Here is a 57,671-nt window from a genome sequence, read left to right on the forward strand (position 1 = left end):
CAATCGGCCATCGATACTCATCATCGGCGCGGGCTTCGGCGGCATCGGCATGGCGATCGAGCTACGCCGCAACGGCTTCGACGACATCACCATCCTGGAGCGGGCCGCCGACATCGGCGGGGTGTGGCGGGAGAACACCTACCCCGGCGCCGCCTGCGACGTCCCCTCACCGCTGTACTCGTATTCGTTCGAACCCAAGCCGGACTGGCCGCAGCGGTACTCGGGACGGACCGCCATCCACGCCTACCTGCGCGCGGTCGCCGAACGTCACGGCGTGCTCTCGGCGATCCGCTTCGGCACCAGCGTCAGCGACGCCGAATTCGACGACGCCACCGGCCGGTGGACCGTGCGCACCACCGACGGCAAGAGCTGGATCGTCGACGTGCTGATCTCGGCGGTGGGCCAGCTGTCGCGTCCGTCCCTGCCCGCCATACCCGGCATCGACACCTTCGCGGGCCCGTCGTTCCATTCGGCCGAGTGGGACCACGAGGTCGACCTCCACGGCAAACGCGTCGCCTGCGTCGGCACCGGGGCGAGCGCCGTTCAGTACATCCCGGAGATCCAGCCCGAAGTCGACCGGTTGACACTGTTCCAGCGCACACCGGCCTGGGTGGTCCCGAAGTTCGACACCGACTACTCGCCGGTCCAGCACAACCTGTTCGCGCGGGTGCCGGGCGCGCTGCTGGTAGAGCGGTTCGGGTGGTGGTCGATCACGGAGTTCATCTCACTCGGGCTGGTCGAGGTTCCCGCCATCGCCCGGTTCATTGCCCGCATCGCCTCCCGGCACCTGGCCGAACAGGTCGAGGACCCGCAGCTGCGGGCCAAACTCACCCCGGACTACCCCATCGGGTGCAAGCGCGCGCTGTTCTCCAACGACTACTACCCCGCGCTCACCCAGCCCAACGTGCGGGTGGAGACCACCGCCATCACCGAGATCACCCCGCAAGGCGTAAGCACCGCCGACGGGACGACGCACGAAGCCGACGTGATCATCTACGGCACCGGCTTCAAGGGCACCGAGTTCCTCTGGCCGATGGAGATCTGGGGCCGTGGCGGGCGCAGACTGGCCGACGCATGGGCCGACGGCGCGCACGCGTACTACGGCATGACGGTGCCGGACTTTCCGAATCTTTTCCTCGTCTACGGGCCGAACACCAATCTCGGGGTCGGCTCGATCATCTACATGATCGAGTCGCAGGCCCGCTACATCCGCCAGGCCGTGCAATGGCTCGCCGACCATCCCGGCCATTGCGCCGAGGTCCGCGCCGACCTGGAAGAGGACTACAACACCGCGCTCCAGCAGCGTCTGGCCCGCACTCCGTGGAATTTCTGCTCGAGCTGGTACCGCAACTCCGCGGGCCGCATCACCAACAACTGGCCGGGATCGCAGACGAGCTATCGTCGCCGCACCCGCCGCTTCGACCCCAGCGCCTACACCCTCACCCCTGTCGCGTGACGGAGCGCGCCTCGGCGAGCGGGCCCGCCCGGATTCGCCTCGACCCGCCACTGCCCGCCGGGCTGGCAGACTTGTGCTGTGAATGAACTGGCCCGTTCGGGCGGATCGGATGTGCGCGGTCCGCTGCGTCCGATCGAGTTGGCCACCGGCGCCGTGCTGGGCGGGGCCGCCGTCGGGCTGGTGACCATCGGATCGGTCATCCCGTTCGCCGCGGCGCTCCAGCTGGTCGGCGCGGTCCCGATCGGGCTGATCGCGCATCGTTTCCGGCTGCGCGCCCTGGTCACCGCGACGATCGCGGCGACGCTGGTCACCTTCGTCGCCGCGGGCATGGCGTCCGCGACGGCGCTGGTCGCCTCGGCCACCGTGGGCGGGATCATCGGCGCCGTGAAGCGGCGTGGCGGTGGCGTCGTCGCGGCGTTCGGGCTCTCCTTGCTCGCCGGGCTGGCCTGGGCCGCGTTCGCCGTCGGATCGCTTGCCCTGCTGTCCACCACCCGCGAACTGCTGTTCGACAACATCCGCAACGCGTCGCGCGGCATCCAGGATCTCGCGGCGCGCCAAGAGCAGCTGGCCCCGCTCGGGCAGCTCGCCGCGGACCTGACCGACTCGGTGCTGCGCTGGTGGTGGGCGTGGGTCGGCGGCAGCGTCGCGCTCGGCATGGCGGCCACCGGCGTCTTCTCCTGGTACGTGCTCGGCTCGGTGCTGGACCGGCTGGCCTGGCTGCCCGGCCGGGACCGGCTCGACGCGCCGCAAGACGACCGGCCCGTCGATCCGCTTCCGGTCACGCTGCGCGGCGCGGGTTTCCGCTATCCCGGGGCGGCACGCGATGCGCTGAGCGGCATCGATCTGACGGTGCGGGTCGGCGAATTCGTCGCCGTGGTCGGGCACAACGGTTCGGGCAAGTCCACCCTGACCCGCTTGCTGGCCGGGCTGCCGCCCACCTCGGGGTCGGCGCAGCGGCCCGGGTCGGCCGGGCTCGGCAAACTCGGCGGGACGGCGCTGGTGTTGCAGCGGCCGGAGAGCCAGACCTTGGGCGTGCTCGTGGCCGATGACGTCGTGTGGGGATTGCCCGCCGATCTCGCCGCCGCGGTGGATGTCGACGCACTGCTCGGCGAGGTCGGGCTCGCCGGAATGGGGGCGAAGGAGACCGCCACGCTCTCGGGCGGACAGCAACAGCGGTTGGCGGTCGCCGCCGCGCTCGCCCGGCGGCCCGCGCTGCTGATCGCCGACGAGGCGACCTCGATGATCGATCCGGACGGGCGGCGGGAACTGGTGGAGCTGCTCGCTTCGCTGCCGAAACGACACTCGATGGCCGTGGTGCTGGTGACCCACCACGAGGCAGACGCCGCGGTCGCCGACCGGGTGGTGCACCTGGCCGGGGGACGCACCGTGGCGCATCTGCCCGCGTGGCCGCGTCCGGCGCAGGACACGCGGCGCAGGCCGATGGGTGCGCCGATCCTCGAACTGCGCGACGTCCGGCACACCTACAACCGTGCGACGCCGTGGGAGGCGCCCGCCCTGCACGGCGTCGACCTGTCCGTGTGCCAGGGCGAGGCCCTGCTGATCGTCGGCGGGAACGGCTCGGGCAAATCCACCCTGGCCTGGATCGTGGCGGGCCTGATCGAACCGAGTTCGGGTCGGTGCGAGCTGCGCGGAAAGCCGATCGGCAAGCAGATCGGCCGGGTCGGGCTGGCGTTCCAGCACTCCCGGCTGCAACTGCAGAAGCAGACCGTCGGCGCGGAGATCGCGGACTGGGGCGGCCGCGCCACCGGTTCGGGCGCGGTCGGCCGCGCGCTGGACGCGGTCGGGCTGGACCGTTCGCTGGCCGCGCGCTCGGTCGAGGAACTCAGCGGCGGCCAGGCCAAGCGGGTGGTGCTCGCGGCGATCGTGGCCAGCCATCCCCAAGTGGTCGTGCTCGACGAGCCGCTGGCCGGTCTCGACCCGGAGGGCCGGGCCGACATCGTGGAACTGCTCGCGCGGTTACGGGATTCCGGGTTGACGCTGATCGTCATCTCGCACGACGTGGCCGACATGGCGGCGGTGTGCGACCGGACGGTGCGATTGCAGTCGGGACGCATTCTGGGCGCGGAGTCGGCGCGGCAGACCGCGCCGGTGCCGAGTGACTCCATCACGCCAGCCGATTCCGGCCGGAACCCGGTGCGCGCGCCCGGAGAGACCGCGTGGCGGCTCGAGCACGGAGGTCGATGATGAGCACCGTTCTGCTGCGTCAGGTCCCGGTCGACAGTCCGGTCCACCGGTTGTGGGCGGGCACCAAGATGATCGGGGTGTTCCTGATCAGCCTGCTGCTGATGTTCCTGCCGTCCTGGCCGGTGCTCGGTGTGATGGCGGCGTTCCTCGTCTTCGTGGGCGCGGTCGCCCGGCTGCCACTGGGCACTCTGCCACGGCTGCCGTGGTGGTTCTGGGCGCTGCTCGGCGCGGGAGCCCTGATCAACGTGCCGGTCGGCGGCACGGCGGTGTTGCGCTATGCCCAGGTTCTGGCCTTCGGCCTGATCCTGGTGGCCGCCTCCTTCCTCATCGCGTGGACCACGCCGATGGGCGACATCGCGCCCGCCCTGGCCAAGCTGGGCGCGCCCTTGCGCCGGCTCCGGATTCCGGTGGACGAATGGGCTGTCGTCGTCGCGCTCACCTTTCGCGGTCTGCCGCTGCTCATGGAGGAGATCCGGGTGCTACGTGCCGCTCGCAGGCTGCGCCCCAAGGACGGCATGATCGCCCGCGCGGCCGACAACCCGCTCATCGACATCCTCACCGCCGCCATGGCGGTATCCACCCGCCGCGCCGGTGAATTGGGTGAGGCGATCACCGCACGCGGCGGCACCGGGCAGCTCACCGCCCGTCCCAGCGCACCCGGCCTGCGCGACGCTGTCGCGCTCGTGCTGGTAGTCGGCGTCTGTCTCGGTTCCATCGCGCTGCACGTGGTGCTGTGAGCGCGGGCGGAAGAGTGCGCGTAAATGCGGGCCCGAACCGGATCCCGGTCGGCTGCGGCCCCTAATGGCGCCGGTGGAATTCCGGCGAGCCAATTCGCTGACCATTTGCAGACCGACTGGTACCTCTCCAAAACACTCCGCAGGGGACCCCGAATGCGCCTCGCACATGACGCATACGTCTCGAACGCATAGCAGCCGGCCCCGATACGGAGCACAGAGCACCGATCAGTACCACCGGCTGTGTTACCCGGTTCGCAGTCGCACCCCCACGACCAGGACGGGCCGCCATCGACCCGCGCGACACCCGCGAAAGACCCTGTGGTACTGCGGCTTACACCTATCGCGCAATGCGATGTGAAAGGCTCGGAATCGATGCCCCGATTCGGGGCATTACACTTTCATCCACCCGCGCGGAACCGACCGGCGCGATCAGAGCACCCCGAACCCGCACGAGCGAATAGCTGGTAGCTATAACTCATGACGTGGCAAAAGTCGGAGGATTACCCTCTGAAATCGTGTCCCAAACCCCAAGGGCCACAGTACAGTTATCACTCAGAAGTAGCTGTCTTTTGGATCACATCACGGATGGACACGTCGGCGGGGGAAGGAATTTCGGCGTGTGTCGCGTTCTCTAATGCTTGTAACCTGATGAAGATTGGAAACCGAGAATGATTCTCCGGAGAGTCACCGCCGCCGCCGCTCCACTCGTCGCCGCACTCACGGTCGGGGCAGGCGTCGCGCACGCGGAACCGGCTGCGGCACCGGTCCCGGATATCGGGTATCAAGCCCAACTGGTCGGCGACAAGATCGTCACGACACTCACCGCCGGCACGTTCGACGTGCGCGGCGACGCCGTGGACATCAAAGACGCCGCAGGCAATGTCGCGGTCACGCTGCCGCTCGCCTTCCGCCAGGACGGGCTCGAATACCCCATGCCCCACCTCGTGCGGGACGCGGGCCGCGTACTGGAACTGACCGTCGTCAAGGACGCGGCGCAGGCTCACCCGGCGGCAACGCCGGTCGCGTCGCCGTTCGAGAACCAGCGCGCGATGGACGCCTTCCTGTCGCAGTTCGGCATCGCCACCGCGGTCGGCGGGTTCATCGGCACGGTCATCGGCGCGCTCGTCGGATTGACCGGCCTCATCGGCGGTCCCATCGGGATCGGCACCGTGGTCGCCGGTGCGGGCATCGGCGGCATCATCGGCACGATCGTCGTCGGCGGTCCGGCCTTGATCATCGCGGGCATCGATCTGATCAGCACGCTGGCCGCCCAGCCCGGCACCACCAAGTGGATGGACACCACCGGGCGTTCGCAGAACTGACCGACGCCAGCGAGCACGACGCGCACCGAATCGGCCGGGATTCGGTGCGCTTTCGTCTGTGCGCACCAGTCGGCTCCGCCCGGACACGATGCCGCGACTCGCGATCACGCATCCGGCTCCATCGCCGGGAGTACCGCGGTCGACCTTCGAGGCGGTCGTCCACCTACCGCTCGTGGCACCCAGGAGCCGCCGGCAGACCGGCGAACCGGTCGGCGAGGAAGTTCATCGCGCCCGGCGCCTCACCGATCGCCGTCGGGTTGTGGGTGGGCAGCATCGAGTGCACCGAGGTGACGGTCGCGCCCAAGGCGCAGTACCGGCCGACCAAGTCGGTGAAACCCGCCACGGGGATCACGTCGTCGGTGCGGCTGTGGTACAGGTACATCGGCGCCTCCGGCGCGCTGCCGCCGAGTTCCTGAACTTCGGTGGCGGCGCGAAATGCCGGGTGCGAGAACACATCGGGCACAGCGGCGAAGTCGGCGACCTGCGCGCCCGCGTATATCGGCACCAGATCGGACCCGCAGGCCGCGCCGTTCTCCGCCAGCGCCGCGCGCCCCTGCTCGTTGAGCAAGTCCAGCACGCCCACGGCAGGATCGTTGCGGGCGAGCGCGAACAGGATGAGCAAAGCGAGCCCGGTCTGGATGGTGCCGTCCGCGTCGGCGGCTATGGCGGGCCAATCCGCGGGAATCCCGCCGGAAGTGATGCCCGCGAACCGGACGTCCGGTGCGTACCACGGCTGCAGCTGCGCGGCCCACAGCGTGGCGAACGCTCCGCCGGAGTAGCCCCAAGTGCCGATGGGCGTCGCGGGCCCGAGCCCGGCTTGCGGGAGATCACGGGCCGCCCGGATGCCGTCCAGCACGCCGCGTCCGGAGTTCACTCCATCCAGGAAGCGGGACCGCGGCCCCTCGTAGTCGCTGACCACCACCGCCCACCCGCGGCGTAGCGCCTCCGCCATGAACGGCGTGTCGATCAGCGTGTTCACCGCGCCGGAATCCCAGCCGCCGCGCAGCGCGAACGACGGCGCGCACCGCGTGCCGAGACTGTCCTCGGCCACCTGGTACGACAGCAGCGGCCGGGACCCGGGCCCGAACCACGGCAGCATCGGGACCAGCACGGTCGCCACATCGGCGACGGGATCTTCGCTCGAGTCGGTGCTGCGGTATTTCACCTGCCACGCCGAAATCGGCAGGGGCAACCCGAACAACGCGATCGGCCGGGAATCCAGCACGGCGCCGTCACGGTAGCGCGCGAGATCCGCGGGGGCGGCGTAGAACGGGTCTCGATCCGGCGGTAGTAGCTCGGCGTGTGCCGCGGGTGCGGCGGCCAGACAGGCTGCCAGCACGAGCAAGGCGGTCAGCAGAACCCGCGGGATCGTCGTGCACACAGATCGGTCGCGCGCCTGCGCGATGACAGGCACTGCATCGGCGTCCTTCATCAGAGCCTCCCCAGTTCCGGCGAGGCGGCAGATGTCCCGGCGCGGTCAGCGGCGGCTCACCTGACCTCGCTTTCCACGGTACTGCCGGGCCGACCGACCCGGCAACGGTCTATCGCAGGTCACACCCACCGCCGCCGCTGTCCGTGCGGCTGGTTACAGTGTTGGCCAAAACGCCCCCAGCGCAAGCGAATAGCTGCCCGGCGCGACCCCGCCCGCAGCGCGAGCGCAACGAAGAGGAGTAGCCGAGCATGCGGCATGGCAACGGACTGGACATCCCCGAAGGACTCGCCGACGTGTGCGCCCCGGACCGGATGGCCGTGATCGTCTACGACATGCAGGTCGGTGTGCTCAGCCAGTTGCCGGACGGCCCGGAGATCATCGAGCGGGTGGTGGGGGTGGTCGACGCGGCGCGGTCCGGCGGCTACCCGGTGGTATTCCTACGCCATTTCTTCCTGCCCGAGCGGCTCAGCGGAACCTTCGCGCTGCGCATGGCCATGAGCTGGCAGCAGGTGGATTCGGTGGACAAGGTGCGCTTCATCCTGCAGCGCGACACCCCCGCCTTCGAGCTCGTGCCCGAACTGCGACCGCGCGCCGACGAGGTGGTGTTCGACAAAACGTCGATGTCGGCCTTCGAAGGCACTCCGCTGGCCTCGATGCTGCGTGACCTGCGCATCGGCGCCTACGCGATCGCGGGCGTCGCGCTGGAGATCGGCATCGCGCCCACGGTCACGCATTCCACCGATCTCGGATTCGTGCCCGTGGTGATCAGCGATGCGGTCGGCGGCCGGGACAAGGACGCCATGGTGCGGGCTTACGACGATTTCGAGTTCCAGGGCCACGCGCTCGTCACCGATATCGCGACCATCACCCCGCTGCTCACGGGCGCCGGCTGAGCCGCGAACGGGACCCGGCCGGTGCCGGGTCCCGTTGGACGATCACTGCTCCCGCAAGGCTTTCTTGGCCGCGTCCTGGGCGGCGTCCACCTGGCCGGAGTACTTGTTGCCCGTCTTCTCGTCGACGAGGTCGGCCGCCTTGTCGATGACCGCGTCCAGCTTGTCCGCGTTCTTCTGGGCCAGGTCCATCGCTTTACCGGCGAGGTTCTTGAAGTCCACCGTGCACTCCTCGTTTCGAGCTGGGAACAACCGCGCCCCAACCCTACCCAGCGCCTGGCGCGGGGCCGAGCCACGCCGGATGCCACAACCGGCCGGCTTCGGTCCAGTTCATGAACCGCACGGTGCCACCGAGTTTCGGCGTCACCCACACCGCTTCCTTGCGTTCTTCGGCGGTGAGTTCGTTGTCGAACGGCGAGGTCTTGCGTTCCAGCTTGCGCAGCCGCGCGGCCAGTTCCCGCATGTCCGGCTCGCTGAACCCGGTTCCGACCCGGCCGACGTAGTACAGCAGCCCGTCGTGGGGAATGCCGATCAGCAGCGACTTGAACTCCCGTGCCGCGCTGCGCCGCCACCCGCCGATCAGCACCCGCTGAGTGCGCCAATTGCGCTGCTTCACCCAGGCGTGCCCGCGCTTGCCCGGTAGGTACACCGAGTCCTTGCGCTTCGCGACCACGCCCTCCAGCCCGTGCTCCTGGCTGTAGCGCAGGGCATCGGCGCCCGAGCCGTCCAGTCGCGGCGGCACCACCAGCGACGGCGCGTTCGCCGCGAGCGCCTCCAAGACCCTGCGGCGATCGGCATATCGTTTGCGCAGCAGCGACGTACCGTCCAGGTACAACACGTCGAACGCGACGAACACCGCACGCGCCGTGTCGGCTTGCAGCAGACCGAGATTCGCGACGCCGTGATCATCGAAGACGACGGCCTCGCCGTCCAGCACCACCTGGTGTGCGGACAGTTCCCGCCGCAACGCCGCGATACCGGGATAGCGGTCGGTCACCACGTTCCCCGCCCGGCTGCGCAAAGTCAGCGCGTCGTCGTCGATCTCGGCGATCAGCCGGAAGCCGTCCCACTTCGTCTCGAAGCACCACTCGTCGGCGCCGAGCTCGGCGACCTCGCCGGGCGTCGCGAGCATCGGCGCCAGACCGCGCGGAAGCGTCGCGGGCCCGTTCGACGGACGGATGATCCGGCCCGGCGGCTCGTCCGGCTCCTTCCGGGGTTCGGCGCCGTTCCGCGCGCGCATCAGATGCATCAGCCACTGGTTGCCGTTGGTCTGGATCAGCGCGTACCGGCCGTTGAGCCGCTTGCCGTGGAATCGCACGATGACCTCGTCGTCGCGCCACTTCTCGGTCTCGTAGGTGCCGGAGTCCCAGATCGTCATCTCCCCGCCGCCGTACTCGCCTTTCGGGATGGCGCCGTGGAAGTCGAGATACTCCATCGGATGGTCCTCGGTGTGCACGGCCAGACGGTTCTGGTCGGTGGAGATCGGCGGCCCTTTCGGCACCGCCCAGGACACCAGGACCCCGTCGCGCTCCAGCCGCACGTCCCAGTGCAGGCGTCGCGCATGATGTTCCTGCACGACGTAGCGGTTGTCGGCCCCCGGAGCGGGCGGCTCGGCGGGTACGGGTTCGGGCGTGCGGGACGGATCGCGCATCGACCGATACTTGGTCAACGCGTCGGGCGAGGACGAGGCGTCCCGCGCGATCCGCGGATCCAGCTCGGCGAGCAGATCGCCGTCGGACCGGTACCTGGCCAGCACCTCGTCGAACCGCAAGTGCCGCAGCTTCTTCCGGTTCTCGATCTCCTTCCACGTGCGCGGGGCCGCGACGTTCGGCTCGGCCCGCCCCCGCATCGAATAGGGCGCGATGGTGGTCTTGGCCGGGTTGTTCTGGCTCCAGTCCAGGAAGACCTTTCCGCCGCGCGCCGCCTTGGCCATCGTCGCCGTGACCAGGTCCGGTTGCAGCCGTTGCAGATTCGTGGCCACCTGTTTCGCCACCGTGGAGGCGCCACCCGAGCTCAGCACGCGATCCAACGGCACGTACAGGTGAATTCCTTTGCTGCCGCTGGTCACCGGGAAGGCGTGCAGCCCGATGCCCTCGACCAGCTCGCGCACCGCGAGCGCCACCTCGGCGCATTCGGCGAGCCCGACGCCCTTGCCCGGGTCCAGGTCGAACACCAACCTGGTCGCGGGGCCCATGCTGTCGTCGTCGAAACGCCACTGCGGCACATGGACTTCCAGCGCGGCCTGTTGCGCGAGCCAGGCCAGCCCCGCTTCGGAATCGATCAGCGGATAGACGACCTTGCGATCGGAATGGCGCAGGGTGCGCCGCTCGATCCAGGAGGGCGCGTGCGACGGGAGATTCTTTTCGAAGAAGGAGGGTTCGTCCACCCCGTTGGGCCAGCGTTTCCGGGTGACCGCCCGCCCGGCGATGTGCGGAAGCATGGCGGGCGCGATCGCCGAATAATAGGCGATCACTTCGCCTTTGGTCGTTCCGGTGGCCGGGTACAGCACCTTGTCGAGGTTGCTCAGGTCAACCTCGATACCACCGAACTCGCGGCGGGCCGCCATATCCGAAGTGTAGCGGCGGAGGCCGCGGTGCGGCCTCCGCCGTGGGGCTCAGGCGTGCGGTCCGGACTGATCCGGCGGGACCACCTTCTTGGCGGCCTCTTTGCCCTTGGCGATCTGGTCCGAGTACTTGCCGTGCGTCTTCTGATCGATGAAGTCACCGGCCTTGTCGACCGCGTGATTGATCTTGCCTGCGTTCTTGGCCGCCGCGTCCTTCCCCTTGTCGACCAGGCCCTTGACCGTATCCGCGAAACTCATCGCCGTGATCCTTCCTGTCAACGATTGTCCGGAGTCGTTCAGCCGATATTCTCCCACCACGTACCCGCGGGTGGGGCGCTCGACGGGTCCACACGCTGCCCCGGCATCGGCACCGCGACATCGGTGCCCGCTGCCCGCGCCGCGGCCACCATGCGCGCGACCGGCTCGGACCAGCCGTGGAAGGCGAGATTGAAGGTGGCCCAGTGAATGGGCACCAGCAATCCGTGGCCGGGATTCCCGCCGCACAGGTCGGCGTGTGCCCGGACCGCCTCTTCGGGATTCATGTGCACATCCGGCCAGCGCTCGTCGTAGGCGCCGATCGGCAGCAGCGTCAGATCGAACGGGCCGAGCGCCGCACCCGCCTCGGCGAACGCCTTGGTGAAGCCGGTGTCGCCGCCGAAGTAGGCCCGCCGGGTCGGACCTGCGATCGACCACGAGGCCCACAACGTCGTGTTGCGCAGCAGGCCGCGCCCGGAGAAATGCCGTGCCTCCGTGCAGGTGATCGCCAGATCCACGCCGTCGCGGTCCCGGCCGAGCTCGGCGAGCGTCACCGAACCGCCCCAATCCAATTCGATGATCCGATCCTCCGGGACACCCCAGTGCCGCAAGTGGGCGCCGATACCGATCGGGACCAGAAACGGTGCGCTCTGGCGGGCCACCAACTCCCGGACGGTCTCCTTGTCCAGGTGGTCGTAGTGGTCGTGGGAGATGAGTACCGCGTCGATCGGCGGCAGGTCGGCCAGCGGCTGCGGCACGGGATGCATGCGCGCCGGGCCGACCAGCGGCGACGGCGAAACGCGCTCGCTCCACACCGGATCGGTGAGGATCCGGTACCCGTCGACCTCGATCAACGTCGTGGCGTGGCCGTACCAGGTGACGGCGAGAGCGGCCGCCGTGTCCGGTTGCTGCGGCGTCCGCAATGGGATGCTGCCCCGCGGCCGACCCACGTTGCGCTGGGTCAGCGCCGAGACCAGCAGTGAGGGAGCGGAACCGGCGACCACTTGGCTACTGGGCTCGGTGTTGTGGAACTGTCGATCGCGATAGGTGGCCGCACCCACCGCGTACGGCTGGATCGCCGAGATCGAAGCGCCCATCGCCGATGGGATGTCCCACACCGCCCGTACCACCCAGGTGAGGCCGAGCGCGCCTGCCGCGGCGCCCGCGATCCGTCTGATGTCCATCATCGCCCCACAAACTTCGCGGGGCGCTTTTCCTGCCTGGCCAAACGACCCTCCTTGGCATCCTCGCTCGTCCATGCGGCCTCCAGTGCCGCGCGCTGCTGCGCGGTTTCCGGATCGCGCGTTCCGTCGTCATTGAGCACCAGCTTCATGTGCCGCAGGGACAGCGGGGCCAGCGCCGCGATGTGCTTGGCCCAAGCCTGCGCGTCGGCCACGGTGCCGATCCGGTTGGCGAACCCGAACGCGTAGGCGTCGTCGGCCGATATCTGTTCGGCCCCCAGCAACACCGTCCGCGCCGGACCGCCGCCGATCAAGGCGGCCAGCCTGCGCACGGTCCACCGATCGACGGTGATGCCCAGTTTCGCCGCGGGGACCGCGATGTACGCCTCCGGCGCGACCACCCGCAGGTCGGAAGCGAGCGCCAGCTGCACACCGGCGCCGATCGCGGCGCCGTTGATCGCCGAAATCACCGGGACCGGGGCCGATTCGATGGCGTGCAACATTTCCAGCAATCCGGACAGGAAATCGCCCGAATACACCCCGGACAAGTCGGCGCCCGCGCTGAACACCGAGCCCCGCCCGGTCAACACGATGGCCCGGGCCTGGTCGGCGACCGCGGCGAGCACTGCCTCGCGCAGCAGTGTCACGAGTTCGTGATTGAGCGCGTTGCGGCGCTCCTCCCGCTGAAGTTCGATGGTGACCACGTCACCATCGCGGCTGACCCCGAGCATGCGACCTCCCCGACTGAACGGTCCGTCTGTTCTCTTCACTCTGCCACAGCGGACTGCCCGTTCCGCGCCGGGCGATACGATCACCGGCTGTGCCGACCGACTTCGACATCCTGGTGATCGGCGCTGGTCAGGCGGGACTCTCGGCCGGATACCACCTCCAGCGCCTCGGACTGCGTCCCGAGCGGCACTTTCTGCTCGTCGATCGGTCGCCCGGCCCCGGCGGCGCGTGGCAGTTCCGCTGGCCCTCCCTCACCCTGGACACGGTCAACCGCGTGCACGATCTGCCCGGTATGTCGTTCTCCGAGACCTTGCCGCCCGGTTCGTCGTCCGTGCCCGCCGCGACCGCCGTGCCGCACTACTACGAGCTGTACGAGAAACGATTCGACCTGCGCGTGCACCGGCAGGTATCGGTCACCGTGGTGTGCGACCGGACCGAGGAAGGCGCTCCCGCCGAGCGGGGTGCGGTGCTCAACGCGGAGACCGACACGGCGGACACGATCCGGGTACGCGGCCTGATCAACTGCACCGGCACCTGGGAGCGTCCGTTCGTTCCGCACTACCCGGGGGCGCGGACCTTCGCCGGTCGCCAGCTGCACACCCACGACTACCGCACCGCCGAGGAGTTCGCGGGCGAGCACGTCGTGGTGGTGGGCGGCGGCATCTCGGCGGTCCAGCTGCTCGACGAGATCTCCCGAGTCACCACGACGACCTGGGTCACGAGGACACCGCCGCGCTTCCGCGAGAACACCTTCACCGAAGCGGCCGGCCGCGCCGCGGTCGCGATGGTCGAAGACCGGGTGCGGCGTGGGCTGCCGCCGGGATCGGTGGTCTCGGTCACCGGGCTACCGCTCGATGACCGGCTACGGGCGGCGCGGGCCCGCGGTGCCCTCATCCGCCTGCCCATGTTCGAACGCATCGAGCCCGACGGGGTGCGGTGGTCCGACGGAGCCTTTCAGCGAGCGGATGTGATCCTCTGGGCCACCGGCTTCCGCAGCGCGCTGGACCACCTCGCGCCGCTGCGACTGCGCGGTCCCGGCGGCGGCATCACCATGTCGGGACGGCTGGCCACCCGTGTGTCCGCCGATCCGCGCATCCACCTGATCGGATACGGGCCCTCGGCCAGCACGGTCGGGGCCAATCGAGCGGGGCGCGCGGCGGCCCTCGAACTCACCGAATATCTCGGACTGCGCTGACCGGCCCCGGCGATTCCCGCGGTCAGTCGATCAGGCCGTAGGTGAACCGGTCCGGGTCCGGACCGATGCGCGCACCGGCATCCAGACCGTTGATCGCGTCCATCTGCTCCGGCGTCAGCTCGAAACCGAATACGTCGAAGTTCTCCGCGATCCGCGACGGTGTGACCGACTTGGGAATGACGATGTTGCCCAACTGCAGGTGCCAGCGGATGATCACCTGTGCCGGGGTGCGGCCGACCTCGGCGGCCACCGCCGTGATGGTCCTCTCCTCGAGCAAGGTGCCCTGCCCGAGCGGGCTCCACGCCTCGGTGGCGATCGCGTTACCCGCGTGGTACTCGCGCAGCTCGCGTTGAGCCAGCCTCGGGTGCAGCTCGACCTGGTTCACCACCGGGATCTCACCGGTCTCGGCGATGAGCCGTTGAATGTTCGCGACCGTGAAGTTCGAGACGCCGATCGACCGCACCCGGCCATGCGACTTCAGGGCCTGGAAGGCACGGAAGGTATCCACGAAGCGGTCGGCCGCGGCCACCGGCCAGTGGATGAGGTACAGGTCGAGGTAGTCCAAGCCGAGCCGTTGCAGGCTCGCGTCGAACGCGCGCAGCGTGGAGTCGTAGCCCTGCTCGGCATTCCACAGCTTGGTCGTGACGTAGATCTCGTCCCTGGGCAGGCCGGATTCCCTGATCGCACGGCCGGTGCCCTCTTCGTTTCCGTAGATCGCGGCCGTATCGATACTGCGATAGCCGACCTCGAGCGCAGTGGTGACGGCCGAGAAGACGTCCTCGGAGGGCACTTGGAACACGCCGAAGCCGAGCTGCGGGATCACGTTCCCGTCGTTCAGCACGATCGAGGGGACGGTGCTGGTCTCGCTTTTGAAGGTCACATTCCGACGGTAGAAGTGTGGCGGCGAACCGTCAATCACGCACTCGGGTGTGTTGGCTTGTAATTTGCTGGGAACGGGGCTTGCGGACCGCGGACTTTCCGCGTTCACCGCGGTCAGCTCGTCGAGCCGGGCAACCCGAGCCGCCGGTACCGCGTCTGCCGAGCCGTCGGCAACTCCGATTCCGGACGGGCGCGCAAGGCCGCCAGTTCGTGCGCGATCGCGGCGACCATCCGGCGGGCGAAGTCCACCGGCTCGTCCGCCGCGTCGGGCAATTCTGGCACGATCCGGTCGACCACGCCGTCGGCCAGCAAGTCAGGGGCGCTGATCCGTTGCGCCGCAGCCAATTCCGCAGCATGATCGGTGTCACGGAAGACGATGGCGCTCGCCCCCTCCGGTGGCAGCGGGGCCAGCCACGCATGTGTGGCGGCGAGCACCCGGTCGGCGGGCAGTAGCGCCAGCGCGCCGCCGCCGGTGCCCTGGCCGAGCAGCACCGACACGGTCGGGGTATCCAACGTCACCAGATCGGCTATGCAGCGAGCGATCTCGGGCGCCAGCCCGCGTTCCTCGGCCTCCTTCGACAGCGCCGCGCCTACGGTGTCGATGACCAGAACCAAGGGCAGCCGCAACTCCTGAGCAAGCGCCATACTGCGCCGCGCCTCGCGCAGCGCGGCCGGACCCATGGTGTTCTCACCCTGCTGTCCTCGCCGATCGTGCCCGAACACCACACACGGCTGCCCACGGAAACGGCCGAGAGCGAGCACGGCGGTGCGATCGGACTCGCCCTGGCCGGTGCCGCTGAGCGGAACTCGTTGCGTCACATGACGAAGGAGATCCCGGATGCCGGGACGCTCCGGGCGGCGGGAGATGAGGACCGACCGCCACACCCGATCGCCCGCGGCACGATCACATTCGACATCGGACCGAATCGATTCTGCCGCAACGTCGTTCGAATGCGGAGCAGATACCGGCGGGTGCGACTCCGATGCCACGATCTGTTCGGAAAAGTGCCGTCCAGCAGCCGAATCCGGCAATTTGATGCCGCTGAACACACTCAACGCGCGATGGGCGATACGGCGGAAGACCGGAATCGTCAGAACGCCGTCGATTACGCCGCGCCGATACAGGTTCTCCGCGGTCTGCACGCCTTCCGGGAAAGGTCTGCCGTACAGGGCCTGATAGACCCGAGGACCGAGAAACCCGATGAGCGCCCCGGGTTCGGCGAAAGTGATGTGCCCCAACGAACCCCACGACGCGAAAACGCCGCCCATCGTCGGGTTGCGAAGGTAGACGACGTAGGGATACCCCGCCGACTTGTGCGCCGCCACCGCACCGGCGATCTTCACCATCTGCACAAAGGCGACGGTGCCCTCCTGCATCCTGGTCCCGCCGGAGGTCGGCGAAGCGACCAACGGCAGCCCGAGTTCGGTGGCGCGCTCGACCGCCGAGACGATCCGCTCCGCCGCCGCGACACCGATCGAGCCGGCCAGAAAGCCGAACTCGCAGGCGATCACGGCCACGCGCCGACCACGCAGCAACCCTTCGCCGGTGAGCACCGATTCGTCGGTGCCCGCCGCGACGGCCGCCTTCCGCAAGGCATCGCGGTACCGCGGAGAAACGGCCACCGTCACCGGCGACCGGTCCCAGCTGACGAACGAGTCCTTGTCGAGCAGTTGCTCGAGTAACTCTCGCGCCGAAGTACGCACCGGGCGAGCCTATCCGGCCCTACCCAGTGCTCCGATGAGCCGCGCGAGCACTCAGTAGCCCTGCATCACCTTGCGCAGCGCGTACTCGGTGAGCGCGACCAGGGCCTGCTTGGCCGGCTCACGGCGACGGGCGTCGATGGACATGATCGGCACATCGGCAGGCACGGCGAGCGCCTGCCGGATGTCCTCGATCGGGTAACGCGGAGCGTCGTCGAATTCGTTGAGCGCCACCAGGAAGGGTAGGCCGCGCGCTTCGAAGTAGTCGACGGCCGCGAAGCTGTCCTCCAGCCTGCGGGTGTCGACCAGTACGACGGCGCCGATGGCGCCCCGGATCAGGTCGTCCCACATGAACCAGAATCGGTACTGGCCGGGCGTGCCGAACAGGTACAACACGAGATCGTCGGCGAGACTGATCCGGCCGAAGTCCATCGCCACGGTGGTGGTCGATTTCATCGGGATGCCGGTCAGATTGTCGATCCCGGCGCTGGCATTGGTCACCAATGCCTCGGTGCGCAGCGGAACGATCTCCGAGACAGCACCGACCAACGTGGTCTTCCCGACGCCGAAGCCACCCGCGACCACGATCTTCGCCGATGTTGGCTTACTGGTACGAGTGTCGACCTGCGCCGTCGAATCAAATACGCCGGAGTCCACTGAGAACCCTTTCGATCAGCTCGCGACGCTCATCGTCGCTGGAATCGTCTTTCAAAGTCGCCGAAACGCGCACGTGCCCGGCCTCGATCAAATCGGCCACGAGCACACGGGCCACCCCGATAGGGATACCCAATCGGGCTGCTACCTCGGCAACGGACGGCGATTCTCTGCACAACTCCACGATTGACGTCTCGATGTTGGTCAGTTCGAACTGCCGCTCCAGGGCGACCGGATGCGATGCGACGAGAGCCTCCAACGCCAACTCGACCGCGGGCCTGGTGCGGCCTGCGGTCAGCGAGTACGGCCGTACGAGGCTGGGCTCGACGCTTCCCACGCGGTGATCTTCTATGTCCATCCCACCATCAGGAACCCATCGTGACGCGTGGTGTGGCCTGAACAGTCTGGCCAACCCGCTCGACCAACAGAGCCATCTCGTAGCCGACCTGACCGATGTCACACGAAGTGTTGGTCAGCACAGCGAGATAGGAACCGTCGCCGACAGCCATGAGTAGCAGGTAACCGTGCTCCATCTCGACGACGGACTGCAGCACGGTGCCGCCCTCGAACAGGTTCGAGACGCCGACTGACAGGCTGGCCAGACCGGCCGTGACGGCCGAAAGCTGTTCGGCGCGGTCGACGGGCAGTTGGGCACTCGCGGCCATGAGTAGGCCGTCAGCCGAGACCAGGACAGCATGGGCTACGCCAGGAACCTCGTTGGCAAAGTTCGAAACCAGCCAATCCAGCTGACGATTCGTACCACCTAGATCGGGGTTCATCGGTCTCCTTTATCTCCGGTTAGGTTCATTGCTCTCATTGCGCGGCCATCCCGGACGCCCTGCTGGTGACGACTCAAGCTGGACCTGATCGTTTCTGGGTCGCGGCGCGGCGCCCGATCCGCCGAACCGCTGACGCCGCCGGGGACAAGCCTTCCGCCCGGATTGCGTTGCGGCAACCCCGCCGCCGTTTTCGTCTCCGGCTGCGCCTCGCTTGCCCGGCGAGCCGCTTGCCAACCCTCGTCACCCGGCGATTCGAAGGAGGCAGCCACCTGGGACCTATCCGTGTTCGGATCCGACAGCCACGCCGACATCATCTCGGCGAAGATCGGCGTTCCACCCATCGACGCTCCCGACTCGTCCGCGGGCTGCAACCTGGTCTGGAAGAACGAGGCCGTCTTGGCCGGGTTGGACCGGAAGCTGTGCTTACCGGGATCGCGCCCCGGCGAGGCGGCGGGCTGCTCTGGGCTCGCGGCGTGCTGGCCACCGCGATCGCGCTGCGGCAGCGCGATACCCGGCGGCACGGGCTGGCGCTGCGGCGCCTGGGCGCCCGGCTGCCGCTGCGGCAGACCGGTCAGCCCGCTCTCGCGCTGCGGAAGGCTCGACGGCGCGGGCGGACGCTGCGGCAGACCGGTGGCCGCGCCCGCGTCCCGCTGCGGCAGACCGCTCGCCGTCGCATCGCGTTGCGGTAGACCGTTGCCGACGGCAGGCAGCGCGCCTGAGCCCGGATCCCGCTGCGGCAGACGGTGAGCACCGGCATCCCGCTGCGGCAGACCGTTGCCGGGTTCACGCTGCGGCAGACCGGTGGGCGCCGCATCGCGCTGCGGCAGGCTGGGCGTGGGCTGCCGCGATGGCAGGCCGGTGGCACCCGATTCACGCTGCGGCAGACCGGTAGCGCCCAGCTCACGCGACGGCAGACCCGTCGCGCCCGATTCACGCTGCGGCAGGCCGGTAGCACCTGGCTCACGCGACGGCAGACCGATAGACGGTTCACGCGACGGCAGACCGATGGACGGTTCACGCGGAGGCAGGCCGACGGACGGTTCACGCGACGGCAGACCGGTAGCACCTGGCTCACGCGACGGCAGGCCGACGGACGGTTCACGCGACGGCAGACCGGTAGCGCCCGGCTCACGCGACGGCAGACCCGTGGCACCCGGCTCACGCTGCGGCAGCCCACCCGCCGCCGAATCACGCTGCGGCACACCGTTCGAACCCGGCTGCCGCTGCGGTAGGCCGGTGGCCCCCGGCTCACGCGACGGCAGACGCGTCACACCCGGCTCACGCGTCGGCAGACCACCCGCCGCCGACTCACGCTGCGGCAGGCCGCCAGATGCGGACTCACGCTGCGGCAGGCCACCCAAACCGGAGTCACGCTGCGACAAGCCACCCAAACCGGAGTCACGCTGTGACAAACCACCCAAACCGGAGTCGCGCTGTGACAAACCACCCGCGGCCGACTCCCGCTGCGGCAGACCGCCGGAGGCGGACTCACGCTGGGGTAGGCCGCCCAGACCGGATTCCCGCTGCGGCATGCCCTTCGAAGCGTCTCGCGGCGGCACGCCGTTGGCGCCCGGCTGGCGCTGCGGCAGACCGGCGCTCGGCTGCGGCACGCCGTTGGCGCCCGGCTGACGCACCGGTAGCTCGCCCGAGTTCGGCTCACGCGACGGCAGGCCGGTACCGGACAACTCGGCGGCGGGCCCACCGGGCTGGCGCGGCGGCGGACCGCCGGGGCTGAGGTTGCGCTTGGGCAGGCTGGCCGCGGCGAGTTTGCCACGCTGCGGACCACTCGGCGCGGGCTGCCCCGGCGCGGGCCGCAGACTCGTAGCCGACTCCTGGTTCTCCGAGCGCATACCGGACGACGTCATCGCCGAACCCGGCTGCCGCTGCGGCAGTCCACCCGGTCCGGTGGGGATCGGTCCGCTGGACGAAACGGTGGGCTTGGCGCTCACGGCCGGAATCGGGCCGCTCACCCCGGGATCGACGGTGACCATGACATTGCCCCCAGGAGTCCGCTGGACGGCCCGCATCTGCATGGACGAAGGCGCCGACGGACGCTGCGGAGCGGCGGCCTGCGGCGAAGGCTGCGGGGTGACGGGCTGCCCCGCGCTCGGTTTGCCCGCGACGATGAGTCCGACGGGCACATGCACGGTCACCGTCACGCCCGGATCGCGCGCGGTGTCGAAGGTCGGCCGCAGCCGCACGGTGAGACCGTGCCGCTCGGCGAGCCTGCCGACCACGAACAGACCCATGTGCCGGGCCGTGTCCGGCCCCGGCTCGGCGGTCTGCTCCAGACGGCGGTTGATATCGGCCATCTCGGCGGGCGGCATACCGATGCCGCGGTCGGCCACCTCGATGAGCAGTCCCTGATCGTGCGCCTGCGCGAACGTGAACTTGACGTCGGTCTCCGGCGGCGAGGCGCGCAGCGCGTTGTCGAGCAGCTCGGCGAACAGATGCGCGAGGTCGGAGGCGGCGGGTTCCTTCAGCGAACCGCGCGGCGTGGCGCCGAGCTTCACGCGCTCGTAGTCCTCCACCTCGGAGATCGCGGCGCGCAGCACGTCGGCGATCTCGACCGGGGCGGACTTGGCGCGGCGCTGCCTGGTGCCCGCGAGAATCAGCAGGTTGTCGCCGTTACGGCGCATACGGGCGGCGAGATGGTCCAGCCGGAACAAGTTCTCCAGCAGGCGCGGGTCCTTCTCGTCGTACTCCATCGCCTCGATGAGCGTGAGCTGATGGTCGACGAGCGACTTCGACCGCCGCGCCAAGGTCTCGAACATGTCGTTGACCTGCGAACGCATCTTCGCCTGGTCACTCGCCAGGCGCAGCGCCTGGCCGTGGATGTCGTCGACCGCGCGCGCGAGCTGACCGATCTCCTCGGTGCTACGCACCGGCATCGGCTCCAGCGGCACCTCTTCCGGCGAGGCGCCGGTGCGGAGCTGGGCGACCTCGTGCGGCAGGTCGCTCTCGGCCACGCGCAGCGCGGCCAACCGCAGCCGGTGCAGCGGGACGATCATCGAGCGGGCCACGAAGACCGCGAGCAGCAGCGCGGCGAGGATGGTCGCGATGACGACCGCGGTGTAGGTCCACGCGTCCCGCTGGGCGGTGGTCACCAGCGACTGCATCGCGGAGTCGATGTCCTTGGTCGCCTTGCCGACGACGTGCTCGTAGACCGCGAGGCTGTCGGTCAGCGACTTCTTCAGGTCACCGACCGGAAGCTGGCCCGCCTGCGTCTGCGGGCTGGTCAACAGCGCGATCCTGGTGTCGATGCCGGCGCGCAGGTCGGCGATCGAGGTGTCGCCGTCGGCGAAGCGGTGTGCGAGCACGTTGAGCAGCGCCCGCTCGGTGTTGGAGGCGATGAGGAAGTTCTGGACGCCGGACTGCTGCGCGCGCAGCACCTCGGGGAAGGCGGCGAGCTCGCTGACCAGGGTGGCACGGGTGTTGAGCGAGTCGACCAGCCGCAGTTTGGCCGCGTCCACCGCGGTGTCGCTGACCTGGCCGACCGTCGTCTCGACGATACGGACGCTGTCGCTGCGGACGCGGTCGATCAGCGCCAGGGTGTCCGACGGCGGGCCGGTGGAGACCGACTTGCCCTGGGCGCGCACGCCCTTGGCCTGGGTGAGCATGCTGTCGATGGCCGCGCGCGCGCCGGGCACTCCGTCGAGCTTGGTGACCGCCTTCTCGGCGTTGGCGATCGCCTTGTCCAGATCCGCGAGGTTCTGGTCGGTCACCACGGACTGGTTGGAACCCAGCGAGATCATCTGCGAGCCCGCGGTGGTGGCGGTCTGCGCGCTGAGCGCGGTGACCGATGGGATGGCGGCGACGTTCTCCGAGATGTCGGCGAGCCGGTTCGAGTCCGCGAACTCCGACGAGATCCTGGATACGCCGAGGCCGACCGCGACCGCCAGAGGCACGGCGAGCACCGCCGTCACCTTCCAGCGCAGATCCCAGTTGCCCAGCGCCCAGCGGCTACTGCCGGAGCTAGCGGCGTCACGCATCTCCCACTCACTTTCCAAACTGGCCTCTACCACGCGCCATCAACCGAACCTCCACAATCGCGTGCTTGGCTCGACAGGTGGAGCTGGCCGAGAGCTGCGGCTGGCCGAGAAATTGCGTCTACGACGGCCCAAATAAGTGACATCAGATTCTAACGGATCAATAACTTCTTGGGTGACGGGGCGTGATGTCGCGATCATTGACCTGCCAGTTCCAGGCAAAACCAAAGGTAGCGGCACCCACCCGGGCGTCGCGTGAAGTCTGCCACAATCAACCGGATCTATCGAGGCGGGCATAGAGGCGAGGCTAGGGAGTCACGGGGTTGAACGTGCGGCACGAGTACCGACCGGCCTACCAGACCAGCTTGGTGGATCCCGCCGAGTTCTGGGCCGGCGCGGCCGAAGCCATCGACTGGGACGTGCCGCCGACGCAGATCGTCGACAGCGGCGCCCGCCCGGTAGCCAGGTGGTTCTCCGGCGCCCGGCTCAACACCTCCTTCAACGCGCTCGACCGCCACGTCCACCCCACCAGCCCCGACTCGCCGAGCCGCGCCGATCAGCCCGCACTGATATATGAGTCGGCTATGACGGACGCCACCGTTGTCTACACCTACGCCGAGCTACTCGACGAGGTGTCACGGTTCGCGGGGGCGATGGCGCGGCTGGGCGTCGCCGCGGGCGATCGCGTGGTGATCTACCTGCCGATGATCCCCGAAGCGGTGATCGCGATGCTGGCCTGCGCCCGCATCGGCGCGGTGCACTCGGTGGTGTTCGGCGGCTTCGCTGCCCCGGAGCTGGCCGCGCGCATCGATGACGCCGAGCCGGTGCTGATCATCACAGCGTCCGGCGGCCTGGAACCGGGCAAGCAGATCGAATACCCGCCCATCGTGCTGCGAGCGCTCGATCTCGCCGAGACGACCGCGCCGCGCACGGTGATCGTCAAACAGCGGCCGCAGTTCGACACGATCCACTTTCCCGCGCCGCAGCCCGCCACCGAGTACCTGCCGAGTTCGGCGGAGACCGTGGCCGCGCAGTGGCTCGACTGGGACGACGCCGTCCGCGACGCGCCGCGGGCCGACCCGGTGTCGGTCGCCGCGGCCGATCCGCTCTACATCCTCTACACCTCCGGCACCACGGGGAAGCCGAAGGGCGTGGTCCGCGACAACGGCGGGCACGCGGTCGCCCTGGCCTGGTCGATGCGCAACATCTACGACGTCGACGCGGGCCAGGTGATGTGGGCCGCCTCCGACGTGGGCTGGGTGGTCGGGCACTCCTACATCGTCTACGCGCCGCTGTTGGTCGGAGCCACCACGCTGCTGTACGAAGGCAAGCCGGTCGGCACCCCGGACGCGGGCGCGTACTGGCAGGTGGTGGACAAGCACAAGGTCGACGTGCTGTTCACCGCCCCGACCGCGCTACGCGCCATCCGCAAGGCCGACCCCGAGGCCGAGCTGGCCCACCGCCACGACCTGACCTCCCTGCGCGCGCTGTTCTGCGCGGGCGAACGCCTGGACCCGGCCACCTACGCCTGGGCCGACGAAACCCTGCTCGCGGGCCGTTCGGACTGCCCGGTCGTGGATCACTGGTGGCAGACCGAGACCGGCTGGCCGGTCTGCGCGAACCCGCTCGGCCTGCAGCAGCTGCCGATCAAACCGGGCTCGGCCTCGGTACCGGTGCCCGGCTATCGACTACGCGTACTCGACTCCTCCGGCAACGCGGTGGCGCCGAACACCGAGGGCAACATCGTCATCGGTCTGCCGCTGCCGCCCGGCACGCTGACCGGCCTCTGGCGGGACGAGGCCCGGTACGAGCGCTCCTATCTCTCCGCGTATCCCGGCCACTACCTCACCGGCGACTCCGGCTACTTCGACGAGGACGGCTACCTGTACGTCCTCGGCCGCAGCGACGACGTGATCAACATGGCCGGGCACCGGCTTTCGGCGGGCAGCATCGAGGCGGCCATAGCGGGGCACGAGGCCGTCGCCGAATGCGCCGTCATCGGGCTGCCCGACGAACTCAAGGGGCACCGGCCGCTGGCGTACGTGGTGCTCAAGTCCGGCGTCGACATCGATCCCGACCGGCTGCGCGACGAACTGATCGAGCGGGTGCGCACCCACGTCGGCGCGATCGCCACGCTGCACGACGCCATCGTCGTGACCGCGCTGCCCAAGACCAGGTCCGGCAAGATCTTGCGCAAGACCATCCGGCAGATCACCTCCGGCGAGACTTTCGAGGTGCCCTCCACCATCGAGGATCCGGCGGTGCTGGTGGCGCTGGAGCAGCAGATCCGCACGGCGCGTCCCGAATGGCGGGACGCGGCGCACGTCACCGAGAACACCGACGACGTGGTGGCGCCGGACGTGGATCCGGTTGCGCCGTCCTGAGTTTGCGCACCGCCGTTAACGTCCTCAGAGTTTCCTCAGAGGATGTTCATGTCGGTGCCAGCAGTTCGAAATAGCCTCGAGACCGCCCGAAACCCCTCGATGATCTGGAGGCAGAGATATGAAACGTTCCGTAGGCCGCCCCGCCGTCGCCGCCGCGGCAGCAGGTGGAATCGCCACGGTCACGTTGCTACTGAGCCCCGCTGTCGCCGCCGCGGGCCCGATGGAATACGCCGAGCCCCTGCTGACCTCGGACTGCTCGTTCGCCCAGGTCGACGCGGCCCTGCACGACAAGGCGCCGCAGCTGGCCGCAATGCTCGACGCGAATCCGAACCAGAAGGCCGAGTTGCAGCGCAAGTTCGACCAGCCGGTCGAGCAGCGCAGGGCCGAATTGCGGCGGGCCATCGACGAGAACCCGGACGCGGCGCGCCAGGCGGAGAACGACCCGCGGACCGCGCAGTTGCGCGACACCATCCGCGTCGTGGCGGAGACCTGCCACAACTACTGATCCCGCGGAAACACGGGTGACTCGCCGGGCATTTCCGTATTCCGGCGGGTCATCCCCGGGTTCCGAACGCGAGTCCGCGCGCCGACTCGCACGACCGAAGATTCACGGAGGCGGGGAGCAGAATGGACGACGTGACCTCGACCTCGAACCCGACGGTTCTCGTCGTCGACGACGACGAGGACGTGCTCGCCTCGGTCGAGCGCGGGCTGCGTTTGTCCGGCTTCCGAGTCCTGGTGGCCAGGGACGGCGCACAGGCGTTGCGCAGTGTGAACGAGAACGCGCCCGACGCCATCGTGCTGGATATGAACATGCCGGTGCTCGACGGCGCGGGCGTGGTGACCGCCTTGCGCGCGATGGGCAACGAGGTGCCGATCTGTGTGCTCAGCGCCCGCGCGTCGGTGGACGACCGCATCGCTGGGCTGGAGTCCGGCGCCGACGACTACCTGGTCAAACCATTCGTGCTGAAGGAACTGGTGGTCCGGATCAGGGCGCTGCTGCGCAGGCGGTCGGACGTGCCGGCCCCCGCGACCCCGGGAGCGGTCACCGTCGGCCCGCTCGAGGTGGACGTCGCCGGCTACCGCGCGCTGCTGCACGGCCGCGAGATCGAACTCACCAAGCGGGAATTCGAACTGCTGTCGACGCTGGCCAGGAACGTCGGAGTGGTGCTGAGCCGGGAACGTCTGCTGGAACTGGTGTGGGGCTACGACTTCGCCGCCGACACCAATGTGGTGGACGTCTTCGTCGGCTATCTGCGCCGCAAGCTCGAGGTGGACGGCACTCCCCGGCTGCTGCACACGATCCGCGGCGTCGGGTTCGTGCTGCGAGCGCCGAAATGACGGTGCCCGCCGCCGCACCGCCGAAAACCCGTCGGCGCCGATCGTTTTCGCTGCGCACCCGCGTCGCGGGCGCGGCAGCCGCGGGCGCGATCATCATCGTGACGCTGATCAGCCTGATCAGCATCCGCGCCATCGAGCGCAACAACGTGCGGCAATCCGACCAGCAACTCGACGTCGCGGCGCGAATCGTGCTGATCGAGCCGCAGATCGCCGTCCGGTTCATCAGCCTGACCGGCTTGAACAACAACGTGGCGGTGACCGTCCGGGACAACGGCGAGGTGGTCGCGAGCACGCCCACCGAACTACCCGAGTTGCCGACCGGCTCCCGCACCGCGACGGTGGGCGGCACCCCCTACCGGATCCTGACCACCACCGAGAAGCAGCCCGCGGGCCGCGTGGTGGCACTCGGCATACCCGCCGCGGACGCGGCCGAAGCCACCGCCGAGCAGCAACGATGGGTGCTCGGCGGCGCGCTGCTGGCCATCGCCGCCGCCGCCGGGCTCGGCTGGTTGCTCGCGGGCGCCGCGGTGCGCCCGATCGTCCGGCTCACCCGGCAGGTGGGCGCACGCAGCGCGTTTCCCGATCCGAGCAATCCGCAGGCGCCGGTGGAGGGCGCGGGCGTGCACGAGGCGGAGCAATTGGCCGACGCGGTGAACACCATGTTGCAGCGGGTGGACCAGGCGCAGGCGCAGACCGCCGCCGCACTGGAGACCGCCCGCGACTTCGCCGCCGTGTCCGCCCACGAACTGCGCACCCCGCTGACCGCGATGCGCACCGATCTCGAGGTACTGCGCACACTCGACCTGGACGAGTCGCAGCGGTCGGAGATCCTGAGCGACCTGCAACGCAGCCAGGGCCGGGTGGAGAGCACGCTCGCGGCGCTGGAGCGGCTGGCCACCGGCGACCTGACCAATGAGCGCGACCACGTCGCCACCGACGTCGGCGACCTGTGCGACCAAGCCGCGCACGACGCCATGCGGCACTTCCCCGGCCTGGTCGTGCGCATCGATTCCGACGCCGAGCTGGTCACCCGCGGCCTGCCCGCCGGGCTGCGGTTGGCGGTGGACAACGCGCTGGCCAACTCGGTCAAACACGGCGGAGCGACCGAGGCCCTGGTCTCGGCGCACCGTGCGCCCGACGGCCACATCGTCATCTCGATCGATGACAACGGCCGCGGCATCCCGCCGCAGGAGCGCGAGGCCGTCTTCGACCGCTTCTTCCGCGGCAGCCAGGCGAGCAAGGGCGGCTCCGGGCTCGGTCTCGCTCTGGTCGCTCAGCAGGCCCAACTCCACGGCGGCCGGGCATATTTCGACGCGGGCACCCTCGGCGGCATCCGCTTGGTCCTGGACTTACCAGAGCGGTCGGCAACTTAGACAACTCTCAGAGAAACGCCAAGGGGCGCGCCATAACCCGCGTTTATGGTCTGCGGCGTGATCGGAAAACGCGCCCGCTGTGGCCTTCTCGTCGTCGCCCTCGTCGCAGCTGGAGCGCTCGGCGCCGGGCTCACCGCATGGACCGGGACGGATCGGGGGCCGACGGGGATCGCGCTGGTCAATGCCGATACCGGGCCGACCGGAGCGCGAGTGGTCACGGCGTTGCAGGACGCGGGCGGCTACGAATGGACCGCCGCGGCGGCGGGTGCGGCGAGCACCGACGACTACGCCGCGGTGATCACGCTGCCCGCCGACCTCACGGCGTCTATGGGCACTTTGGCCGGGCCCGAACCGAAGCGGGCCAAAGTCACCGTGGACACCAACGAACACGCCGACGCCGAATTGGTGCACGGCGCGGTGACCGCGGTGACGCACCGGATCGGCGCGGCAGGCGTCGACGCCGCGCTCACCGCTGTCGCGCAGGCCAGGTCGCAGATGTCGCAGGTGCAGTTCAGTGCCCAGCTGCTCAACGCGGGCGTCGAGGCGGCCGCCGCGGGAGCCGACCAGTTCAGCTCCGGCGCCGATCAGTTGCTCGGCTTCCTGGAGTTCGCGAAATCCGGATCGGCGCAACTCACTTCGGCCATCGCGTTGCTGAACTCCACCGTCGACGGCGCCGCAGCGCAATCGGGCCGACTCGCCGCGGCCCTCGATTCGACCGGCATCACGATCGCGCAGGTGGAACGCACCGCGAACACGGTGAGCGGCGGACTCGACCAGATCCTGCCGCTGCTGCGCGCGCTGCCGTTCGCGAACGACCCGGCACTCGCCGACATCATCGGGAAGCTGGAAGCGCTGCGCGGCGTGTCCGCGCAGGCGGGATCCCAGCTGACCGGCCTCGGCTCGCTGGTCGGGAGCGCGGTCGACCCCGACACCGATCTCGGCACCCTGCTCCGCACCGTCGTCGACCGCCTGACCAGCGCGAGCACGCAACTGTCCGAAGGCGCGAAACTCGCTGAGGGTCTACCGCAGCTCGCCGAACAGGGCGGCGCCCAACTGGTCGGCGCCATCGGCCAGCTCACCGGCGGCGTGAGCCGGCTACAGAACATCGTGCACAACCTGAGCACGCAAACCGACAAGGCGGTGGCCGCGCTGCCGCGACGCAGCGGCACCCAGCAAGCAGCGCTGGCAGCGGCCCTGACCGACCCGGTGGAGATCATCAGGAAGTAGATACGACGATGGCCCGTCTTCTTCTACAGAAGACGGGCCATACGCGAGCCATAAGAGGGCCGTGAACACGCGGCGCCGCAGGCGCCGCCGAACTAGTTGGCGTTCAGCAGGTCGATCACGAAGACCAGCGTCTTGCCGGACAGGGGGTGACCGCCGCCCGCCCCGCCGTAGGCCAGCTCCGGCGGGATGGTCAGCTGACGACGACCGCCGACCTTCATGCCGGGGATGCCGTCCTGCCAGCCCTGGATCAGGCCGCGCAGCGGGAAGGTGATGGACTCGCCGCGGTTCCACGACGAGTCGAACTCTTCGCCGGATTCGAATTCGACGCCCACGTAGTGCACTTCCACGGTGCCGCCGGGCACGGCTTCTTTGCCCTCGCCCTCGATGATGTCCTTGATCACCAGCTCGGTGGGCGCGGGCCCTGCCTGGAACTCGATCTCCGGTTTGGTCATTCGGCTATCCCCTTCGATAGATGATGGATGGATTTCGTCAACGATTGTTGATCTCGCGGTAATCGCGAGCGCCGTAGCCGGTGTAGATCTGCCGGGGACGGCCGATCTTCAGCGGCTCGCTGTGCATTTCGCGCCAGTGCGCGATCCAGCCGGGGAGCCGGCCCATCGCGAACAGCACGGTGAACATGCGGGTCGGGAAGCCCATCGCCTTGTAGATGACGCCGGTGTAGAAGTCGACGTTCGGGTACAGGCGGCGCTCGATGAAGTAGTCGTCGGTGAGCGCGGCTTCTTCCAGGGCCTGGGCGATGTCGAACAGCTCGTCGTGGCCGCCGAGCTTGCTCAGGATGGCGTCGGCGTGCTTCTTGGCGATCGAGGCGCGCGGGTCGTAGTTGCGGTAGACGCGGTGACCGAAGCCCATGAGCTTGACCCCGTCTTCCTTGTTCTTGACCTTGCGGATGAACTCCTTGACGTCGCTGCCGCTGGCCTTGATGCCGTCGAGCATCTCCAGCACGGCCTGGTTCGCGCCGCCGTGCAGCGGGCCCCACAGCGCGTTGATGCCGCCGGACACCGAGGTGAACAGGTTGGCGTCGGACGAGCCGACCAGGCGCACGGTCGAGGTGGAGCAGTTCTGCTCGTGGTCGGCGTGCAGGATGAGCAGCATGTCCAGCGCCGCGGCGACCTCGGGGTCCACCTCGTAGGGCTCGGCTGGGAAGCCGAAGGTCATCCGCAGGAAGTTCTCCACCAGGCTCAGCGAGTTGTCCGGGTAGAGGAAGGGCTGGCCGACCGACTTCTTGTACGAGTAGGCCGCGATGGTGGGCAGCTTGGCCAGCAGCCGGATGGTGGACAGCTCGACCTGTTCGGGGTCGCGCGGGTCCAGCGAATCCTGGTAGTAGGCCGACAGGGCGTTCACCGCGGAGGACAGCACCGGCATGGGGTGCGCGTTGCGCGGGAAGCCGTCGAAGAACCGCTTCAGGTCCTCGTGCAGCAGGGTATGCCTGCGGATGCGGTCGGTGAAGTCCTCGAGCTGGGCCTGCGTGGGCAGCTCGCCGTAGATCAGCAGGTAGCTGACCTCGATGAAGGTCGAGGCCGCCGCGAGCTGGTCGATCGGGTAGCCGCGGTAGCGCAGGATGCCCGCCTCACCGTCGATGTAGGTGATCGCCGACTTGGTCGGGGCGGTGTTCATGAAGCCCGGGTCGTACGTCACATACCCGGTGCTGGCCAGCAGCTTTCCCAGCTCGATCCCGTCGTTGCCCTCGGCGGCCCTGGTGACCGTCATCGGGAACTCGCCGCCGGGGTAGGAAAGGACCGGCTTGGCGTCGTCGTCGACGTTGATGATGTTCTCAGCGGGCACGGAAGGATCCCTCTCAGGCTAGAACCACAGGCACCGGCGCGGTGGCGCACGATGCGCTTGCGTCAACGCTAGCCGTTGGCCGACGCGGACAATACCGGAGGGTAGTCCTGCGGCGGCTCACAAACACGTCCCGGCGCGGTGAGGTCCGGTGGCTACCGCGAAACGCGGTCGCCAAGGGTTAGCACTGCACGTCACACGGCGATTTCGGCATGAGCGCGACCGACACGGTAACGCGTGAAGGCCGGAAACGCGACCGCCGCGATCAGCACACCCACCACCACGAGCGCACCGCCGCCCGCCGCGGCTACAGCGGTACCCAGGCTCGCTGCCGCGAAACCGTGGGCAACATCACCGATGCGGGGGCCGCCCGCGACCACCACGGTGAACACCCCTTGCAGCCGCCCGCGCAGCTCGTCGGTGGCCACCGTCTGCAGCATCGTGACCCGCAGCGCGGCCGAGACCATGTCCACCGCGCCGCCGAAGGCCGAGCACACCAAGGCAATCCACAGCCCGGCGCCGAGACCGAGACCGTGGCCGGTGAGCCCGACGGCGAGGCCGAAGCCGATCATGGCCAGCCCCCACAGCGCGATGCAGACCAGCACCGCGAAGCCCTGCCTGCGGATGCGCGGAATCCACCCGGAGAACACGCCGCCGAGCACCGCGCCCGCCGACATCGAGGCGAACAGCAGGCCCAGCGCGACGCCACCGGTCGCCGGGTCGCCGAAGGTCTCGTGCGCGATCTGCGGGAACAGCGCGCGCGGCATGCCGAACACCATGGCGATCACGTCCACCGCGAACGACGCCAGCAGCACCCGTTGCGTGGCGAGGTAACCGAAACCGTCCAGCACGGTGCGGAATCCGGCGCGGCGCACCGTTCCGGTCGGCGGCAACTCGGGCAGCCGCCAGACCGCCCACAACGTGGCCAGCAGCGCGACCGCATCGATCAGGTAGAGCGTGGCGAGCCCGACGACGGGAATGAGCACCCCGGCCAGCACCGGGCCCGCGATGGCGCCGAATTGCATCACCGTCATGTTCAGCGAATTCGCGGCGGCCAGTTGGCCTTCCGGCAACAGGCGGGGGATGGTTGCGCTGCGGGTGGGTTGGTTCACCGCGAAGAACGCCTGCTGCACGGCGAACAGGCCGAGCACGAGCCACACGTTGTCCGCCCCGGCCACCGCTTGCAACCAGAAGGCCAGGGCGGTGAGGCCGGTGCCCGAGTTGGTGATCAGCAGGAGCCTGCGCCGATCCAGCACGTCGGCGAGCGCGCCGCCCCACAGGCCGAACACGATCAGTGGCACCAAGCCGAACAGACCGGCCAAGCCGACGTAACCGGAACTGCCGGTGATCTGGAAGATCTGCTGCGGAACCGCGACCACGGACAACTGCGCGCCGATCATGGTGACGATGCCCGAGCTCCAGAGGCGTCGGAAGTCCGGATTGCGCAGCGGAGTGGTGTCGGCGAGCAGTTTCACCGCCGCAGCGTAATCAGTCCTCCCCTCCCGATCGACGCGAGAATTCTCACGCCGGCGCTGGGAATACGTCAGGGCTGCAAGCGCTCGACCGTGGTCCCCGCGTCCTGGATCCGCACCCGGATGCGGTTGTGCAACCGGCCGCGCCGTCCCTGCCAGAACTCGACCTCGTCGGGACGGACCAGGAAACCGCCCCAGTGCGGCGGCACCGGGATCTCATCGGTATCGGCGAATCGCGCGGTCGTCTCGGCCAGCGTGCGATCCAGTTCGGCCCGGGAGCCGATCGGCTGGGACTGGCGCGAAGCCCAGGCGCCCAGCTGCGAGTCCCGCGGCCGGGAACGCCAGTAGGCCACCGTCGTCTCGGCGGAAACCCGCTCGACCGCGCCGCGCAGGTGCACCTGCCTGCCCAGCGCGGGCCAGACGAAGGTGACCGCGGCATACGGGAGGGCGGTCAACTGAGCGCCCTTGGCCGAGTCGTAGTTCGTGTAGAAGATCACACCCTCCGGGGAGAGCCCTTTGCACAGCACCGTCCGCGCGACCGGCCGCGGCGTGCCGTCCACCAGCGACACCGTGGCCAGCACCATCGCGTTGGGTTCGGCGATGCCGACCGCGGTGGCCTGTTCGATCCAATGTCGCAGCAGCGGCTCCCAGCCGCCGGCGAGCCAGGTCTCGTCCAAGTCGACGTCCTCGTTGCCGCCGTGCGGAAGGCCGCCGTAGTCGACCCGCATGGCCGCGAGATCCGATGAATTGTCCAGGTCACGCATGGGGCAGACGTTACTCCTCGGTAGCGGGGAGCTAAGGTTTTGATGATCGGCATGTGCTCGTCAAATCCGACACCTTCCCATCGACGAGAACATGCGACCCAAGTGCAAGGAGAGTCGCGACATGACTACCAGCCCCGCGGTTTCCGGTGGGCAGGCCACCGTTCCCAGCGATTTCGTCAGTGGCCTCGAGGGCGTGGTGGCTTTCACCACCGACATCGCCGAACCGGACAAGGACGGCGGCGCGCTGCGCTACCGCGGAGTCGACATCGAGAACCTGGTCGGGAGCCGGGTGACCTTCGGTGACGTGTGGGCGCTACTTGTCGACGGATCGTTCGGGCGCGGTCTACCGCCCGCCGAGCCGTTCCCGCTCCCGGTGCACACCGGTGACGTGCGCGTCGACGTGCAGGCCGGGCTGGCCATGCTCGCGCCGATCTGGGGCTACCAGCCGCTGCTGGACATCGACGACGAGACCGCTCGCGAGAATCTGGCGCGCGCCTCGGTGATGGCCCTGTCCTACGTCGCGCAGTCGGCGCGCGGCATCTACCAGCCCGCGGTCCCGCAGAAGAAGATCGACGAGTGCACCACGGTCACCGAGCGCTTCATGACCCGCTGGAAGGGTGACCCGGACCCGCGCCACACCGAGGCCATCGACGCCTACTGGGTCTCCGCCGCCGAGCACGGCATGAACGCCTCCACCTTCACCGCCCGGGTGATCGCTTCTACCGGGGCCGACGTCGCGGCGGCGCTGTCCGGCGCGATCGGCGCCATGTCCGGCCCGCTGCACGGCGGCGCGCCCGCGCGCGTGCTGCCGATGATCGAAGAGGTCGAGCGCACCGGCGACGCGCGTGCGCTGGTCAAGGGCATCCTGGACCGCAAGGAGAAGCTGATGGGCTTCGGTCACCGGGTCTACCGGGCCGAGGACCCGCGCGCCCGCGTGCTGCGCGCCACCGCGAAGCGCCTGGCCGCGCCGCGCTACGAAGTCGCCGCCGCACTGGAGCAGGCCGCCCTGGCTGAGCTGCGCGAACGCCGTCCGGACCGCGCCATCGAGACCAACGTGGAGTTCTGGGCCGCGGTGATCCTGGACTTCGCCGAGGTGCCCGCGCACATGATGCCCGCCATGTTCACCTGCGGCCGCACCGCGGGCTGGTGCGCGCACATCCTGGAGCAGAAGCAGCTGGGCAAGTTGGTCCGCCCGGCGGCCATCTACACCGGCCCCTCCCCTCGTCGGCCCGAGGACGTCGAGGGCTGGGCCACGATCGCGCACACGTAACGCGACCACAGCGTCACGACCGCGAGCCGGACGTCACGGCGGAAGCTGTTGCCCCGCCGTCGTGTCCGGCTCGCGTAGCATCCGGGAGGGGAAGCTAGAGGACTAGAGGGATGCTGGACAAAGGAATATCGAGGCGGCGGATGCTCGGCGTCGGCGCCGCTCTGGCCGCAGGATTCGCCGCCACCGGGTGCGGCACCACACAGAACACGGCTCTCACGCAGGCGCGCGCGTCGGTCGCCCCCGGCGCCACCACCGGGACGCGGGCCGCTCCGGTCTCCGCGTCCTCGGACGCGGGCACACCGGTCGCCGTCGCCGCCAGGCACGCCGGGATCTCGCCGAAGCAATGGGGCGTCGAGCTGGCGGGAATCACAAGTACTTTCACCGCCGCGGGCAAACAGATGGCGCTCACTTTCGACGCCTGCGGCGGGACCGGCAACAACGACATCGACGAGTCGCTGGTGAACTTCCTGATCAGCGAGCGAATTCCGGCGACGTTGTTCCTCAACAAACGCTGGATCGATGCCAACCGCGCGCGGACCGCGCAGTTGGCGGCGAATCCGCTCTTCGAACTGGCCAATCACGGTGTGGCACACAAACCGCTGTCGGTGAACGGCCGGGAAGCCTATGGCATCGCGGGAACCGCTTCGGCACGGGAGGCGGCCGACGAAGTGTGGGCCAACCACGAGTTGCTCACCACGATCACCGGCAAGCCGCCGCGATTCTTCCGCGCGGGCACCGCGCATTACGACGACGTCGCGGTGTCCATCGTCAACGAATTGGGCGAAACCCCGGTCGGTTTCAGTATCAACGCCGATTTCGGCGCGACCGCGTCGGCCACCCGAGTGCAATCGGCGATGAATGCCGCCGCGCCCGGCGCTATTTCACTGGCCCATATGCATCGGCCGCACTCCGGAACCGGAGCGGGGATGATCGCGGCGCTGCCGAAGATTCGCGCCATGGGGTTCACCTTCGTGCACCTGTAGCCGCGCGACCGTATTCGCCGGAAGTTCACTCCTCGAGCGAGGCGACCCAGTCGACGGCGACCGTGTCGCCGCGGTCCACTTCGAAGAAGGCGACCTCCAGATGCCTGCCCAGGTCGACCAGCCGGAGGGCGTGCAGCGGCACCGGCTGGACCAGCCGCACCCGCCACGGCTTGGGTTCGTCCCAGGCGCGCAGCTCGAGGTCCAGCCGCAGCACCGGATCGTCACGCCCGGAGTAGTCGGCCGCGACCGGCGCGGCAGCGAGCACGGTGGCGTCGGCGCGGCGGCCGTCGGCGAGGATCTTCGCGATGCTCGCCCGGCCCGCTTCTTCGAGGTCGGGCACGTACAGGACCAGGCGTTCGCGGTCGCGCGGGTCCACCCGGCAGCACACCACGTCACCAGGCCGCATCCATTCCAGGTCCGCGTCCGGCATTCGCTGCCGCACCCGGCTCTCGTAGGGGAACTCGCCGGCCAGCTGCACGCGGACCCAGAACACGTGTCCCGGTTCGGTGCGGCGCGGACGCACGCCGAGGATCGTCGCGGTTCCCGCTTCCCCGCGGATCAACAACTCCCGCCGCATCGCGTCCGAGACCGTCGCGCCGCGCAGGCGGAGATTCCGCGCCCGCCGGCGCAGGCGCCACCCCGAGTTAGCTGACGGCATGCTCATGGGCGCTTACGTTAGCCGGAGTGTGGGCGTCGCCACAGCGATACCACCGACTACCCTGTTGGCCATGACCTCTGCGTTTCCGACCATTCCCGACGACCTCAAGCCCGCCGACGGACGGTTCGGCTGCGGCCCCTCCAAGGTGCGCCCGGAGCAGCTGCAGTCGCTGGTGAACGTCGGCGCCTCGGTGTTCGGAACCTCGCATCGGCAGAAGCCGGTCAAGGACGTGGTGGCGCGCGTGCGCTCCGGCTTGCGCGAGCTGTTCGGCCTGCCGGACGGCTACGAGGTGGTGCTCGGCAACGGCGGCACGACCGCTTTCTGGGACGCGGCGGCGTTCGGCCTGGTCCGGGAGCGTTCGCTGCACCTGACAAACGGTGAGTTCAGCTCGAAGTTCGCCGCTGTCACCAAGGGCAACCCGTTCATCGGCGACCCGATCGTGGTCTCGGCGGAGCCGGGCAGCGCGCCGGAGCCGGTGTCGGACCCGTCGGCGGACCTGATCGGCTGGGCGCACAACGAGACCTCCACCGGCGTCTCCATCCCGGTGCGGCGTCCCGCGGGCTCGGACCACGCGCTCATCGCCATCGACGCCACCTCCGGCGCGGGCGGCCTCCCGGTGACCATCACCGACGCCGATGTCTACTACTTCGCACCGCAGAAGTGCTTCGCCTCCGACGGTGGCCTGTGGGTCGCGCTGATGAGCCCCGCCGCGCTGGCGCGGGTCGAGGAGATCAAGGCGTCGGGCCGCTGGACGCCCGATTTCCTGTCGCTGCCGATCGCGATCGACAACAGCACCAAGGATCAGACCTACAACACCCCCGCCTTGGGCACCCTGCTGCTGTTCGCCGACCAGATCGAGTGGCTCAACAACAACGGAGGTCTGGACTGGGCGGTCAAGCGCACGCTCGACTCCTCCTCGCGCCTGTACTCCTGGGCGGAGTCGAGCGAATACGCCACTCCCTACGTCACGGACCCGGCGCACCGCTCGCAGGTGGTCGGCACCATCGACTTCGCCGACTCGGTCGACGCGGCCGCGGTCGCGAAGATTCTGCGCGCCAACGGCATCGTGGACACCGAGCCCTACCGCAAACTGGGCCGCAACCAGCTGCGTATCGGCATGTTCCCGGCGATCGATCCGGACGACGTCAGCCAGCTGACCCGCGCCATCGACTGGGTCGTGCAGAATCTCGGCTGAGCGCCGCCTATTTCGGTCCGGAGTGCGCAACACGCCCGGGATCGACACGCCGCAGAATTAGCCATAGCGGAACGAACAGAGCAGATTAGCGGGGCACGGACGTCTCCGAGGAGATTTCCGTGCCGCGTGTCCTGCCCCATGAATCTCAGATGTGCACTACTGTTTCGGAAAGTGGGCGGTGTCGCGAGTCGACGCGATAAGGAGGTAACGGTGCGTGAACTTCGAGTGATCGGGGTGACGCCCGACTCCACGCACATCGTGTGTATCGACACCGAGTCCGGTCAGAAGTTCCGGCTGCCCGCCGACGACAAACTGCGAGCCGCCGCGCGCGGAGACCTTGCCCGATTCGGCCAGATCGAGATCGAAATGGAAGCAACTATGCGTCCCCGCGATATCCAGGCCCGTATTCGAGCAGGGGCCTCAGTGGAACAGGTCACCGAAGAATCCGGAATGCCGGCCAGTCGCGTCGAGCGATTCGCCTATCCGGTGCTGCTGGAGCGAGCCCGCGCCGCCGAGCTCGCCCAGAAGGCCCACCCGGTCCGCCCCGACGGTCCCGCCGTTGACATCCTCATCGATGTGGTCACCGCCGCGTTCACCGCGCGCGGGCACAACATCGAGGGCGCCGAGTGGGACGCCTGGAAGGACGAGAAGGGTTACTGGGTCGCCCAGTTGCAGTGGCAGAACGGACGATCCGAGATCGCCGCGCACTGGCGCTACCAGCCCGACGCCCACGGGGGTTCGGTTTCTCCGCTCGATGACCCGGCCTCCGATTTGATCGATCCGGATTTCGGACGCGCGCTGCGCGGACTGGCCACGATCGTGCCTCCGGAACCCGAGCCCGCGCCGCCGCAGCCGGAGCCGGTGGCCGAACCGCGTCCCGCCCCGGCCGCACCGCCCGCGCGCACCGCGAGCCGACAGAGCCAGCCGACGCTGGACGAGTACTACGAACAGCGGGCCGTCGCGGCCGGTGGCAGCGCCGCCGCGATCCCGCCGGGCAACGTCCCGGCGCCCGCCGCGGCCACGCCTCCCGCGGCCGCCGCCAACGCGACGCCTACCGCCGGTGCCGTCGCGCCACCGGCCGCCACCGTGGACACCCCCGCGCCGACGCCCCCCGCGCCCGAGGAGCCCGCGAAGCCCGCGGCCAAGGCTCCGGCGAAGCCGACGCGCAGCAAGCGCGGCAAGGCCCCGATGCCGTCCTGGGAGGACGTACTGCTCGGGGTACGCAGCTCGGGTCACTGACCGCGGCCCGCCCTCGCGGGTCTTCGTTGTGCCGGTCGGGGCGCGGTAGCGCTCTTCCGGGTGCGCGCGCGAAATCAGCGGTCACGAACCGGTGTTCACAGTGCGAAGCCGCACCGACGCCGGGGCGAGGCGAGTAAATTCCGGTGTGGTCGACAACGGGCCTCAGCGCTGGAACAACGTCACCGCAGCAGTGCGGCGAGCGGGCGCGTTGCGCGTTGCTCGAAGTTCGCGGAGCCCATTCGTGCGACTATCGGGAGGTGCCGGAATGCTGTCCAAGGCTTGGTCGCTCTGGTACGTCGACGCACCGGACCCCCTGGCGGTACTGCGCGCGAACCACAACCCGGACCCCCAAGCCGCACTGGCACTGGCGAAGCAACTGCACCAGGACCGCGACGTGCAGCCGATCGTGGCAGGCACGCTGGCGGGTTGCGCGGGCCCGGCGATCGACGAGGTCTGCATCGGCTGCTTTCCGGGCGTGACGGTGCTGTGCTCGGCCCAGGCCGCGCGCATCCACCCGACCGAGATCCCGGAGTTGCTGGTACGCCCGCTGGCCTCGGAACACACCTATCTGGTGTCGTTCGACGTCGAGCACGGCTGGGGGGCGTTCGCTCACTGGGAGCGCGGCGAGTTCCGCAGGTCGTTCAGCTCGACCCGGGTATACATCTTGGAGGACGAGGGACTTCCGCTGGTATGGGAACGGTCCTACTGGGCAGGCGAGCATCCGGTGCGCTGGCGCGCGGGCGAGCTGCCCGACCCCCAGTCGCTGCCGTTCGATCCGCCCGACTTCGCCGACGCGGCCAACAACGAATGGCTCGGCTTCCACTACCGCGGGGCCGCCGCATCCGGCGCGCTCGGCCCGGGGGACATACCTATCTGCAAGTTCGCGCTGCACCCGAAGGGCAAGCTGCCCACCTCGGGGCTGCGCGGCTCAGGCGATGGCGGGGCGCACACGACCTCGCGCAAGCGCGGCCTGTTCGGCTGGCTGCGCGGACACGACCCCGTCGGTTAGCCGCGCGCCCCGCGGGTCCGGCCTCGTCAACCGAATAGTCCACCCAGCAGCAACACGACCCATCCGAGCAGCACGCCCGCCACGCCGCCGCCGATCACCCACCGCGTCACCGGGGCGAAACGCCAGCGCCATGCGGTGGGCGCGGCGCCGCCTGCCGCGACCAGATTCACCGCCACCGCGAGTAACGGATGCACTTCGGCCAGCGCGGCCCCGAAGGCATACACCGCGACCGCCGACAACAGCGCCACCAGGAACGCCACGGTCAGGCCCGCACCCCAGGGCGTCGGGTCCTGGTAGGACGGATACGGCCGGTACGGTCCGGTCACGCCGTCCGCACCCGCTCGTAGAACGCCATCGCGGCCGCGGTCGCCACATTCAGCGAATCGGTGCCCGGCGTCATCGGGATACGCGCGCGAACGTCGGTGGCCCGCATGGCCTCCTCGGTCAGTCCCGGTCCCTCGGCTCCGAGCAACAACGCCACCCGCTCCCCCGTCATCGCCGCGGCCAGATTCGCCGCAGCCGGGTCGGGCGTGAGGGCGATGATCTGGAATCCCTTGCGCCGCAGTATATCCAGACCATCCGGCCAACTCGGCACTGACGCGAACGGCACGCGCAGCACATGTCCCATCGATACCCGGACGGCGCGGCGGTACAGCGGGTCGGCGCAGCGGTCGCCGAACAGGATCGCGTCGGCGCCGAGCCCGGCGGCGTTGCGGAACATGGCGCCGAGATTCTCGTGGTCGTTGACGCCTTCGAGCACCGCGACCGTGCGCGCCTTCTCGATCACCTCGTCCAGGCCGAGATCGGTGGGGCGGCGAGCGACGGCCAGCACGCCGCGGTTGAGGTGGAATCCGACCACCTCGGCCATCACCTCGGCCGTGGCGCGGTAGTACGGCACGTCGACGGTCACCAAGTCGTCGGCGAGTTCGGCGCGCCTGCGCTCCACTCCGAGCAGGGCGGTCGGCGCGAAACGCGAATCGAGCATGCGCTGGACCACCACGACGCCCTCGGCGATCAGCAGTCCTTTGCGCCCGGGTAGATCGGGCCTGCGATCGGCCGACTTGAGATCGCGGAAGTCGTCGACCCGTGGGTCGGCGGGGTCATCGATGTCGGTCACTTCGGCCACCGCTCCATCCTGCCGGGCCGCCGCGGCCGGGTCCGAATCGGTGTTCGCCGCGCGGTCGCGGACGGCGAAAATGCCGTGCGGGCAGGTACGCGGACGTGGGATGGTCGAGGCATGACCCTGCCGGGAATCACCATTCGGTCGGCCACCGCGGACGACGCGGCCGCGATCAGGACACTGGTGGAGACCTCGTTCGGCACCCGCTACGATCCGGCCGAGGTGGACCCGAATCCGCTGCTGTTCCCACCGGAGAACTCGATCGTCGCGGTCGAGGGTGGAGAGGTCGTCGGGCACACGCAGTCCACTACCATGACGGTGACCGTGCCCGGCGAGCGGACCGTGCGGGTGTGCGGCATCGCGGGCGTCGGCGTCGCACCGACGCACCGGCGGCGCGGCATCCTCCGCGCCATGTACACCGAACAGCATCGGCGCGTCGAGGCCGACGGCTTGCCTCTGACCATGTTCACCGCGAGCGAGGGCGGCATCTACGGCCGGTTCGGTTACGGTCCCGCCACACGGGAGAACGCGGTGAGCATCGAGCGGCGCTTCGCCGAATTCCTCGGCTCGGCACCCGACCCCGGCGGTGTGACGCTGCGCCCGCCGGGCGAGCTGCGCGCGGCGGCGGAGGCGATCTACGACCGGTGGCGCAGGCTGGTGCCCGGCGCACAGGTACGTCCTGCGGCGGCCTGGGACATCGTGTTCGATGATCCGCAACGCTACCGGGAGGGCGGCACCACCCTGTTCGGACTCCTGCACGCCGACGGCTACGCGCTGTATCGGTACCACTCGGACGGCAGGGCACGGACGGTGGAAGTCGCCGAGATGCGGACGGTCACGGCCGAGGCACACGCGGCCCTGTGGCGGGCCCTGCTCGGACTCGATCTGGTGCGACGGGTGGATGCCGTGCTCACCGACCACGACCCGCTGCCCTATCTGCTCACCGATCCCCGCCTGGTGCGCACCACCGCCCGCTACGACGGGCTGTGGCTGCGCCTGATGGACGTCCCGGCGGCACTGACAGCACGCGCTTACGCGAGCGACTTGGACGTGACGCTCGAGGTGGCCGATCCCTTCCGGAACGCGGGCGGCACGTTCGCACTGCGCGTGCGGAACGGAGCGGCCGAATGCGAGCCGACCGATCGCGCGGCGGATATCGAACTGGGCATCGACGTGCTCGGCAGCATGTATCTCGGCGCGTATCCCGCGCGAGTGTTCGCCGCGGCGAACCGGTTGCGGGCGAAAGACGCCGCGCAGCTGCGTGCCTTCGACGACGCCTTCCGCGCGGAGCGGGACGCGATGCTCGGTTGGTTCTTCTGACGACGCGCGGCGGGCCGCGGACTGGCATGCTGGTCTCATGAAGCCGATTCAGTTGATCCTCAACATCCTGTGGCTCGTCTTCGCTGGATTCTGGCTGGCGCTCGGCTACATCGCGGCGGGGATCATCTGCTTCATCCTGATCATCACGATTCCCTTCGGCATCGCGTCGTTCCGGATCGCCGCCTACGTGCTGTGGCCGTTCGGCCGGACCACCGTGGAGAAGCCCGGCGCGGGCGCGGGCTCGCTGATCGGCAACATCATCTGGTTCATCGTCGCGGGGTGGTGGCTCGCGCTCGGGCATCTGCTCACCAGCATTCCGCTGTTCCTCTCGATCATCGGCATTCCGTTCGGCTGGGCGAACCTGAAGTTCATACCGATCTCGCTGTTCCCCCTGGGGCGGGAGATCGTGGACAGCGATCGGCCGTTCGGCGCGCAATAGCGCCCGGTCCACCGCGGTTTCGACAGCCCGACGCCGCGGGAGAACAGCTGCGCCATGTCGCGACGACACTGTGATCCGCATCACAGTGTGTTAACGAAATCACACCTCCGTGCGAAGGTTAGCTAGAAGGTAACTGATTTATTTCCAGTGCCACAGCGTCCCGAGCGGGCGCCGAGCCGACCGCACGGGAGGGCTCCACCATGACCGACCGAACCGCCCGCCGGGCCGACTCGGACACCGCGCCACTCGCGCCGATCGCGGTGACTCTGGGAGTGCTGCTGCTGATCGGCGCGGCCACCCAGCTCACGCGCCTGCCCCGATGGGCCGACGACTACGGAGTTCTGGTCTATCCGGCCTTCGTCCTGTGCCTGACCATCGCGGGCGGCCTGCTCTGGTGGGGCGCCGGAATCATCCGGGCCAAGCGCTGATCCGAGCCTTCGGCGGCGTATGCGACGAACTCCGTTGCGGCCGTGGCGCTACTCGGATTCCGCGACGATCTGCTTCATGATCGCCACGGCGCGGGTGAGCACGACGAGTTGGTCCTCGGTGAGCGTCGACAGCTGCTCGGTCATCCATGCCTCGCGGGCGCTGGCTTCGTCGGCGATGAGCGCGCGCCCCGCCGGGGACAGCGAGACGATGATCTGACGGCCATCGGTCGGATGCGGATTGCGCTCGACGAGATCGAGATCGGTGAGCGAGGCGATGACGCGGGTCATCGACGGGGGCTGGACGCGTTCCTTGGCGGCGAGTGCCCCCGGAGTCATCGCGCCCTCGCGCGCCAGCGTGGCGAGCGCGGAGAGTTGAGTCAGCGAAATCTGCGAGTCGGCACGACGGCCGCGCAGGTGTCGCGTCAGTCGAACGACCGCCAGCGAGAGCTCACCAGCAAGGGCTCTGACATCCGATGGCGTTGTCACAGTGGCAAACGATACGGGACCGAGGGCGGCCGGTCGCGGCTTCCCGCCATGGTGCGGCCACCTCGTCTTCGCGCGGGCGGCGGACTCCTCCCGGCCGGGCCGATTAGGCTCGAGCCGTGACACAAAAAGTCCCGCAGCTTCCGCCGCGCCTGACCGACCCGCGCCCCGTGCTCGCGGTCGGCAGCGCGCTGTGGCTGATCGCCACCGTGGTGGTGTGGGCAGGCGGCGACCGGTGGGCGTCAGCCCGTCCGGTCTGCCTGATGGGCCTGGTGGTCGGACTGATCGGACTGGTCATCTATCTGGTTCAGCGCCGCGGCGCGCGGCGCGGGGACAAGGGCGCGCAGACGGGCTTGTAGCCCACCTGGTTACCTTCGGACCAGCTCGAATTCGTCGGTCGTGCCGGTGAGCGGGTAGAGCGCGCCGCCGGGATCCAGACGGGTGACGTAGTGCTGGAAGCGATAGCGTCCCGGCTCGGCGTCGAAAGGAATGTCCCAGGTGAACCGGGCAACCGATTCGGCGAGCCCGCGCTTGCTCCAGTGGTATTTCACCGCCCACTCGCCCTCGTTGGCCACCCGCACCCATTCGCCGGACGCATTCCTGCGCTGCACTTCCAGGAACGTCCCGTTACGCCGATTGTCGTGTTTCGGGTGGGCCGAGACGAATTCGGCCAGCACTTGGTCTCCGGGACCGTAGGACGGGTGCGGTTGCACGAGCACGTCACCGAAGTAGCGACCCGGCGCGGCCGCGTCCGGACCCGCGCCCGGCTGGAAGTTCGGTTGCAACTGGGACACATCGCGCGGGGCCGGGCCGCGCGGCACCGGGCCGCGGGCGGCGAATGCCGTGGCCAGACGGGTGAACTCCTGCTGATAGGCGCACAGCGTGTAGCGGCCGAACAACGTCGAAGCGCCCTCGTACTGCTGGGAGTCGTATTCCTCTGGCGTGGTGACGTATTCGTGATAGGCGTTCGCGTATCCCTGCATGAGCACCTGCTCCAGCGGAACGTTCAGCGCCGCGGCGACAGCCCGGCGAACGCGCAGGCCCGACGTGATGGTGAACTCGCCGCCCGCGGCGGCCAGATAGAGCTCGCCGATGCGAACGAGCTGGATCGGCACCACATTCGGCACCCAAGGCACCGGAGGCAGCAGGCCCAGCGGCACCGCGATCGCTTTCGGCGCCTGCGCGTCCGCCAGCCAGGCCGGCGCGGGCTGGGCCGGATCGCCGAGCGCCTCGAGAAACGGGTTGCGCACGCCCTCCGGGATCGGGCCGCCGGGCAGACCCGGGCCGTCCTCGACGCTGCCCGCGATCAGCGACACCCCCGCCGCAGCCGGCGCGGTGCGGCGCGGCATGCCGTCCGGCGTGAAGCGGCCGTCCACGGCGATGTCCGCCAGGTCGATGTAGCAGAGCGTCCCGTCGACCGGGCCGGAGATCGACCGGGCCTCGGCCACCGCTTCTTTCGACGCCGCGTACTGCCGCTCGCCGAGGATGCGGGTGTTCTCGAACTCGTCCTCGGTGGGACCGGAGCCTTGGCGCAGGTTCAGGTTCGGGGACATGTCACCGGCGTTGGTCTGCGCGAAGGCAGCGACGAACGCGGGCTTGCCGTCCAGGTAGCGCACGCCGTGCTCGATGTGCTCGGCGGAGAACGCGGCGTAGCCCTTGTTGTCCGAGCTGATCAACCGGTTCGCGTTGGTCATGGACGTGTTGTGCGTGGCGAACCAGGTGATGGTCCCGGCCGTTCGCCCGCCCTTGCGCAAGACGAGAGTGGTCACCGCGGGGTCTATGGCATCCGGGAAATGCTCTTTGTCCGCAGGCGGATTGAGTTCCCAAGCCACGCGCGACCGATTCACGCTCGCGTTGTGCAGCTCGGCCCGGCCGAGGGACAGCGAGCCGGGGCCGAGATCGGCGTGCGCGGCGGCGATCGCCTCGACGATCCCGTTCACCTCGGCGTCGTACACCTGCTGCTGGAAACCGAGGATGGACAGGTTGTAGGCGTAGTCGTTGCTGGAGCCGCCGCAGGTCGCGTGCGAATGGGTCGAGGTGAGCAGGACGTCCTGCTCGGTGTACAGGTCGCCGAAACGCCGGGCCAGTTCGGTCAGCACGCCGCGGTGCACGGACTGGAAGATCATTCCGTTCTCGGCGACCACGAAGACGATCCGCCGCCCCGCGCCGCCGATGATGAACGCCCGCGCCCGCGGGCGCAGGTGGATGCCCGCGGTCTGCTGCTCGAGCTGGGAATAGCCCATCATCCCGCATTCGGCGGCCGGGCCGGTGATGTCGGAGAGTCCGACACCGATCTCGTAACCGCCGGAATCCGGTGCGGCGGCCGCCGGAACGCCGAGCGCTTCGCTCATCCCGGGTACCGTCGCGGCCGCGAGCGTGGCGGACCCGATCGCCGTCCGAGTCAGAACAGTTCGGCGTGACACCGGCATACCCGTCTCCTTCTGTCCCGATGCAGCGAACCACACAACTGGTCACTCGTCCAGTCCAGATTTTTTCCACCCTTGAATTGACTGCACGAGCCGTGGGCGCTTAACTCCCTTGGGTGTCCTCCCGATTGAGCGTCGAAGAACGACGGGCCCACCTTATCGAGGCCGCGATCGGCCTTGCCGAGAAAAAGGGTGTTGCGGGCGTGACCACGCGTGATGTCGCTCAGGCGGCCGGCGTCTCGCTCGGTGTGGTGCATTACTGTTTCGAAAACAAGGACGCGCTGATGACCGAGCTGGTCAAAGCGTTGTCGATGGAATTGCGCGATTCCGTCGACGCGAACGAAACGGTTTGGCAGGACGTCGGAAGTGGAAAAGAAGCCCTTCAAAAATTGATCCGCGCGGGTCTGGAACTGATGTGGCTGAACATTGAAGCCACTCCGGAACGCCAGCTGCTCACTTACGAAACGACCACTTACGCGTTGCGCGAGGGCGAACAAACCCCGGCGAAACTCGCGATCGCGCGCGAGCAGTACAACTTCAACGACTCCACGGTCGCCGACATCCTGGAGCACGCGCGCGACGCGACCGGCAACACCTGGTCGGTCCCGGTGCAGACACTGAGCCGGTTCACGCTCAACGTCATCGACGGTGTGGTGCTGCGCTGGCTGGTGGACAACGACAGCGAGAGCGTGCGCGGGCAGCTCGATCTGCTGAGCGAGATGCTCACGGGGTACGCGGCGCAGTAGCCGAGCTCAGCCACCCGGCCGCGGCGCGCGGACGTGCACGGCCGAGCCGGTCTGCCACCAGGGCACCGCGACCGTGGCCTCGATCGCGCCGCTCAACCGCACCGCCAGGTCGTGGTGTACGACCAGCTCGCCCGCTTGCGGCGGCAAAGCGAACAGCTGCCGCAGCACGACTCCCAGCGGCTCCGCTGCCCAGGTCGTGCGACGGCCGACGCTCACCACCTCGCCGGTGACGGCCTCGGACACCAGCCGCAGATCGAGCAGAGCCGCCAGAGACGAGGCCGTTCCGGCATCGCCGACCACCAATCGATCCGGCGGCACCGCCAGGCCGAACCACGGTCGATCGAGGACGAACGCGTCTTCCGGATCGACCACGGCGCCGGTGAGCGCGCGCACGCGATCGGGTGGCCGCAGGTCGGCGAGGTCGAGCAGGCCGGCGGCGACAGCGGCGGCCAAGCGGGCATGAGTGCGGGAGACGACCTCCGGCGAGGGAGTTCTCGACGTGTCGGCTAGCGCCTCCAACAAAGCGGCGGCCAACTCGTCGGTGATCGTCGCGGGGTCCGCGAGAACCGCGCGACAAGCGTCCGGGTCGACACCGGCGACGGCGAACGCCGGTAACAGCCCGTCGAAGTCGGTGGCGGCGGGATGGCGCAGAAGTCCCAGCGGAGTGCCGTCGACCCGCGCGTATCGGCGCAACCACCACGCGGTGTAGCCGTCGGCGTCGGTGAGCAGGCGGCGGGTGCGCGGCGACCCGGCCAACTGCCGCAACGCTTCCGGCCAGGCGGCGTCATCGATCAGGTCCAGGTCACGGACGGCGACCAGCTCGGGCGGATCGTCGGGCAGCGTGGACCACCAGTGCTCCTCGTCGTCCAGATCGTGGTCCGGACCGGTCGGATCGGCTTCGACGATCAGACCGAAATCCCAGCCGACGCCGACGGCGCGCAGCGCGTCCGCGCCGTAGCGTTCGACCAGTTCGGGGTCGACGGTGCCGAACGGCGCATCGGGCACCAGGAGCTCGCGCAGCGGCGCGCCGGGCAGCAGCAGTTCGTCGGCGGGCCGCGATTCACCTTCGGTATCGGGCAATTCGAGCAGCCCCAGCCAGGAAGGCAGGGCCTCCCGGTCGGCATGCGCGGCGAGACGCAGGATGGCATCGGCGGTGTCGGGGTCGCCCGGATGGTCCTCCAGATCGGCGCGCAAGCCCGGGTCGGTCAGGAGATCCTCGGCGGTGGCCGACCGCGCGCCGAGCCGAGCCAGCAGGGGGTGCGCGGCCTCCGGGTGCGCGAGCCTGGCCCAGTGCAGCGGGATCGCGACCTCGAGCTGATCGTCCAGCACCACGGTGCGCGGCCCCGTGACGAGTCTGCCGTCGGCCAGCGGCACCGCCAGCGCGCCCAACTCCTCCGCCGCGAGCGGATCCACCACGAACGGTTCGAGCGCGGCGTAGAACGATCGCCACCAACGCGGCGGCCGCTCCAAGCCCCCGGACAACTCTGCCAGCCGAGCCAATCCGAGCCGGTGCACGTCCAGCGCGCCCATGGCCTCGGTGTGCGACCGCCCGGAGAGGTCCGGGATCACCAGGGGACCGACCACTTCATCGAGCAGGTCGGCCAATTCCGCGGTCAGACCGGCTAAGACGTAGGCGCGGGTGGGGACGGCGATATTCCGCGCTTCGATGTCGGCGATGGTGCCCGATTCCCGACCCAGCGGTTCGTCGTCCGCGCCGGGAAAGGCGGGAGAGCCCGCCCCGAGGTGGTCCGCGGTCAAGGGCTCGGGGTCGCCTAGGCCTTCCGGGTAGGCGTGCCGGTGGGTGGCGACTACGGGCAGCCAAGGACGCGTCTGCAATTCGCGCAGCAGCGCTTCGCGCAGCAGACCATCGGCCTCGCTGCGAGCGAACCCGGGCGTGGGTACCAGCACGAGCCGGTCGCGTGGCAAAAGCGCACGAGCGAAATCCGCGTAGCCGCGAGCCAGTTCGGCGAGCCGCGCGCCGGGCAGCAATCTGCGCCGATCCGGCTGCATCGGGATGTCGGCGATGAGCAAGGCGGGCAGGGACAGTTCCTCGTCCGATCTGGTCGGCGCCCGCAGCACATCGGGGGCGGCGGCCACCGGCCTGCCGTCACGCACCGGCAGCAACCAGCGGGCACGCGGCGCGCGGTACTGCCACCAGGTGCGCTGTTCGCTGCCGGGACCGTCGACATAGACCTCGTGCATACCGTCGCCCATGTCCTCGGCACTGCTGACGAATTCGGCCGTGCCGATCCGAATGCGATGCAGGGCGGGCAGTTCCAGCAGCAGATCGACGGCTTCGGCGCGCATCGCGGCCAGCAGTGCGTCGGCGTCCACGTCCGCGCGCAGCCGCAGCACCACCTCGGTGTCGAGACCGTCCGCCGGTCGCGCCTCGATCGGCCAGGCCAACCGCAGCACCGGTGGGGCGAATTCGCCGACATCGACGGCGGGTAAACGGATCTCGTTGCGGTGCAGAGCGTTCCGGGTCTCGGCACGCGAGAACCACAGCGACCCGGAGACCGACCGCAGCTCGATGTCGTCGCTCACCGCGAGCACCGCGGTGAAACCGACACCGAATCGACCGACGGTCCCGCCGTCGGACTTCCCCGACGCGCGCAAGGCGGTGAGCGCGTGCACGCCGGAGACGTCCAGCGGCGCACCGGTATTCCCGATGTGCAGGTCACGACCGTCCAGCCAGACCACGACGGCGCCGTCCACGCCCGCCTTGCGCGCGGCGTCGGCGGCATTCTGCGCCAACTCGGTCAGCAAGCGATCCCGGTAGCCCGCGCGCACCAGGTCGTTCTCGGTAGCGGCGTCCTCACGCAACCGCGTCGGCGAATCACGCCATGCGGCGAGCACCGCCGCTCGCAGCGCCGAAGTGCCGAACGGGTCGGCGGCGTCGGTCAGTTCCGCGGCGATGACTGGAACTCCGGCCGTGCCTCGGAACCCGGAGCGTCGGCGATACCCGACTCGGATCGCGCGTCGGCGTCACCGGCGGCCGGCGTAGCGGTGGATTCCGGTGCGCCAGGCGTGTCCGCCTGGGACGACGGGGCGGGCTCGTGCGCCTGCGACACGGCGTCGGAAGCCTCGGCCACATCCGGATCGGCTGCGATGGATCGCACCGGGGTCGACTCGGCGGCGTCCGTCGTCGCGTCACTCGATCCGGCTGCTTCGCTCGACTCGACAGCGTCCGGTTCGGTCGCGCGTGCGTCGACGGCGTTCGGATCGTCAGTACCCGGCGACGCATCACCGCTCGTTACCTCGGGTGAACGCGATCCCGTCGTGCCCGCTTCGGCCGACTCGGACTCCGCCGCACCGGCCGCGCGATCGGTCGCCACCGCGGGACGCGGGGCGGCATCGGCGTCTTCCGTATCGACCGGTGCGGCATCCGAACCGCTTTCACCGGCGTCCGCCGCTTCATCCGTTCCGAGAGCCGGACCGGTGGCCGCGTTGTCCGTCGCCACATTCGGCTCATCCGCGACCGTCCCGGCAACCGCGTCGGCAGAGGCGGGCTCGTGGCCGGTCGGTGCTTCGGCGGCAACGTCCGCGCTCGGCGCTGCACGCACGGCGGGCGGGATGCTCGATTCGGTGAACGCGGCCGCGGGGTCGATTTCGCCGACCTCGGCGGCGCTGACCTCGACGAACTCGGCCACATCGCGGTGCGTAGCCGCCGTGCTGCCCGCGGGTTGGGCGGTCGCGCCCGAATCCTCGACGGGGGTGCTTTCACCTTCGACAGCCGTGAGTTCTTCCGCGATGCCGGAATGCTCGCCGACGGCGGCGTTCGCGGCAGCGTCGTCTTGGGCGAAGGCCGCGTCTTGGGCGACGACTGGGTTCTCGGCCACCGCAGCGTTCTCGGCGACCTCTTCGTGCCCGATCGCCGCGGCTTCCTCGACCACCGCGGCGCGCTCACCGAGTGCGGCGTCCTCGCGGAACGCGGGATCGCCGGTCGTGGCGGTGGTCTCGGACCGGTCCTCCGGCGCGATGGCAGCTTCCCCGGAAACCGCAGGAGCCTGCACGTCCACAGCATTCTCGACGACCGCGGCATCCTCGCCAGTCGAGACGTCTCCAGCAGGCGCAGCGGCATCCTCGCCCACGGCTGCGCCTTCGGCGACTCCCTGGTCGGCGGCCATCGCGACATTCTCGGCGGCCGCACCGTGCGGACCGATGTCCTCGGTTGCCGGCGCTTCGCCGGCGTCCCGCGGGGCCACGCGAGAGTCGGCGGTTTCGAGCGAGATCACCTCTATGGCCGCGTCGTCATACGCCTCGAACAGCGGCGACCCGTTACCGGCTGGAACCTCGGTATCCGAGTGCGCGCCGCAGCCGTAGGCGACGTGGACAACGCGCCCGTCCGCGCCCATGGCGTTGCCGCAGACACCGAACGCGGCGCCAAGCGACCCGGCGAGTGGCAGATAGAAGCCGCAGGTCCCGCAGGTGGCGGGCGCGGCCTTGGCCATCTCCGAGTCGGGTCCGTGTTCGGTGTACCACCGCTCGGCGGCCTCTTCGCGGCCTTCCCTGCTCATCACCTTGGTACGGCCCAGACCGACCTCGTAGGCCACCTCGTCCACCACCGGATCGCCGGTCGCGACGTAGCCCGGCACCAGGCGCGGGTCGTCGGCGGGCGGGGCGAGCAGGTCACCGGGCGCGAGATCCCCTGGGCGGACGCGCTGCTCCCAGGGCACGAACTCGGGCGCGACCAAGGCATCGGGCCCGGGCAGCAACGCGGACTCGCTCACCGTCGCGTGGTCGGCGTCGGGCGGGGCGGCCACCACGACCGCCCACTGCCACCCGCGGTAACCGGGGAGCGTGGCCTCGAATCGGTGGGTCGCCGCACTCTCGTCCTCGGCGATCACGCCGAGGTGTGCGCCGACGGCCGACGGTTCCAACTCCAGGAGCGCACGGCGGGCCAAATCGACGGCATCGGCCAGAATCGGCCGCACGCCGGACTCCGAAACAGAAACTGCGCTCACGGCCTACATTTTGCCGTATGGAACGCAATCGGCGTGCGTTGGCCATCAGTGTGCTGGTCGGTCTGCTCATCGTGGGTGGATGCGGCGGCGTAGCGGACCAGGCTCCCAGCATGAACATCGAGGTGATCGCCACCCGGCCGCACGATACGAAGGCGTTCACCCAGGGCCTGGAGGTCGACGGCGACGTGCTCTACGAGAGCACCGGGCTGGTCGGCGCGTCCGGCGTGCGCGCGTCCCGGCTGACGACCGGGGAGGAGTTGGCCAGGACCGAGTTGCCCGCCCCGTACTTCGGCGAGGGCATCACCCTCGCCGGCGCCACACTCTGGCAGCTGACCTGGCACGACGGCGTGGCCATCGCCCGTGACCCGGCGACGCTCGCCGAACGCGGCCGGGTGAGCTACGACGGCGAAGGCTGGGGTCTGTGCGCCGGAAACGGGCGTCTGGTGATGAGCGACGGCACCGACCGCCTCACCTTCCGTGATCCGGTCACCTTCGCCCCTACCGGCTCGATCGAGCTGGACAGTCACCACGGCGCACGCCTCAACGAGCTCGAATGCGCGGCGGACGGGTCCGTCTACGCCAACGACTGGCCCACCGACACGATCCTGCGCATCGACCCGGACTCCGGCGCCGTGCTGGCGACCGCCGACGCCGCCGGTCTGCTCCCCGCGACCGCACGGGCAGGCGCCGACGCCCTCAACGGCATCGCCCAACTGCCCGGCACCGACCGGTTCCTGATCACGGGCAAGAACTGGCCGACCATGTTCGAGGTCCGCTTCGCCCCCGCCTGAGTGCGATCGCGGGTCGCGACGACGATCACTTTCCGCCGCCACCCCGGAGCGCGCGTGAACGCCCTGCCCGAGAGTGCGCCAGAATTGGAGTCGTGACTACTCCCCGCGAACCTTCCGGTCCCGACCGTGATCGGCGGGAAGGCGAGGAGGTTCCGCCGTTCGATCGGCATCCCGGTTTCGACCGATATCCGCCACCCAACGGGCCGCGGCGCCGCAGGCCACTACCACCGCTCGGACCGCGATCCGGACGCGCCGCTGAGCGTCATGACCAGCCGGGACCGCCGCCGAGCCCCCGACGCGACCCGCCACGGCCCGCGCAGCCTCCGCCCACCAAGCCGCTCCCGGTCGGGACCGACGCCGAGCAGCCTAAGGCCTCCGACCGCGCGGCTCGGCACGTCTTCCCGCACCGTCCGGAGCCGCCCCGGTACAGCGAAACACCGGCGCCCGCCGAACGCGACTATCCCGAGACCGCCGCGCAGGATCAGGTCCAGCAACCCGAGAGCCCCGATGCCGCCGGCGCGCGGCGGATGCCCCGCAAACTCACGGTCACCCGCGTGGCCGCCATGCGCGGCAGGCAACTCACCGAGAAAGGCATCGCGACCTTCCAGCGCGCGGCCAAGGCCGACGGCGCGGACAAGTCCGGCCTCACGGCGCTCACCTACGCCACCATGGCGAACTTCGCCCTGGACGCCGCCATCGCGGTGGCACTGGCCAACACCTTGTTCTTCGCCAGCGCCACCGCGGAGAGCAAGACGAAAGTCGCGCTGTACCTGCTGATCACGATCGCGCCGTTCGCGGTGATCGCCCCGCTGATCGGACCGCTGCTCGATCGCCTGCAGCGCGGTCGCCGCCTCGCGCTGGCGACGTCGTTCGCGGTGCGCGCGGTGGTCGCGGTGGCGCTGGTCTTCCAGTTCGACACCTGGGCGCTGTATCCGCTCGCGCTGTGCATGATGATCGGCAGCAAATCGTTCTCCGTGCTCAAGAGCGCGGTCACGCCCCGGGTGCTGCCGCCGGACATAGATCTGGTCCGCACCAACTCCCGCCTCACGGTGTTCGGGCTGGTCGGCGGCACGATGGGCGCCGGAGCGCTGGCCGGGTCGGCCGCGGCGATCGCGGGCTCCAACGGCGCACTGGTCTTCGCGGCGCTGATCGCTTGCGGGGGGACGTATCTGAGTCTGCGCATCCCCTCCTGGGTGGAGGTGACCGAGGGCGAGGTGCCCGCGACGTTGAGCTATCACGGCGCCGACGCGCGCACCGAGGTGCTCTCCTCCGACGCGGAGTCGTCGATCCCGCCGCGCAAGCGCAGGCAACCGCTCGGCCGCGCCGTGGTGACCGGGCTCTGGGGCAACAGCGCCATTCGTGTCCTGACCGGGTTCCTCACCTTCTACGTCGCGTTCGTCGCCAAAGCGACAGAACACCGGCCCGCGCAGCAGGCCCTCATGCTCGGTGCGGTCGGCGCGGCCGCGGCCATCGGCAATTTCGCGGGCAATGCGACGGGCGCCCGGCTGAAACTCGGCAAGCCCTCGCTGGTCGTGCTCGGCTGCACGGCGGCGTGCGCGCTGGTGGCGCTGTTCGCGACGTTCGCCGACAACCTCCTCGGCGCGGCGACCGCGGCCCTGGTGGCAGCGGGGACGAGCGCGCTGGCCAAGGTGTCGCTGGACGCCTCGATCCAGGACGACCTGCCGCCGGAGTCGATCGCCTCCGGCTTCGGGCGGTCGGAGACCGTGCTGCAACTGAGCTGGGTCGTCGGCGGTGCGGCCGGTGTGCTGCTGCCGACCGACTACTGGAAGGGCTTCGCGGTGGTCACCGTGATACTCGTCCTTGGCTTGGTGCAGACTTTCCTCAGCTTCCGAGGCCACTCGCTACTGCCCGGCCTCGGCGGCAACCGTCCCCAGCACGCGGAGCAAGAGGTGCCGACGACCCGGCCGCACGGATATCCGGCGAGCGCGCCTCGGGCGGAGGACCCGGCGCCGCGCGGCGGTGACGCCGAACGCTTTCGACGAGGGCAAGGAGACCCGACCTGGTGAGCAAGCTCAACGCACGCACGATCGCCGCGCTGGCCGCGGCCGCACTGCTCGTGCTCACCGTCGCCTTCGTGGGCGTGCTCGCGGTGCTGGTCCACGACGCCGAGAAGCCCGACGTCACCCTCACCGCCTACGCACACGGCAAGACGGTCACCGTGCGGCCGTTCAGCTACTGCTCGGTGACCATGCAGGACTGCAGCATCCTGCCCGAGGACAATGTCCCCGGCACGGTGTTCACGACGCTGAATTGCGGGCCCGACACGCCGGATTGCCACCGTGGCCGCACCGTCGACCTGGAAGTGCCCGCCGGTTACCCACTGCAACTGTCGCTTCCGAAGAAGGTCGCCGACGCGCCTTGGCTCGCACAACTGGTCTACCTCTTGCCGAACGGCGAGAAAGTCGACCAGGTGATCAGCCGCAACGACTACCCGGACCGGGCCTTCGCCCTGACCATCGATTCGAAACCGGAGCCGGACCTGCGCCTCATCGGCGTCGAGTTCCAGCTGCCGATCCTCGCCCGCGACGAGACGGGCCGGGAGTTCTACGTGCCGCACGCCACCTGGTCGATCAGCACGGCGTAGCGAATCTCGGACGCAACGCCTTTCGCGGACCCTGCGGGCGCCGGTGCTCGTCCGAGCACACGGGCGTCTGCGCGGTCGGTGGCCGGGCACGCCTCGGCGCTCCGAGAGCGTCCTACCGCAATGTAATTCGGCCCTACGACCGCCCGGATCGAGCGAGATCGAGCGGAATCAGTGGTCCAGTTCGCGCGCCACCGCGCGGACGACCTCCGAGATGCGCTGCGCCGTCTTGCGATCCGGGTACTTGCCCTTACGCAGGTCCGGCTGCACCTTCGCCTCGAGCAACGTGATCATGTCCTCGACCATGCCGTGCAGCTCGTCCGGCGTGTGCCTGCGCGCGGCAGGCTCCTTGCGCGCGTTGCGTTCCTGGCCCTGCCGGACCGACGGCGGCGCCTCGAGCAGCTTGAGGCTCAGCGCCTGGGGGCCGCGACGGCCTGCGGCCATGCCGAATTCGACGCGCTGGCCGGGCTTCAGGCCCTCGACGCCCTGGGGCAGCGCGGACGAGCGCACGTAGACGTCCTCACCCTCGTCCTGGGAAAGGAAGCCGAAGCCCTTTTCGACGTCGTACCACTTCACCCTGCCGGTCGGCACTGCGCTCACCCGTTCATCATCGAAAACTCGGACCCCTACGGCCCGAGCACATCCGTCTACCGAGCCGGTCGCGCGACCGGCCCCGTTTCCTGTGCGAAAAGAACGCGCCCAGCAGGATTGCAGGACGCGATTGCTATCGAGTCTACCCCGGTGCGAATAACGCAAGCACATCAGTTTTACCGTCGAACCGTGACGAACCCTTCCGCTCCGACCCCGCCCAGCGGCGCCCCACGGCGGCGCGGCGACTGGTTGCTGCAACTCGCGCTCTCCGTGTTCGCGCTGGGGTTGCTGGCTATCATCGCGATTTTCGCGATCCCCTTGCTGACCGACGGCGAGCCGGGGCTGTGGCTCTACTTCGGGGCGATGCTCGCGCCGCTGGGGTTCGTGCTCGCGCTCGTCTTCGCGCTGCGCTCGGGCCGCCGGTCGCGCTGAAGCGGATCACCCCCGATCCGACACCCAACCGGTTACCCGATGCGATCGTTACCCACTCCAGTGTGTGATCCTCGTCACATTACGAGTAGATCACGAAGCGGTGACGACCGGCAGCGGGTGCGACCGCGGCGTCTCTAGCTGCACGAAGCCTTCTTCCCGGTCCGATATCGCGTCGAGACCCGTTGGTACACGCCGGTTACCAAATAGTGATTTTTCCCGCGGTTCGTCGTACGGTCTTATCCAGCCGGGGCACCCCCGGCGACCACCGGCCCGCCGCACCGAGCCTCGCCCCGCGGGTACCGGTTCCCCCGACGGAAACGTAGGGGCGAGGGCGGAACGGACGACCTCTCAGTCCGAACCAGAACCGAAGATGTCGCAGGTGCGTCGAGAGGAAGACGAACCCGATATGAGTGGACGCCATCGCAAGCCAAGCTCGACCGGACGCACGGTAGCCAAGGTTGCCGTGACCGGGGCCATCATCGGCACCGCCGGTGTGGCCTTCGCAGGCAACGCCAGCGCGGCACCCGACTCCGACTGGGATCGACTCGCTCAGTGCGAGGCCGGCGGCAACTGGGGCATCAACACCGGCAACGGTTTCCAAGGCGGGCTGCAGTTCTCGCCCAGCACGTGGCGCGCTCACGGCGGTCAGGAATACGCCGCCAGCGCCAACCAGGCCAGCCGTGAACAGCAGATCGCGGTCGCCGAGAAGGTGCTCGCCTCGCAGGGTTGGGGCGCTTGGCCCTCCTGCTCCTCGAAGCTGGGCCTGAGCAGCGCGCCGAGCCCGCGCTCCGCGCCCGCCACCGCCGAGACCCCGCGCTGGAACCCCGCGCCGCAGCTCGCTCAGTCCGCGCCTGCCGCGCCTGCCGACACGCAGCAGATCTTCTCGGCCGTCGACCGCGCTCTCGAGGTCGTGCAGAGCCAGGGCGTCCAGGTGCCCAAGGAAGCTCTCGACTTCTTCAACGCCGCCAAGTCCAGCGGAGTCACCCTCGACCCCGCGATCGTGAACTTCTACGAGGCGAACAAGGGTCTGCTCCCCTCCTGACCCGAAGGCTTCAGCAAGAAGGGCCCCGCATCAACGTGGATGCGGGGCCCTTCTCCGTAGCCGAGAACGTTCCGGTCGCGCGCTCAGCGGTTGATCACCGTGTTCGGGTGCATGTAAGGCAACTGCTCAGCCGGGACCGGGAACTTGGTGTCCTCGCCGTAGGGCGAGAGACCACCGGATCGGGCCGAAGAGAGCTCGGTGACCGCCTGGTCACCGTCGGCGACCTTCGGCCAGCCGTTGTCGACGTAGGATTTCTTAGATTTGTTCACCACGGCCCCATGCTAGCCCGGCCGCTTTCCTCGGATGCGCCGCAGCCCGTAGCTCCGGACGTCGGCGGGCGATCGCCCAGCATCGTAGGCTGGATCGGATGACCGCGACCGACTCCCTTGCCGGATGGCTCGGTGCCCGCAGTGATGCCCAGCTCGTGACGCTGCTGCAGCTTCGGCCCGACCTGGCCGTCCCGCTGCCCTCCGCCATCGCCGTGCTCGCCGCCCGCGTCGAACAGCGCGCGTCGGTGCTGCGCGCCACGGAGGACTTGAACACCCTCGAATTCGCCATCGTGGAAACCCTTGCGATGCACGGGGTGACGCGCACCGACGGTGGCCCGCTGCGCCGCGCCGAGTTGCATGTGCAATTGAGCGAACGGGTGCCGGCCGCCGCGATCGATGAGGCGCTGGAGCGGCTGACCGCTCGCGCGCTGGTCTGGATCGACGCCGAGCAGGGACTACACCTGATTCCGGCGGCCGCCGAGGCATTGCCGTGGCCGATCGGCACCGCGACCGAGATCCCCGACGCGCTCACCGAACCCGAGGTGGTCGCGGCGCTGCCCGAGCTGCCGCCCGCCGAACGGTCCCTGCTGGACAAGTTGGCCGCGACAGGGCCTCGTGGCCGCACCAAGGACGCCGCACCGGGCACTCCGGCCGACCGGCCGATCCAGCGGCTGCTGGCGCGCAGGCTGCTGCACTGGATCGATGCCGAGACCGTCGAACTCCCGGTCACCGTCGGCCAGGTGCTGCGACGGGAACCGGTCACCCACCCGCATGCCCTGACGCCGCCGCGACCGGAGCCGGCGAAATACCCGCCCGCCGATGTGAACGCGGTCGCGGCGGGCGAGGTCGGCGAGCTGCTGCGGCACTGCGCGGCCGTGCTCGAGGTGCTCGGCCAGGCCCCGGCTCCCGCGTTGCGCGCGGGCGGCCTGGGCGTGCGCGAGCTGCGCCGCATCGCCAAGCAGGCCGGTGTCGACGAGCCGAGGGCGGGTTTGCTGGTCGAGCTGCTGGCGGCCGCCAAATTGATCGAGAAGGGTTTGCCGGACCCGCCACCTGACTTCGAGACGACCGACGACTTCTGGGCGCCGACGCCACTGGTGGACGCCTGGCTGGAAGCGCCGCCCGCCCGGCGCTGGGCCGCCCTCGGACTCACCTGGCTCGAATTGGATCGGATGCCGTGGATGATCGGCATGCGCGACGCCAACGACAAGCCGCTGGCCGCGCTGTCGCTGGAACTGCGCACCCCGACCGCGCCGCGCGACCGGCACGCGATCCTCGCCCTGCTGGCGGAATATCCGTCCGGCACCGCGCTGGCCCCAACGGAGATCGGCCGGGTACT

The 57,671-nt window shown here is 69.4% G+C and carries 51 protein-coding genes and 1 pseudogene (2 of these 52 running past the window's edge); 27 read left to right on the forward strand and 25 right to left on the reverse strand.

Annotated features, from left to right (window positions below):
- From ACWEH3_RS05980 to ACWEH3_RS05995, 4 genes are all read left to right on the forward strand, one after another.
- Positions 1–1,456, forward strand: partial view of a flavin-containing monooxygenase gene (locus tag ACWEH3_RS05980; protein WP_450021007.1) — the 3' portion only. Its footprint begins 11 nt before the window's first position; 1,456 of the gene's 1,467 nt are visible here — the last part of the coding sequence; the start codon falls outside the window, past its left edge; the stop codon is at positions 1,454–1,456.
- A gap of 78 nt (positions 1,457–1,534) precedes the next feature.
- Entirely contained in the window at positions 1,535–3,661 is a 2,127-nt protein-coding gene (locus ACWEH3_RS05985; protein WP_450021009.1) for an ATP-binding cassette domain-containing protein, read from the forward strand.
- Positions 3,661–4,398 carry an energy-coupling factor transporter transmembrane component T family protein gene (locus ACWEH3_RS05990; RefSeq protein ID WP_355074890.1) on the forward strand — a complete coding sequence of 246 codons (738 nt, stop codon included), beginning with the start codon at positions 3,661–3,663 and terminating at the stop codon, positions 4,396–4,398. Before ACWEH3_RS05985 ends, ACWEH3_RS05990 begins: the two co-directional genes overlap by 1 nt.
- A gap of 668 nt (positions 4,399–5,066) precedes the next feature.
- A complete protein-coding gene (locus tag ACWEH3_RS05995) occupies positions 5,067–5,720 on the forward strand; it encodes an ammonium transporter (RefSeq protein WP_364424952.1) in 654 nt (217 codons plus the stop codon).
- A gap of 163 nt (positions 5,721–5,883) precedes the next feature.
- Here the strand turns inward: ACWEH3_RS05995 and ACWEH3_RS06000 are convergent, their stop codons facing one another.
- Complete coding sequence (locus tag ACWEH3_RS06000) at positions 5,884–7,152, reverse strand: lipase family protein (RefSeq protein ID WP_450021012.1); 1,269 nt, start codon at positions 7,150–7,152, stop codon at positions 5,884–5,886.
- 248 nt (positions 7,153–7,400) lie between these two features.
- On the opposite strand from ACWEH3_RS06000, the gene ACWEH3_RS06005 reads away from it, so the two are divergent.
- Positions 7,401–8,045, forward strand: a complete 645-nt coding sequence (locus ACWEH3_RS06005) for a cysteine hydrolase family protein (RefSeq protein ID WP_450021014.1) — start codon at positions 7,401–7,403, stop codon at positions 8,043–8,045.
- A 42-nt stretch (positions 8,046–8,087) separates the two neighbouring features.
- Here ACWEH3_RS06005 and ACWEH3_RS06010 read toward each other — a convergent pair whose 3' ends face one another.
- From ACWEH3_RS06010 to ACWEH3_RS06030, 5 genes are read right to left on the reverse strand one after another with little or no spacing between them, the layout of a single operon-like run.
- A complete protein-coding gene (locus ACWEH3_RS06010) occupies positions 8,088–8,264 on the reverse strand; it encodes an antitoxin (RefSeq protein WP_450021016.1) in 177 nt (58 codons plus the stop codon).
- Positions 8,265–8,307: 43 nt separating this feature from the next.
- Positions 8,308–10,608 (reverse strand): ATP-dependent DNA ligase, encoded by a 2,301-nt coding sequence (locus ACWEH3_RS06015; RefSeq protein WP_450021018.1) that lies wholly within the window; start codon positions 10,606–10,608, stop codon positions 8,308–8,310.
- A 48-nt stretch (positions 10,609–10,656) separates the two neighbouring features.
- Positions 10,657–10,863, reverse strand: coding sequence for an antitoxin (locus ACWEH3_RS06020; RefSeq protein ID WP_450021020.1), 207 nt, complete (start codon positions 10,861–10,863; stop codon positions 10,657–10,659).
- Between the two features lie 38 nt (positions 10,864–10,901).
- Complete coding sequence (locus tag ACWEH3_RS06025) at positions 10,902–12,044, reverse strand: MBL fold metallo-hydrolase (protein ID WP_450021056.1); 1,143 nt, start codon at positions 12,042–12,044, stop codon at positions 10,902–10,904.
- A complete protein-coding gene (locus ACWEH3_RS06030) occupies positions 12,044–12,772 on the reverse strand; it encodes an enoyl-CoA hydratase (protein ID WP_450021022.1) in 729 nt (242 codons plus the stop codon). The genes ACWEH3_RS06025 and ACWEH3_RS06030 overlap by 1 nt, the downstream gene beginning before the upstream one ends.
- 89 nt (positions 12,773–12,861) lie before the next feature.
- Between ACWEH3_RS06030 and ACWEH3_RS06035 the strand changes: the two genes are divergently transcribed.
- A complete protein-coding gene (locus tag ACWEH3_RS06035) occupies positions 12,862–13,965 on the forward strand; it encodes an NAD(P)-binding domain-containing protein (RefSeq protein WP_450021024.1) in 1,104 nt (367 codons plus the stop codon).
- Between the two features lie 22 nt (positions 13,966–13,987).
- Here the strand turns inward: ACWEH3_RS06035 and ACWEH3_RS06040 are convergent, their stop codons facing one another.
- The 6 genes from ACWEH3_RS06040 to ACWEH3_RS06065 form a co-directional block, all read right to left on the reverse strand.
- Positions 13,988–14,845, reverse strand: coding sequence for an aldo/keto reductase (locus tag ACWEH3_RS06040; protein ID WP_450021026.1), 858 nt, complete (start codon positions 14,843–14,845; stop codon positions 13,988–13,990).
- Positions 14,846–14,958: 113 nt separating this feature from the next.
- On the reverse strand, positions 14,959–16,548 hold the full coding sequence (locus ACWEH3_RS06045; protein WP_450021028.1) for a carboxyl transferase domain-containing protein: 1,590 nt from the start codon (positions 16,546–16,548) through the stop codon (positions 14,959–14,961).
- A 51-nt stretch (positions 16,549–16,599) separates the two neighbouring features.
- A complete protein-coding gene (locus ACWEH3_RS06050; protein WP_355074914.1) occupies positions 16,600–17,202 on the reverse strand; it encodes a GTP-binding protein in 603 nt (200 codons plus the stop codon).
- Positions 17,183–17,557 (reverse strand): DUF742 domain-containing protein, encoded by a 375-nt coding sequence (locus ACWEH3_RS06055; protein WP_039795171.1) that lies wholly within the window; start codon positions 17,555–17,557, stop codon positions 17,183–17,185. Before ACWEH3_RS06055 ends, ACWEH3_RS06050 begins: the two co-directional genes overlap by 20 nt.
- Positions 17,558–17,564: 7 nt before the next feature.
- On the reverse strand, positions 17,565–17,978 hold the full coding sequence (locus ACWEH3_RS06060) for a roadblock/LC7 domain-containing protein (RefSeq protein ID WP_011207200.1): 414 nt from the start codon (positions 17,976–17,978) through the stop codon (positions 17,565–17,567).
- Positions 17,975–21,970: an ATP-binding protein gene (locus ACWEH3_RS06065; protein ID WP_450021030.1), complete on the reverse strand. Its 3,996-nt coding sequence runs from the start codon at positions 21,968–21,970 to the stop codon at positions 17,975–17,977. The genes ACWEH3_RS06060 and ACWEH3_RS06065 overlap by 4 nt, the downstream gene beginning before the upstream one ends.
- A 320-nt stretch (positions 21,971–22,290) precedes the next feature.
- Here ACWEH3_RS06065 and ACWEH3_RS06070 point away from each other — a divergent pair, with 320 nt between their 5' ends.
- From ACWEH3_RS06070 to ACWEH3_RS06090, 5 genes are all read left to right on the forward strand, one after another.
- Positions 22,291–24,351, forward strand: coding sequence for an AMP-binding protein (locus tag ACWEH3_RS06070; RefSeq protein ID WP_450021032.1), 2,061 nt, complete (start codon positions 22,291–22,293; stop codon positions 24,349–24,351).
- A gap of 118 nt (positions 24,352–24,469) precedes the next feature.
- Entirely contained in the window at positions 24,470–24,856 is a 387-nt protein-coding gene (locus ACWEH3_RS06075; protein WP_450021034.1) for a hemophore-related protein, read from the forward strand.
- Positions 24,857–24,978: 122 nt separating this feature from the next.
- Positions 24,979–25,692, forward strand: coding sequence for a response regulator transcription factor (locus ACWEH3_RS06080; RefSeq protein ID WP_450021036.1), 714 nt, complete (start codon positions 24,979–24,981; stop codon positions 25,690–25,692).
- A complete protein-coding gene (locus ACWEH3_RS06085; protein ID WP_450021038.1) occupies positions 25,689–27,065 on the forward strand; it encodes a sensor histidine kinase in 1,377 nt (458 codons plus the stop codon). Before ACWEH3_RS06080 ends, ACWEH3_RS06085 begins: the two co-directional genes overlap by 4 nt.
- A 57-nt stretch (positions 27,066–27,122) precedes the next feature.
- Positions 27,123–28,292, forward strand: a complete 1,170-nt coding sequence (locus ACWEH3_RS06090; RefSeq protein WP_450021040.1) for a hypothetical protein — start codon at positions 27,123–27,125, stop codon at positions 28,290–28,292.
- 92 nt (positions 28,293–28,384) lie between these two features.
- On the opposite strand, the gene ACWEH3_RS06095 is transcribed toward ACWEH3_RS06090, so the two are convergent.
- From ACWEH3_RS06095 to pdxH, 4 genes are all read right to left on the reverse strand, one after another.
- Positions 28,385–28,744 (reverse strand): FKBP-type peptidyl-prolyl cis-trans isomerase, encoded by a 360-nt coding sequence (locus ACWEH3_RS06095; protein WP_355074928.1) that lies wholly within the window; start codon positions 28,742–28,744, stop codon positions 28,385–28,387.
- Between the two features lie 37 nt (positions 28,745–28,781).
- Positions 28,782–30,095, reverse strand: a complete 1,314-nt coding sequence (locus tag ACWEH3_RS06100; protein WP_083880375.1) for a citrate synthase — start codon at positions 30,093–30,095, stop codon at positions 28,782–28,784.
- A 191-nt stretch (positions 30,096–30,286) separates the two neighbouring features.
- Complete coding sequence (locus tag ACWEH3_RS06105; RefSeq protein ID WP_450021042.1) at positions 30,287–31,567, reverse strand: MFS transporter; 1,281 nt, start codon at positions 31,565–31,567, stop codon at positions 30,287–30,289.
- A 68-nt stretch (positions 31,568–31,635) separates the two neighbouring features.
- Positions 31,636–32,328 carry a pyridoxamine 5'-phosphate oxidase gene (pdxH, locus tag ACWEH3_RS06110; protein WP_450021044.1) on the reverse strand — a complete coding sequence of 231 codons (693 nt, stop codon included), beginning with the start codon at positions 32,326–32,328 and terminating at the stop codon, positions 31,636–31,638.
- A gap of 121 nt (positions 32,329–32,449) precedes the next feature.
- Between pdxH and ACWEH3_RS06115 the strand changes: the two genes are divergently transcribed.
- Both ACWEH3_RS06115 and ACWEH3_RS06120 read left to right on the forward strand, forming a co-directional pair.
- The gene (locus ACWEH3_RS06115; protein WP_364424977.1) at positions 32,450–33,598 is read left to right on the forward strand and encodes a citrate synthase 2; all 1,149 of its coding nucleotides are present in this window, start codon (positions 32,450–32,452) and stop codon (positions 33,596–33,598) included.
- A gap of 110 nt (positions 33,599–33,708) precedes the next feature.
- Complete coding sequence (locus tag ACWEH3_RS06120) at positions 33,709–34,581, forward strand: polysaccharide deacetylase family protein (protein WP_450021047.1); 873 nt, start codon at positions 33,709–33,711, stop codon at positions 34,579–34,581.
- A gap of 25 nt (positions 34,582–34,606) precedes the next feature.
- On the opposite strand, the gene ACWEH3_RS06125 is transcribed toward ACWEH3_RS06120, so the two are convergent.
- Positions 34,607–35,245: a hypothetical protein gene (locus ACWEH3_RS06125; RefSeq protein WP_450021049.1), complete on the reverse strand. Its 639-nt coding sequence runs from the start codon at positions 35,243–35,245 to the stop codon at positions 34,607–34,609.
- Positions 35,246–35,309: 64 nt separating this feature from the next.
- On the opposite strand from ACWEH3_RS06125, the gene serC reads away from it, so the two are divergent.
- The 3 genes from serC to ACWEH3_RS06140 all read left to right on the forward strand — a co-directional run bounded on the left by serC (position 35,310) and on the right by ACWEH3_RS06140 (position 38,682).
- Entirely contained in the window at positions 35,310–36,434 is a 1,125-nt protein-coding gene (serC, locus tag ACWEH3_RS06130; protein WP_355074939.1) for a phosphoserine transaminase, read from the forward strand.
- 210 nt (positions 36,435–36,644) lie between these two features.
- Positions 36,645–37,673, forward strand: a complete 1,029-nt coding sequence (sepH, locus tag ACWEH3_RS06135; protein ID WP_452358277.1) for a septation protein SepH — start codon at positions 36,645–36,647, stop codon at positions 37,671–37,673.
- A 265-nt stretch (positions 37,674–37,938) separates the two neighbouring features.
- The gene (locus tag ACWEH3_RS06140; protein ID WP_450022343.1) at positions 37,939–38,682 is read left to right on the forward strand and encodes a DUF6928 family protein; all 744 of its coding nucleotides are present in this window, start codon (positions 37,939–37,941) and stop codon (positions 38,680–38,682) included.
- 26 nt (positions 38,683–38,708) lie between these two features.
- Here the strand turns inward: ACWEH3_RS06140 and ACWEH3_RS06145 are convergent, their stop codons facing one another.
- Both ACWEH3_RS06145 and ACWEH3_RS06150 read right to left on the reverse strand, forming a co-directional pair.
- Positions 38,709–39,008, reverse strand: coding sequence for a DUF2537 domain-containing protein (locus ACWEH3_RS06145; RefSeq protein ID WP_450022341.1), 300 nt, complete (start codon positions 39,006–39,008; stop codon positions 38,709–38,711).
- Positions 39,005–39,808, reverse strand: coding sequence for a TrmH family RNA methyltransferase (locus ACWEH3_RS06150; protein ID WP_450022339.1), 804 nt, complete (start codon positions 39,806–39,808; stop codon positions 39,005–39,007). The genes ACWEH3_RS06145 and ACWEH3_RS06150 overlap by 4 nt, the downstream gene beginning before the upstream one ends.
- A 111-nt stretch (positions 39,809–39,919) precedes the next feature.
- Here ACWEH3_RS06150 and ACWEH3_RS06155 point away from each other — a divergent pair, with 111 nt between their 5' ends.
- From ACWEH3_RS06155 to ACWEH3_RS06165, 3 genes are all read left to right on the forward strand, one after another.
- The gene (locus tag ACWEH3_RS06155) at positions 39,920–41,122 is read left to right on the forward strand and encodes a GNAT family N-acetyltransferase (RefSeq protein WP_450022337.1); all 1,203 of its coding nucleotides are present in this window, start codon (positions 39,920–39,922) and stop codon (positions 41,120–41,122) included.
- A 37-nt stretch (positions 41,123–41,159) separates the two neighbouring features.
- Entirely contained in the window at positions 41,160–41,561 is a 402-nt protein-coding gene (locus tag ACWEH3_RS06160; RefSeq protein WP_355074951.1) for a YccF domain-containing protein, read from the forward strand.
- A gap of 200 nt (positions 41,562–41,761) precedes the next feature.
- The gene (locus ACWEH3_RS06165) at positions 41,762–41,989 is read left to right on the forward strand and encodes a hypothetical protein (protein WP_450022335.1); all 228 of its coding nucleotides are present in this window, start codon (positions 41,762–41,764) and stop codon (positions 41,987–41,989) included.
- Positions 41,990–42,037: 48 nt separating this feature from the next.
- On the opposite strand, the gene ACWEH3_RS06170 is transcribed toward ACWEH3_RS06165, so the two are convergent.
- Complete coding sequence (locus tag ACWEH3_RS06170; protein WP_355074955.1) at positions 42,038–42,475, reverse strand: MarR family winged helix-turn-helix transcriptional regulator; 438 nt, start codon at positions 42,473–42,475, stop codon at positions 42,038–42,040.
- A 116-nt stretch (positions 42,476–42,591) separates the two neighbouring features.
- Here ACWEH3_RS06170 and ACWEH3_RS06175 point away from each other — a divergent pair, with 116 nt between their 5' ends.
- Positions 42,592–42,831 carry a DUF2530 domain-containing protein gene (locus ACWEH3_RS06175; RefSeq protein ID WP_379250503.1) on the forward strand — a complete coding sequence of 80 codons (240 nt, stop codon included), beginning with the start codon at positions 42,592–42,594 and terminating at the stop codon, positions 42,829–42,831.
- A gap of 9 nt (positions 42,832–42,840) precedes the next feature.
- Here the strand turns inward: ACWEH3_RS06175 and ACWEH3_RS06180 are convergent, their stop codons facing one another.
- Positions 42,841–44,901, reverse strand: coding sequence for a neutral/alkaline ceramidase (locus tag ACWEH3_RS06180; protein ID WP_450022332.1), 2,061 nt, complete (start codon positions 44,899–44,901; stop codon positions 42,841–42,843).
- A 125-nt stretch (positions 44,902–45,026) separates the two neighbouring features.
- Here ACWEH3_RS06180 and ACWEH3_RS06185 point away from each other — a divergent pair, with 125 nt between their 5' ends.
- Positions 45,027–45,644, forward strand: coding sequence for a TetR/AcrR family transcriptional regulator (locus tag ACWEH3_RS06185; RefSeq protein ID WP_228829715.1), 618 nt, complete (start codon positions 45,027–45,029; stop codon positions 45,642–45,644).
- Between the two features lie 6 nt (positions 45,645–45,650).
- On the opposite strand, the gene ACWEH3_RS06190 is transcribed toward ACWEH3_RS06185, so the two are convergent.
- Both ACWEH3_RS06190 and ACWEH3_RS06195 read right to left on the reverse strand, forming a co-directional pair.
- Positions 45,651–48,500, reverse strand: a complete 2,850-nt coding sequence (locus ACWEH3_RS06190) for a sacsin N-terminal ATP-binding-like domain-containing protein (RefSeq protein WP_450022329.1) — start codon at positions 48,498–48,500, stop codon at positions 45,651–45,653.
- A gap of 1,375 nt (positions 48,501–49,875) precedes the next feature.
- A pseudogene (locus tag ACWEH3_RS06195) lies at positions 49,876–50,608 on the reverse strand (DUF3027 domain-containing protein); the annotation flags it as partial.
- 17 nt (positions 50,609–50,625) lie between these two features.
- On the opposite strand from ACWEH3_RS06195, the gene ACWEH3_RS06200 reads away from it, so the two are divergent.
- From ACWEH3_RS06200 to ACWEH3_RS06210, 3 genes are all read left to right on the forward strand, one after another.
- On the forward strand, positions 50,626–51,399 hold the full coding sequence (locus ACWEH3_RS06200) for a glutaminyl-peptide cyclotransferase (RefSeq protein ID WP_450022327.1): 774 nt from the start codon (positions 50,626–50,628) through the stop codon (positions 51,397–51,399).
- A gap of 92 nt (positions 51,400–51,491) precedes the next feature.
- Positions 51,492–53,426 (forward strand): MFS transporter, encoded by a 1,935-nt coding sequence (locus ACWEH3_RS06205; protein WP_450022325.1) that lies wholly within the window; start codon positions 51,492–51,494, stop codon positions 53,424–53,426.
- Complete coding sequence (locus ACWEH3_RS06210) at positions 53,423–54,004, forward strand: DUF2771 domain-containing protein (RefSeq protein ID WP_450022323.1); 582 nt, start codon at positions 53,423–53,425, stop codon at positions 54,002–54,004. Before ACWEH3_RS06205 ends, ACWEH3_RS06210 begins: the two co-directional genes overlap by 4 nt.
- 168 nt (positions 54,005–54,172) lie before the next feature.
- On the opposite strand, the gene ACWEH3_RS06215 is transcribed toward ACWEH3_RS06210, so the two are convergent.
- A complete protein-coding gene (locus tag ACWEH3_RS06215; RefSeq protein ID WP_039795090.1) occupies positions 54,173–54,592 on the reverse strand; it encodes a cold-shock protein in 420 nt (139 codons plus the stop codon).
- Between the two features lie 189 nt (positions 54,593–54,781).
- On the opposite strand from ACWEH3_RS06215, the gene ACWEH3_RS06220 reads away from it, so the two are divergent.
- Together ACWEH3_RS06220 and ACWEH3_RS06225 are read left to right on the forward strand one after the other, a co-directional pair.
- The gene (locus ACWEH3_RS06220; protein ID WP_450022321.1) at positions 54,782–55,024 is read left to right on the forward strand and encodes a hypothetical protein; all 243 of its coding nucleotides are present in this window, start codon (positions 54,782–54,784) and stop codon (positions 55,022–55,024) included.
- A gap of 406 nt (positions 55,025–55,430) precedes the next feature.
- Positions 55,431–56,066, forward strand: coding sequence for a resuscitation-promoting factor Rpf1 domain-containing protein (locus ACWEH3_RS06225; protein WP_355074971.1), 636 nt, complete (start codon positions 55,431–55,433; stop codon positions 56,064–56,066).
- An 83-nt stretch (positions 56,067–56,149) separates the two neighbouring features.
- On the opposite strand, the gene ACWEH3_RS06230 is transcribed toward ACWEH3_RS06225, so the two are convergent.
- Positions 56,150–56,338: a hypothetical protein gene (locus ACWEH3_RS06230; protein WP_450022319.1), complete on the reverse strand. Its 189-nt coding sequence runs from the start codon at positions 56,336–56,338 to the stop codon at positions 56,150–56,152.
- 95 nt (positions 56,339–56,433) lie between these two features.
- Here ACWEH3_RS06230 and ACWEH3_RS06235 point away from each other — a divergent pair, with 95 nt between their 5' ends.
- Positions 56,434–57,671 carry the 5' portion of a helicase-associated domain-containing protein gene (locus ACWEH3_RS06235; RefSeq protein WP_450022317.1) on the forward strand. It continues 1,057 nt past the right edge of the window, so the window shows 1,238 of its 2,295 coding nt (coding positions 1–1,238); the start codon lies at positions 56,434–56,436; its stop codon lies off the right edge, out of view.

This window comes from Nocardia sp. NPDC004718 (genome assembly GCF_053601535.1).

Bases quoted from the DNA above. Each gene is read 5' to 3' on its own strand.
- ACWEH3_RS05990 (WP_355074890.1), top strand. From the start codon at position 3,661: ATGAGCACCGTTCTGCTGCGTCAGGTCCCGGTCGACAGTCCGGTCCAC.
- ACWEH3_RS05995 (WP_364424952.1), top strand. From the start codon at position 5,067: ATGATTCTCCGGAGAGTCACCGCCGCCGCCGCTCCACTCGTCGCCGCA.
- ACWEH3_RS06000 (WP_450021012.1), bottom strand. From the start codon at position 7,152: ATGAAGGACGCCGATGCAGTGCCTGTCATCGCGCAGGCGCGCGACCGA.
- ACWEH3_RS06005 (WP_450021014.1), top strand. From the start codon at position 7,401: ATGCGGCATGGCAACGGACTGGACATCCCCGAAGGACTCGCCGACGTG.
- ACWEH3_RS06015 (WP_450021018.1), bottom strand. From the start codon at position 10,608: ATGGCGGCCCGCCGCGAGTTCGGTGGTATCGAGGTTGACCTGAGCAAC.
- ACWEH3_RS06020 (WP_450021020.1), bottom strand. From the start codon at position 10,863: ATGAGTTTCGCGGATACGGTCAAGGGCCTGGTCGACAAGGGGAAGGAC.
- ACWEH3_RS06025 (WP_450021056.1), bottom strand. From the start codon at position 12,044: ATGGACATCAGACGGATCGCGGGCGCCGCGGCAGGCGCGCTCGGCCTC.
- ACWEH3_RS06030 (WP_450021022.1), bottom strand. From the start codon at position 12,772: ATGCTCGGGGTCAGCCGCGATGGTGACGTGGTCACCATCGAACTTCAG.
- ACWEH3_RS06055 (WP_039795171.1), bottom strand. From the start codon at position 17,557: ATGGACATAGAAGATCACCGCGTGGGAAGCGTCGAGCCCAGCCTCGTA.
- ACWEH3_RS06060 (WP_011207200.1), bottom strand. From the start codon at position 17,978: ATGAACCCCGATCTAGGTGGTACGAATCGTCAGCTGGATTGGCTGGTT.
- ACWEH3_RS06065 (WP_450021030.1), bottom strand. From the start codon at position 21,970: ATGCGTGACGCCGCTAGCTCCGGCAGTAGCCGCTGGGCGCTGGGCAAC.
- ACWEH3_RS06075 (WP_450021034.1), top strand. From the start codon at position 24,470: ATGAAACGTTCCGTAGGCCGCCCCGCCGTCGCCGCCGCGGCAGCAGGT.
- ACWEH3_RS06080 (WP_450021036.1), top strand. From the start codon at position 24,979: ATGGACGACGTGACCTCGACCTCGAACCCGACGGTTCTCGTCGTCGAC.
- ACWEH3_RS06085 (WP_450021038.1), top strand. From the start codon at position 25,689: ATGACGGTGCCCGCCGCCGCACCGCCGAAAACCCGTCGGCGCCGATCG.
- ACWEH3_RS06095 (WP_355074928.1), bottom strand. From the start codon at position 28,744: ATGACCAAACCGGAGATCGAGTTCCAGGCAGGGCCCGCGCCCACCGAG.
- pdxH (WP_450021044.1), bottom strand. From the start codon at position 32,328: ATGCGTGACCTGGACAATTCATCGGATCTCGCGGCCATGCGGGTCGAC.
- ACWEH3_RS06115 (WP_364424977.1), top strand. From the start codon at position 32,450: ATGACTACCAGCCCCGCGGTTTCCGGTGGGCAGGCCACCGTTCCCAGC.
- ACWEH3_RS06120 (WP_450021047.1), top strand. From the start codon at position 33,709: ATGCTGGACAAAGGAATATCGAGGCGGCGGATGCTCGGCGTCGGCGCC.
- ACWEH3_RS06125 (WP_450021049.1), bottom strand. From the start codon at position 35,245: ATGAGCATGCCGTCAGCTAACTCGGGGTGGCGCCTGCGCCGGCGGGCG.
- serC (WP_355074939.1), top strand. From the start codon at position 35,310: ATGACCTCTGCGTTTCCGACCATTCCCGACGACCTCAAGCCCGCCGAC.
- ACWEH3_RS06140 (WP_450022343.1), top strand. From the start codon at position 37,939: ATGCTGTCCAAGGCTTGGTCGCTCTGGTACGTCGACGCACCGGACCCC.
- ACWEH3_RS06155 (WP_450022337.1), top strand. From the start codon at position 39,920: ATGACCCTGCCGGGAATCACCATTCGGTCGGCCACCGCGGACGACGCG.
- ACWEH3_RS06160 (WP_355074951.1), top strand. From the start codon at position 41,160: ATGAAGCCGATTCAGTTGATCCTCAACATCCTGTGGCTCGTCTTCGCT.
- ACWEH3_RS06165 (WP_450022335.1), top strand. From the start codon at position 41,762: ATGACCGACCGAACCGCCCGCCGGGCCGACTCGGACACCGCGCCACTC.
- ACWEH3_RS06180 (WP_450022332.1), bottom strand. From the start codon at position 44,901: ATGCCGGTGTCACGCCGAACTGTTCTGACTCGGACGGCGATCGGGTCC.
- ACWEH3_RS06200 (WP_450022327.1), top strand. From the start codon at position 50,626: ATGGAACGCAATCGGCGTGCGTTGGCCATCAGTGTGCTGGTCGGTCTG.
- ACWEH3_RS06225 (WP_355074971.1), top strand. From the start codon at position 55,431: ATGAGTGGACGCCATCGCAAGCCAAGCTCGACCGGACGCACGGTAGCC.